42 protein-coding genes (2 of these 42 cut by a window edge) are annotated in these 57,671 nt (G+C 49.9%); 7 read left to right on the top strand and 35 right to left on the bottom strand.

The window, feature by feature from the left end:
• Positions 1–836: the 3' portion of a YqhG family protein gene (locus FE784_RS16080; protein WP_139603236.1), read on the top strand. The gene continues 166 nt to the left of window position 1, outside the view; only the last 836 of its 1,002 coding nucleotides appear in the window; the start codon falls outside the window, past its left edge; it ends in the stop codon at positions 834–836.
• 182 nt (positions 837–1,018) lie between these two features.
• Complete coding sequence (locus FE784_RS16075) at positions 1,019–2,017, top strand: hypothetical protein (protein WP_139603235.1); 999 nt, start codon at positions 1,019–1,021, stop codon at positions 2,015–2,017.
• Between the two features lie 53 nt (positions 2,018–2,070).
• Here the strand turns inward: FE784_RS16075 and FE784_RS16070 are convergent, their stop codons facing one another.
• From FE784_RS16070 to FE784_RS16040, 7 genes are all read right to left on the bottom strand, one after another.
• On the bottom strand, positions 2,071–2,280 hold the full coding sequence (locus FE784_RS16070) for a YqzE family protein (RefSeq protein WP_139603234.1): 210 nt from the start codon (positions 2,278–2,280) through the stop codon (positions 2,071–2,073).
• 286 nt (positions 2,281–2,566) lie between these two features.
• Complete coding sequence (locus FE784_RS16065) at positions 2,567–4,792, bottom strand: ABC transporter ATP-binding protein (protein ID WP_139603233.1); 2,226 nt, start codon at positions 4,790–4,792, stop codon at positions 2,567–2,569.
• 37 nt (positions 4,793–4,829) lie between these two features.
• Positions 4,830–5,429: a DUF1854 domain-containing protein gene (locus FE784_RS16060; RefSeq protein ID WP_139603232.1), complete on the bottom strand. Its 600-nt coding sequence runs from the start codon at positions 5,427–5,429 to the stop codon at positions 4,830–4,832.
• Positions 5,426–7,726, bottom strand: coding sequence for an ABC transporter ATP-binding protein (locus FE784_RS16055; protein WP_139603231.1), 2,301 nt, complete (start codon positions 7,724–7,726; stop codon positions 5,426–5,428). The genes FE784_RS16060 and FE784_RS16055 overlap by 4 nt, the downstream gene beginning before the upstream one ends.
• Positions 7,727–7,932: 206 nt before the next feature.
• A complete protein-coding gene (gene argS / locus FE784_RS16050) occupies positions 7,933–9,639 on the bottom strand; it encodes an arginine--tRNA ligase (protein ID WP_139603259.1) in 1,707 nt (568 codons plus the stop codon).
• A gap of 111 nt (positions 9,640–9,750) precedes the next feature.
• Positions 9,751–10,428 (bottom strand): DUF1361 domain-containing protein, encoded by a 678-nt coding sequence (locus tag FE784_RS16045; protein WP_176706266.1) that lies wholly within the window; start codon positions 10,426–10,428, stop codon positions 9,751–9,753.
• 78 nt (positions 10,429–10,506) lie between these two features.
• Positions 10,507–11,571, bottom strand: coding sequence for an HD-GYP domain-containing protein (locus FE784_RS16040; RefSeq protein ID WP_246132049.1), 1,065 nt, complete (start codon positions 11,569–11,571; stop codon positions 10,507–10,509).
• 316 nt (positions 11,572–11,887) lie between these two features.
• Between FE784_RS16040 and FE784_RS16035 the strand changes: the two genes are divergently transcribed.
• Positions 11,888–13,162 carry a glycosyltransferase family 39 protein gene (locus FE784_RS16035; RefSeq protein WP_139603228.1) on the top strand — a complete coding sequence of 425 codons (1,275 nt, stop codon included), beginning with the start codon at positions 11,888–11,890 and terminating at the stop codon, positions 13,160–13,162.
• Between the two features lie 69 nt (positions 13,163–13,231).
• On the opposite strand, the gene FE784_RS16030 is transcribed toward FE784_RS16035, so the two are convergent.
• The 4 genes from FE784_RS16030 to FE784_RS16015 all read right to left on the bottom strand — a co-directional run bounded on the left by FE784_RS16030 (position 13,232) and on the right by FE784_RS16015 (position 24,329).
• Entirely contained in the window at positions 13,232–13,768 is a 537-nt protein-coding gene (locus FE784_RS16030) for a class I SAM-dependent methyltransferase (RefSeq protein WP_246132048.1), read from the bottom strand.
• A 678-nt stretch (positions 13,769–14,446) separates the two neighbouring features.
• A complete protein-coding gene (locus tag FE784_RS16025) occupies positions 14,447–18,364 on the bottom strand; it encodes a tetratricopeptide repeat protein (RefSeq protein WP_139603226.1) in 3,918 nt (1,305 codons plus the stop codon).
• 120 nt (positions 18,365–18,484) lie between these two features.
• Entirely contained in the window at positions 18,485–18,814 is a 330-nt protein-coding gene (locus FE784_RS16020; protein ID WP_425465549.1) for a transposase, read from the bottom strand.
• A 532-nt stretch (positions 18,815–19,346) separates the two neighbouring features.
• The gene (locus FE784_RS16015; RefSeq protein WP_139603225.1) at positions 19,347–24,329 is read right to left on the bottom strand and encodes a sacsin N-terminal ATP-binding-like domain-containing protein; all 4,983 of its coding nucleotides are present in this window, start codon (positions 24,327–24,329) and stop codon (positions 19,347–19,349) included.
• Between the two features lie 492 nt (positions 24,330–24,821).
• Here FE784_RS16015 and FE784_RS16010 point away from each other — a divergent pair, with 492 nt between their 5' ends.
• The gene (locus FE784_RS16010) at positions 24,822–26,009 is read left to right on the top strand and encodes an IS256 family transposase (protein ID WP_139603224.1); all 1,188 of its coding nucleotides are present in this window, start codon (positions 24,822–24,824) and stop codon (positions 26,007–26,009) included.
• Positions 26,010–26,899: 890 nt separating this feature from the next.
• Here FE784_RS16010 and FE784_RS41595 read toward each other — a convergent pair.
• The 3 genes from FE784_RS41595 to FE784_RS15995 all read right to left on the bottom strand — a co-directional run bounded on the left by FE784_RS41595 (position 26,900) and on the right by FE784_RS15995 (position 29,855).
• On the bottom strand, positions 26,900–28,774 hold the full coding sequence (locus tag FE784_RS41595; RefSeq protein ID WP_218103781.1) for a C40 family peptidase: 1,875 nt from the start codon (positions 28,772–28,774) through the stop codon (positions 26,900–26,902).
• Between the two features lie 18 nt (positions 28,775–28,792).
• Positions 28,793–29,200 carry a DUF6075 family protein gene (locus tag FE784_RS42635; RefSeq protein WP_139603223.1) on the bottom strand — a complete coding sequence of 136 codons (408 nt, stop codon included), beginning with the start codon at positions 29,198–29,200 and terminating at the stop codon, positions 28,793–28,795.
• A gap of 223 nt (positions 29,201–29,423) precedes the next feature.
• Complete coding sequence (locus FE784_RS15995) at positions 29,424–29,855, bottom strand: RNA polymerase sigma factor (protein ID WP_139603222.1); 432 nt, start codon at positions 29,853–29,855, stop codon at positions 29,424–29,426.
• A 786-nt stretch (positions 29,856–30,641) separates the two neighbouring features.
• On the opposite strand from FE784_RS15995, the gene FE784_RS15990 reads away from it, so the two are divergent.
• Together FE784_RS15990 and FE784_RS15985 are read left to right on the top strand one after the other, a co-directional pair.
• Positions 30,642–31,184, top strand: a complete 543-nt coding sequence (locus FE784_RS15990; RefSeq protein WP_176706265.1) for an RNA polymerase sigma factor — start codon at positions 30,642–30,644, stop codon at positions 31,182–31,184.
• Between the two features lie 386 nt (positions 31,185–31,570).
• Complete coding sequence (locus FE784_RS15985) at positions 31,571–31,909, top strand: helix-turn-helix domain-containing protein (RefSeq protein WP_139603220.1); 339 nt, start codon at positions 31,571–31,573, stop codon at positions 31,907–31,909.
• Between the two features lie 53 nt (positions 31,910–31,962).
• On the opposite strand, the gene FE784_RS15980 is transcribed toward FE784_RS15985, so the two are convergent.
• The 17 genes from FE784_RS15980 to FE784_RS41945 all read right to left on the bottom strand — a co-directional run bounded on the left by FE784_RS15980 (position 31,963) and on the right by FE784_RS41945 (position 51,636).
• Positions 31,963–34,287, bottom strand: a complete 2,325-nt coding sequence (locus FE784_RS15980; RefSeq protein WP_139603219.1) for a VirB4-like conjugal transfer ATPase, CD1110 family — start codon at positions 34,285–34,287, stop codon at positions 31,963–31,965.
• Positions 34,284–34,640 carry a PrgI family protein gene (locus tag FE784_RS15975; RefSeq protein ID WP_139603218.1) on the bottom strand — a complete coding sequence of 119 codons (357 nt, stop codon included), beginning with the start codon at positions 34,638–34,640 and terminating at the stop codon, positions 34,284–34,286. Before FE784_RS15975 ends, FE784_RS15980 begins: the two co-directional genes overlap by 4 nt.
• Positions 34,641–34,679: 39 nt before the next feature.
• The gene (locus tag FE784_RS15970) at positions 34,680–34,988 is read right to left on the bottom strand and encodes a hypothetical protein (RefSeq protein WP_139603217.1); all 309 of its coding nucleotides are present in this window, start codon (positions 34,986–34,988) and stop codon (positions 34,680–34,682) included.
• A gap of 24 nt (positions 34,989–35,012) precedes the next feature.
• Positions 35,013–35,210 (bottom strand): aspartyl-phosphate phosphatase Spo0E family protein, encoded by a 198-nt coding sequence (locus FE784_RS15965; protein WP_139603216.1) that lies wholly within the window; start codon positions 35,208–35,210, stop codon positions 35,013–35,015.
• A gap of 163 nt (positions 35,211–35,373) precedes the next feature.
• Positions 35,374–36,213: a VirB6/TrbL-like conjugal transfer protein, CD1112 family gene (locus FE784_RS15960; RefSeq protein WP_139603215.1), complete on the bottom strand. Its 840-nt coding sequence runs from the start codon at positions 36,211–36,213 to the stop codon at positions 35,374–35,376.
• A gap of 52 nt (positions 36,214–36,265) precedes the next feature.
• A complete protein-coding gene (locus tag FE784_RS15955) occupies positions 36,266–36,562 on the bottom strand; it encodes a glutamyl-tRNA amidotransferase (RefSeq protein WP_425465548.1) in 297 nt (98 codons plus the stop codon).
• Positions 36,563–36,576: 14 nt separating this feature from the next.
• Positions 36,577–38,337, bottom strand: coding sequence for a VirD4-like conjugal transfer protein, CD1115 family (locus tag FE784_RS15950; RefSeq protein ID WP_139603214.1), 1,761 nt, complete (start codon positions 38,335–38,337; stop codon positions 36,577–36,579).
• Positions 38,324–38,515, bottom strand: coding sequence for a hypothetical protein (locus FE784_RS15945; RefSeq protein WP_139603213.1), 192 nt, complete (start codon positions 38,513–38,515; stop codon positions 38,324–38,326). Before FE784_RS15945 ends, FE784_RS15950 begins: the two co-directional genes overlap by 14 nt.
• Before the next feature lie 49 nt (positions 38,516–38,564).
• Positions 38,565–39,470, bottom strand: coding sequence for a hypothetical protein (locus FE784_RS15940; protein ID WP_139603212.1), 906 nt, complete (start codon positions 39,468–39,470; stop codon positions 38,565–38,567).
• The gene (locus tag FE784_RS15935; RefSeq protein ID WP_246132047.1) at positions 39,467–40,420 is read right to left on the bottom strand and encodes a PcfB family protein; all 954 of its coding nucleotides are present in this window, start codon (positions 40,418–40,420) and stop codon (positions 39,467–39,469) included. The genes FE784_RS15940 and FE784_RS15935 overlap by 4 nt, the downstream gene beginning before the upstream one ends.
• Positions 40,386–41,750 carry a relaxase/mobilization nuclease domain-containing protein gene (locus FE784_RS15930; protein ID WP_139603211.1) on the bottom strand — a complete coding sequence of 455 codons (1,365 nt, stop codon included), beginning with the start codon at positions 41,748–41,750 and terminating at the stop codon, positions 40,386–40,388. Before FE784_RS15930 ends, FE784_RS15935 begins: the two co-directional genes overlap by 35 nt.
• Positions 41,751–41,767: 17 nt before the next feature.
• Complete coding sequence (locus FE784_RS15925) at positions 41,768–42,106, bottom strand: plasmid mobilization protein (RefSeq protein WP_139603210.1); 339 nt, start codon at positions 42,104–42,106, stop codon at positions 41,768–41,770.
• 343 nt (positions 42,107–42,449) lie between these two features.
• The gene (locus FE784_RS15920; protein WP_139603254.1) at positions 42,450–43,607 is read right to left on the bottom strand and encodes a cation:proton antiporter; all 1,158 of its coding nucleotides are present in this window, start codon (positions 43,605–43,607) and stop codon (positions 42,450–42,452) included.
• Between the two features lie 393 nt (positions 43,608–44,000).
• A complete protein-coding gene (locus FE784_RS15915) occupies positions 44,001–44,945 on the bottom strand; it encodes a DUF3991 and TOPRIM domain-containing protein (RefSeq protein WP_139603209.1) in 945 nt (314 codons plus the stop codon).
• An 81-nt stretch (positions 44,946–45,026) separates the two neighbouring features.
• Positions 45,027–45,206: a hypothetical protein gene (locus tag FE784_RS15910; RefSeq protein WP_139603207.1), complete on the bottom strand. Its 180-nt coding sequence runs from the start codon at positions 45,204–45,206 to the stop codon at positions 45,027–45,029.
• Positions 45,207–45,220: 14 nt separating this feature from the next.
• Complete coding sequence (locus tag FE784_RS15905) at positions 45,221–51,229, bottom strand: DEAD/DEAH box helicase family protein (RefSeq protein WP_246132046.1); 6,009 nt, start codon at positions 51,227–51,229, stop codon at positions 45,221–45,223.
• A 68-nt stretch (positions 51,230–51,297) separates the two neighbouring features.
• Positions 51,298–51,636 (bottom strand): TnpV protein, encoded by a 339-nt coding sequence (locus FE784_RS41945; protein WP_246132045.1) that lies wholly within the window; start codon positions 51,634–51,636, stop codon positions 51,298–51,300.
• Between FE784_RS41945 and FE784_RS41940 the strand changes: the two genes are divergently transcribed.
• Positions 51,635–52,501, top strand: coding sequence for a hypothetical protein (locus tag FE784_RS41940; RefSeq protein WP_246132044.1), 867 nt, complete (start codon positions 51,635–51,637; stop codon positions 52,499–52,501). The two genes, FE784_RS41945 and FE784_RS41940, sit on opposite strands and share 2 nt — an antisense overlap.
• Here the strand turns inward: FE784_RS41940 and FE784_RS15900 are convergent.
• From FE784_RS15900 to FE784_RS15885, 4 genes are all read right to left on the bottom strand, one after another.
• Entirely contained in the window at positions 52,488–52,754 is a 267-nt protein-coding gene (locus FE784_RS15900; RefSeq protein WP_139603206.1) for a helix-turn-helix domain-containing protein, read from the bottom strand. The two genes, FE784_RS41940 and FE784_RS15900, sit on opposite strands and share 14 nt — an antisense overlap.
• A 9-nt stretch (positions 52,755–52,763) precedes the next feature.
• Positions 52,764–53,249 (bottom strand): hypothetical protein, encoded by a 486-nt coding sequence (locus FE784_RS15895; RefSeq protein WP_139603205.1) that lies wholly within the window; start codon positions 53,247–53,249, stop codon positions 52,764–52,766.
• Between the two features lie 24 nt (positions 53,250–53,273).
• Complete coding sequence (locus FE784_RS15890) at positions 53,274–56,717, bottom strand: DUF5704 domain-containing protein (RefSeq protein ID WP_139603204.1); 3,444 nt, start codon at positions 56,715–56,717, stop codon at positions 53,274–53,276.
• A gap of 382 nt (positions 56,718–57,099) precedes the next feature.
• A protein-coding gene (locus FE784_RS15885) for a copper amine oxidase N-terminal domain-containing protein (RefSeq protein ID WP_246132043.1) crosses the window boundary here: on the bottom strand, positions 57,100–57,671 show its 3' portion. The gene runs 541 nt beyond the window's last position; 572 of the gene's 1,113 nt are visible here — the last part of the coding sequence; its start codon lies beyond the right edge, outside the window; it ends in the stop codon at positions 57,100–57,102.

The raw sequence follows: 57,671 nt of genomic DNA, 5'->3' as shown, positions 1-57,671 counted from the left end.
CTCCGCCGGAGACGATGTCGTTTACGTTCGTATTCGATCCGGACAAATTGCGTGCCGAAGCGGAAGCCAAAGCCGCGAAGGAGCAAGCGGCCAACGAGCAAGGCAATCAAGCCGCGGCGATACCTCAAGTGCTGGGGCCTTCCGGACAGCCGCTCGGGCAAGCGGGAGCCGACTCGATTCTCGGTCGGTATTTCGGCGTGACCCCCGTTGGTCCCGGTACGCTCGGGCCCGGACGAATTCCGAGAGAAGAAGTAACGTTCGGGAGCAAACGTCTGCTGCAGCTGTTCGACGCGGTAAAATCGGCCGGCAAATTCGTACAGCTGTTCGAAGAGCCGGACCATTCGGCGCGATCGGCGGCAGGCTCGGCGGGTTACGGCTCTTACCTGTGCGTCAACGCGAAAATCGAGCTCGAGTGCGATATGAAACGGGACGAGCTTCATTCCTTCGGGGTAGATCTCGCCACCGGCGAGCTGCTGGAATCGTTCCATCACTTGGTCTCCGGCAAAAAGCTTACTCCCCGGCTTCCGCCTAACGTGTATATCGCCCGGCCCTCGGTCACGCTTGCGCGGGCGCGGACGATCGTGGAGCAGCATGTGGAGAAAATGCTGAAACGGTATGACCATTCCTGGGCCGCGACGGCGCAGGAGCGTTTGACCGACGAGCTCGCGCGCGTAGACCATTATTACGAGGATGCCGTGAAAGGGCTGGAGGAAGAGCCGAAGCGGGAGGCGGAGCAGCAGTGGACTATGCGCCGGGAGGAGCTAGAATGGCAATACCGGCCGCGTATCCGGGTTTCCGTCGTAAACGGCGGTCTTTTTCACCTGAAGCGCCCTTGAACGGCACGAACTGACGAATCCCGCTAAAACTTCTCAAAAAAACAGCCAAAAAAAAGTTGACCGGCTGACACGAAGCAACAACATTTTTTGGGCATATTCGTTACAATGAGGACATATCTTAACCATACGCCGCCTTCGCCTCAACGGATGCCCCCGAATTCAATTACGGCAGGTGATGACTGATGCACCGATGGCTGCTAGCGGTGACGGCTCTCGTTCTCGGAATCGGCTTCATGGCAGTCCGCGCTTCCGAAAGCGCGGCGCTGCAACAAAAGATGGAAACGCATTCGTTACCTTCGGCCGCCGCTCCGGCCGAGCTTCCGCTCTCCACCCCGTCATCGGGAATCGGAACGGACAATGGCGACAATAGCGGCGCCTCGTTCGATTCGCAGATCGAAGCCTGGATCGGGTCGCTTTCGGCTCGGGACGAGTTCCGGAGCTGGCTGGGCGCCAAGTGGTCCCGCTATCCGTTAGGTCCCGGCATGCACGGCTGGCTGATCCTCCTCCATAAGGAAGGCAAAGAAATCGGCTATCTGGTCGTCGGCTCGACGGAAGACGGCAAGCTTAAGCTTACCGAATACGGCGCCGGTGACAGCCCCCTATTCAGCTTGAATACGCTGTATCGCACTTTGGTACAGCTTGAACTTATCCGTACCGATACCGATCCTATCGTTTATTTGCAATCCTCTCCCGTTCCGCCCGACCGCCTCTACTTCAGCCCGCTTCATGCGGTCTGGAAAGTGAAGCGCGAGAGCGAATGGATTTATATCGACGCCAAGACCGGGGAGCTGCTCCCTTTGTCGGATCAAAGCTTTCTCTCGCTTCAGCCTTATGATCCGGCTGCCGCTTTGCCGAATCCGCTGCCTCGGATGGAGCGATCGCTGCTTCTGTCTCCGTTCGATCCATTCGACAACACGTTTTGGATCGACGGAAAGCCGCTGTCCTTGACGTCCGCGAGCGAATTGCTCGCCTCCGTCGGCCCCGAACGCCAGCCGGTAACCTTTACGGCCAACCTGTACGGCAAAACCGTGCTCGTTCCATTAGCCGTAACCGGGTATCACGATTGGGGCGGCAACCTCCCGTATGTCCGACTGGAGCATGAAGGAGAACGGTACATTCCGTTCGACGTATTGGCCCAATACGGCTCCTTTTATCAACGACGGGCAGGCGGTTCAACCTAACTTTCGGTATTTCTCCTCCTCTTCCCATAGAAAACACCCCATTTCATCCGTTATTACGGACCGGGGTGTTCTTTTTTGCGTTTGCGTTTATTCCACCAGATCAGGACCGACAAAGGCACCATGCCGAACCATCGCACCAGCCAAGGCTCTCTCGTGCTTTTATGCAGACTTCGCTGCTCCTTGCGCACGTCTGCGGGCGTATCCATATAAGCGACAACCTTCTCGGTCAAATATTTAATGTAATCGTCGGTTTTGATCGCCATGCGCTTCTTCACCTCCCGGAACGCATGTAGGAAGCGGTTAAGCTTGTATGCCGCAAATGCCCGTCCTTATTATTTCCCTAATTCCGCCTCAGTATACATCGCTGAACCGATTTTTTATACCAGGATGAATTCGTTATCCGCCTATGCTCAAGAATCCGTTAAAAAATAAACCTCCATCACCGCTTGTTTAGCGGTTTTGGAGGTTATGTCGTTCCTGCTTCGGGATTCTGCATCAGGTTCTAACCTTACGGGACAGCTTCTTCACGTTTGTTTCCCGGACTTCCAGCTACACGGCGTTCTCTGCCTGCCCCGCTTTCGGCTTTGCCATGCCCCGTTGTGCCGTTACGAGCTTGTAGTAAATCCCTTTTTGCTCCATCAGCTCGTTGTGCGTGCCGATTTCGGCCAAGCGGCCTTTATCGAGCACCAGCAGCCGGTCCGCATTCCGCAGCGTCGTCAGCCGGTGGGCGATGGCCAAGGTCGTACGATTTTTCGTCACACGCTTCAGCGCTTCCTGGATCGCCGTCTCCGTATCGATATCGAGAGAGGCCGTCGCTTCGTCCAGGATGAGAATGCGCGGATTGTTCAGCACCGCCCTGGCGATGGCCAGCCGCTGCCGCTCGCCGCCGGATATGTTGTTTCCGTTCTCCTCCAGCTTCGTATCGTAGCCGTCGGCCTGACGAATAATAAAGTCATGGGCGTTGGCGACCTTCGCCGCTTCGATGATCTCCTCGAACGTGGCGTCCGGCTTGGAATAGCGGATGTTGTCCGCGATCGTGCCGCTGAACAAAAAAGTCTCCTGAAGCACGACGCCGATCTGCGATCGCAAATCTTCCTGCTTGATATCCCGGATATCGACGCCGTCGATGCGGATGCTGCCTTCCGTCACGTCGTACAGCCTGGATACGAGATTGATCAGCGTCGATTTACCCGAGCCGGAATGCCCGACAAGTCCGATCATCTCCCCCTGCTTCACTTCGAAATTGAGCTGCTTCAGCACCGGTTCGTACGATTTGTAGCCGAAAATCACGTCGCGAAACGAAATCTCGCCGCGGATCTGATGCTTCGCGGAACGGTGCGTATCCAGCACCTCCGGCTGCTCGTCGATGACGGAGAATACCCGGTCGATCGAGATGACGGCATTGGCCACCCATCTGGGCATGAACATGAGCCAAGAAATCGGCCCGAAAATCATAGAGGCGTACGCCGTGAATTGGATCAGCTCCCCGAGCGTCATCTGCTTGCCCAGAATCATGTTGCAGCCGATCAACAGGACGAAATATTGGCCCATCTGGATCAAGTAGTTCGTAACCGGCGACAAGATGCTGAACAGCTTCTCGCTCTTGATGGATGCCGCGGCAAACTCGCTGTTGTACTGCCGGAACCGCCGGATTTCCCGCTCTTCCTTGCCGAAAGCTTTCACGACCCGTATCCCGCTCAGAACATCGTGCAGAAACGAGCTCGCCTTGTCGTACACCCGCCATTGCTTGTGGAACAGCTTCCAGAGGACGAATTTCCATATATAATAGTGCAAATACGCGACGATCGGCGCCGGCAGCAGGACGACGCAGGCCAACCGCCAATCTGCCTGGAAGAGCAAGAAGGCGGCGGACACCAGCATGATCATCTGGAAGATCGCCGTCGTGCACATCTCCTGAATAAGCTGGCGAATCCGGTCCGTGTCCGACGAGATCCGGTTCATCATGTCTCCGGCCCGCTGCGACGTCAAGAAGCCGAGCGACAAATGCTGGATTCGATCATACACCATTTTGCGCAAATCCGCGGCGATTCCCGAGCTGACGCCGGCCATAATCCGGCTCTTCGCAATGCCCAGCAGCTCGCCGAACAGGAGAACGGCCAGCATGCCCGCCAAGGCCGCGAAAAACATCTCGACGCTCGGGCTCTGCCCTTCCGGAGGCTGAAGCGACGAGTTGATGAGCAGCTTCTGGAAATACGGTCCCATCAAAGCGAGTCCGGCCGAAACGAACAGCACGCCGAGTCCGAGTCCGAGCCGCTTCCAATGGGATTTGGATACGAGAATCAGCCGCTTGAGTACCGCCGCCTTGTTCATGCATTTCGGACATACTCTCGTGCCGGGGATAAGCGCTCCCCCGCATTTGACGCAGACCGCTTCCTCTTCGTTGTTATAGATCCGTACCGGACTGTTCGCGGCCATATCGTTCAATATTTTGGCGATGTACCCGAAGCGGGCGGCATGCTGCATCGTCGCTCTCGCGATGATCCGTTTCGTATTCGTATCGTTCTCCGTCGCTTCCAGAACCGCATTGCCGATAAGCGGGACGAGCTTGTACTCGTGCGCTTCGGCAATAATGCCGCTATCCGTAGTCTCTCCGTTTTCCACGTAAGCCCATTTCACGTGGCCGATCACGAAAAAACCGGGCGTTCTCCGGCCGCCGAGCGACAAATCGGCGGGTACGCAATAGTCGATATGCTCTCCGACAGCGTGCTGCGCCGCCAATAAATCGCGTTCCGAGAGCGTATAATTTAAATTCATCGAATCCTCCGCTTTCTCCCGTAAAGATGCGACCCGTTTACATGCACATTTCGACCATCCGGTATTCCTTCTCGCTTAACCGCTCCAGGTCGGGAATGACGAACCGGTTGCCGTCGACATCGGAGATGAGAAGCCGGCTGTCCGTCACCAGCTTGACGTGCCCTCCGCCGCTTCGTACCGTAAACCGGCATATGCCCGCGGTCGTCTCCGTCTCCCAATACGAGTAGCCGAACTCCTCCTTGATCTTGACCACCTTCGTGATTTCCGGGGCGAAATACCGGATTGTGACCTGTTCCTCAATAAGGTCGGCCGTTGCCTTCGGGAAGTCGTCCAACGATCGGATCATTCCGAGCTCCTTATTGTCGTGCGTCCGGATCGAAAGATAAATCCGCTTGTTCGTATGGGGGAACGAGCAGTGCACATATACCGCCGGATGCTCCGTACCGTCGACGGTCATCGCGAGCATTTGTCCTTCCGTTTTGCGGAACGTCGCATTGCGCTCCGTCACATACCGGATTTTCGCCGCCTCGGCCAGGTCCGATTCCCGTGTCCCGTTCCGTTCGCTGTCGGGGAGCTCCCGCTTCGCTTTCTCGTCCGGAACGCATTCGGCTTCCGTAACCGCTCCCGTACTCGTCATGCGATGATCACCTCTTTCATTTTCAATGCTTCATCATGCTTTTTCACAAGCCCGTGGTACATCCCTTCCTTGCTCATCAGCTCTTCGTGCGTCCCGGCTTCGACAACCTTTCCGTGGTCCATGACGACGAGGTAATCCGCGTTTCTGAGCGTGGACAGCCGATGCGCGATGGCGATCGTCGTTCTGCCCTTGATGAGCGAATCGAGCGCCTCCTGAATTTGCAGCTCCGTCTCCGTGTCGAGCGAAGCGGTCGCTTCGTCGAGAATGAGCACCTTCGGGTTGTGCAAAATGGCGCGGGCGATCGACAGCCGCTGCTTTTCCCCCCCGGACAAGTTGTGCCCGCCCGTACCGACGATCGTATCGTAGCCGTCCGGCAGCTTCTCGATATAATCGTGCGCGTTGGCGATTTTCGCGGCGTTTACGATATCGTCGATCGTGCAGTCGGAATCGGCGTAGGCGATATTCTCGGCGATGCTGCCCGAGAACACATAGACGTCCTGGGAGACGATCCCGATATGCTTGCGCAGGGAAGCGGTCGTTATATCTTTGACGTCGATGCCGTCTATCCGGATTTCACCCTCCGTAACGTCGTACAGTCTGGAAATGAGATTGACGAGCGTCGATTTCCCGGCGCCGGAATGCCCGACGACTCCGATCATCTGACCCGGCTTGGCGTGCATCGATACGTTTTTCAAAATCGCTTTGTTCGGTTCATAGCCGAAGACGACGTTGGATACCCGGATATCGCCCTTCATCTCCTTCAGCTCGATCGCATCGGCTTTCTCGGCGACTTCGGGTACGGTGTCCTGAATTTCGAATATGCGCTGCGCGGCGGACATGCAGTGCGACCACCAGTTGACGATATTGTTCATGAATTGAATCGGACCGTACAGCATGTGCATGTAATTGACGAACGTCAGCACGAGTCCGAACGAAAATTGTCCCTTCATGATCATCCAGCCGCCGAACGCCCAGATGAGCAGTCCTCCCGTATGCGTCAGCAGGTTCAATACCGGGAACACGGTGCCGCCCAGCTTGTTGACATTCTGCTCCGCCTCGGAGAACGACACGTTCGCTCTCTGAAAGCGCTCGATCTCGTTTTGTTCCTTGCCGAACGATTTGACTACCCGGGTGCCTCGTATCGTATCGCTGATGATCGAGTTCATCGCGCTCACTTTGCGGTGCCGTCGCCAGGACAGTCGCCACAGCCTCGGAAACACTTTGCGGACGATGAAGAAGACGATCGGCAGCGGGATAAAGCAAAGCAGCGTAAGCTTCCAGTCCAAGTAGAGCAGGATCGCGGTAATGCCGATTATGTTCATCGCATTGACGATGAAATAAGACATGCCGTCGACGAAAAAATATTGCAGCTCGGTAGCGTCGTTGTTCACCCGCGTCATCAGCTGGCCGGTTTGCTTTTTTTGGAAGAAATTAAGCGACAGCCGCTGCATCGCGGAGAAGACGCTTGTTTTCAAGTCGAAGGAGACGTTCGCCGCCAGCTTCGCGATAATGACTCCGTACAAAACCCCGAACAGCAAGGAAATCGTGCGGAAGCCGATAATAAGCAGGATGACGATTCCGATTTTGCCGGCAAAAGTCCCTTCGCCGCCCAGCGCCTGATCGAACAGCACCGTCCCTTGCAAATACGGAATGGCCAGGCCGGTCGCCGAATTGAGCAGCATGAACAGAACGATAAGAAAGATCGAGCTTTTGTAAGCGCCCGCGAATGACAGCAGCCGCGTGAAGATGGCGTGCTTCTTGAGACACTTCGGACAAACCTGCCTGCCTTTCTCCGGATATATCATGCCGCACTTAGGACACGACGATTGCTCCTGCTCTTCGTTTAATTCCTGAAGGTCGAGCTCCTCGTTTTTCTTCAGCTTCGCGAACACCGATGCGAGCTTCGCCGCTCTGGCCATATGCCCGTTCGTAAAGGCGGCGACTACCCGTTCCCCTTCCTCCTCCTTGATGACGATCATCCCGGACGCTACCAGATTGACGACCGATACGGATTCCACTTTGCCGAGCTCGATCGTCTCCTTCGTCCACGGTCCGGACGGAACCGCCTCCTGGAGCTTCTCCTTCTTCTTCGCGACGAATCCTTTGTAATTTTTCTCGAGTGCCGGCGGGGAACCGCCGGAAACGATCGTCAGCGCCTCTCGTCCCAGCAGCACGTACGTATCTGCGAACGAACCGTCCGTCGTCCGGTCGCAGACCATCCAGTAAACCAAATCTTCCTGGGTCAGCCGGTTTTGCCGCAACACGGCTTCCATCTCTTTAGGCAGCGTTTTCATCATCTCTCCCAAAACCGGAATTGGAATTTTTTTGGTACATATCACCCATATTAGCGGTTTAACGTGCGTCTGAAAAGGGAAAATTTGATTTAAATAAAAAGACTTAACGGTGCCAAGAAAAACAAAGGAACAGTCCCGCCAGGTCATTCGACTAACCTGTCGGGATTGCTCCTCTATATAGACGAAACGATAGGTCAAAAAGTTACGCCTCAAATCTGCTCAGGCGCTTGCAGGCCGATCAGACCGAGTCCTATGCGCAGCACGCCGCACATCGCCTGAACGAGCGCCAACCGTGCCGCCCGAAGCGCCGCATCTTCCACGAGAATCGGGCATTCGTGATAAAACCGGTTGAAGCTTTGCGCGATATCGATCAGATGGCGGCTGATGACGGAAGGCTCCAGCTTCTCCATCGCCAGCCGCACTTTATCCGGAAACGTTGCCAGCTCCTTCAGCACCTGCTGGGCCTCGGCGTTCTCGAGCAAGGACGGATCGAACCCGGCTCCGGCAGCGCCGTCGGCCACGCCGGCCTTCCTCAGCACGCTGCGCGCTCTCGCATACGTATATTGCACGTACGGTCCGGACTCGCCCTCGAAGTTGAGCACATCTTTCCAAGAGAACGAGATGTCCTTGATCCGGTTGTTGCTCAAGTCGTTGAAAACGATCGCGCCCACGCCAACCTGTCTGGCAACCTCGTCTTTGTTTTCCAACGACGGATTTTTGCTGTCGATAATGTCCCGCGTCTTGTCGATCGCCTGGCGCAGCAGCTCCTCCAGCAGGACCACGTTGCCTTTCCGGGTGGAAAATTTGACGCCCTCGAGGTTCACCCGCCCGAATTGCACATGAATGAGGCGGTCGGCCCAGTCGCAGCCCATCAGGCTTATGACCTTGAACCATTGCTGGAAATGCAAATTTTGCGCATAATCCGTTACGTAAATCGCTTTATCGAAGGCGTACGTTTTGTGCCGGTACAGCGCCGCGGCGATATCCCGCGTATGGTACAGCGTAGCGCCGTCCTTCTTCAGAATGAGCGCGGGCGCCATATTGTAAGCGTCCAGCCGGACGAGATAAGCGCCCTGGTCTTCCTCCAGCAGTCCTTTCTCCTTCAGCTCTTCCACGACGGCGCCCATCTTGTCGTTGTAGAAGCTTTCGCCGGCATCGGAATCGAACGCAACCCCGAGCAAATTGTAAATACGGTTGAATTCCTTGTAGCTGATCTCTTTGAACCATCGCCACAGCGCGAGCGATTCGTCATCTCCCCGCTCCAGCTTGACGAACCATGCGCGGGCTTCGTCTTCCAGCTCCGGCCTCGCTTCCGCCTCTTCATGAAACTTCACGTACAGGCGCATCAGCTCTTCGATGCCGCCCTCCTCGACCTGACGCTCGTCCCCCCACAGCTTGTACGCGGTAATGAGCTTGCCGAACTGGGTCCCCCAGTCGCCGAGATGGTTAATGCCGACACAGTCGTACCCGAGAAAGCGATGGATGCGGTACAAGGCGTTTCCGATGACGGTCGAACGCAGATGGCCGACATGGAACGGCTTCGCGATATTGGGCGACGAGAAGTCGATGACGATCGTCTTGCCCGCGCCGATCGAACCGGCGCCAAATCGTTCGCCCGCCTGCAGCACGGCGCTCAGAACCGTTTCCGCGAATGCCCGCTTGTCATAGAAAACGTTCAAATATCCGGCTGCCGCCGTCGTCCGGGCGAACGCGGGATGGGAAGGAAGCGCTTTGGCGAGCTCCTCCGCGATTTGCTGCGGCGCCTTGCGCAGCGTCTTGCTCAGCTTGAAGCAGGGGAGCGACAAATCTCCCATATCCGGGCTCGGCGGAACCTCCGTCATCGCTTCGATCGCGGCGGCGTCGACGCCCTCCAGTGCGGATGCGACCCATTCCGCCATCATCGATTTCGTATCGATCATCGTATTGTTGCTCCTTTTCATCCGTATCGTTCCGTTTCATCCATTTGCCCGTTAACAAAAACACCCCGTATGGGGTGCTTGCCGCAGCGAACCTGTTATGTTCAATTATTATAGTGAACCGTCATGGCGAAGTAAAGGGCTTGACCGATGAACGAGCTTGTAAAACACGGCGTAGACGGCGCCGGTAAACAAAGCGAAGGCGCCGATGAACAGCAGCGCGTCCGGTTCGCGGATCGCTTCGAGCGTATCCGTAACGATTTGCCAAGGGCGGATGACCAGATCCCAGCTGTTCCAGCGCAGCACGCGGCCCAGATAGACGCCTACGGAGCCAAGCAAAATGACGATGGCTGCAAAAGCGGTCCCGACACGTGCTCCCGAGCGACGTACCATTTCGGCATGCAATCCGTACAGCGATATGGCCCCGAGCAGCCAGCCCAGCATCGCCGCAAGCATGTTGACCGATAAATCGTAGTAGAGCGTCTCTTTCGTGCTCGCATAGCTCAAATGAATCAAATCGGTCGCAATATAGGAAGCATTGGGGTAAAATGCGAGCCATACGATTCCCCACGCCGCCGTCGCGATGCCCGGCTTGCGCCCGTCCTCAATCGTCCTGCACGCGAAGCTCGACGCCATAAGCGGTATCCAGGCAAGCAGCAAATTGGGAACGACCAGCCAGTAATAGGTCCATTTGTCCATATAGACGATTCGCATGCCGACCATTAACGCGCACAGGACGCTAGCTGCGGCCAAGGCCCATACCGCGGACCGGGACAACCTTTGTTCCACCTCTGCCTCTCCCCCGTTTCTACTCATTGCCTCCATCTTAACGGATCGGCCGACAAAGAGCAAAACGGTCGCGGCGAATTACCGGGCTTGTTCGCCGTCGTCGCTCGGGAACACCCGCTCGATATGAACGGAATATTCCTTGCTTAAATCGATAAACCGATCCCCCGCCTGGACGAGCGGACGAGTCTGATGGTGAGGATGGATGAGTACGATTTTCGCCCTCGTGCCGTCTGTCAGCATCACTTCGTATCCGATCAGCGCCTGCATGAATTTCTGGATAAGCAGCGTTACGACGACGGGATCGAACATCCCGTAAGCGCCGCTTTCCAGCTGCTTGAGCACTTCGTACATCGGCGAAGGATCGCGGTATACCGTCTTCGACGTCATCGCGTGAAACACGTCGGCCACGGCTACTATTCGGCTGAACAGGTCGATCTTGTCGTCTCTTAGTCCGAACGGATATCCGCTGCCGTCGATCCGCTCATGGTGCTGCAGCGCGACGGAAGCTTGCCGTTGAGTGGTGCCGACCGTCTTTCTGATCATTTCGAAGCCGATCAGCGTATGCCGTTTCATCGTATCGAACTCGTCATCCGACAACCGTTCCGGCTTGTTCAGCAATTCCAGAGGAATTTGCGTTTTGCCGATATCGTGCAGCACGGCGGCGGTCGTCAGCTGCAGCAGCTCGGCCTCGGACAATCGCAGCCATTTCCCGAGCAGCATCGATACCGCTCCGACGGCAACGCTGTGCCTGTATATGTAATCATGCTTCACCTGAAGCATCGTAAACAATTGAAACAAGTGCAGCCGTTCGGCCGACTGGCGTATGACCGGGATTACCCTCGTGCGGATTTCGGCGAGCGGGATCTGTCTTGTAATTCTTATATGATCGAATAAGCCTTTCACGACCGCGATCGCCTCGTCAAGGTTGCGGTTCAGCAATACGACGGACATCCTACCGTCATGACCGACCTCTTCGACGTCCCGAACCGTCAGGATCATCCCGTTATCCTCCAAAATATCCGCATGGCCCGCATCCAGCACGGTTGCAGCCGCAATCAGCAAGACGCCTTTCGAATTGAACAAATCCCGGATCAATCTTTTGCCCATCAAATGTTCGTACAACGTCTTCCCCTGGTTCCCCACTCGAGCTCTCCTCTTCCCGCCATGCGGACATGTTCCGTACGATCGACACGATGCGCTAAAACTTATTACCATTTTACATGAGAAGCCCGGAAGCCATGTTCAAATGAGCTTCAAGATTTCATTAATTTAACGCCGACAAGCGCCCTACGCGCAATCGTCAGCTGAGGAGGATTACCCGGAAAACGAAATAAAGGGTTGCTGAAATGCACCAATATGTGCAAAATTAGGAGAGTGATGGCCGAGACGGGCAAACGGCGGTTAGGAGTGCCGATTCGCAGCCGGACGGCCGAAACCCTTTCACGGGAAAATATTGCATATGCTGGTATTGGAGCTGTTGTATAACGTGTACCGATGGATTTGCAAATTCAAAAATCAAGAGCTTGTCTACCTCATTCCGCTAGTCATACTATCTCTGTTCACCAGTTTGGGGTATTTTTTCACGGTGATGTTTTCCGAAGAAGGATTTCCGACATCCGACGACAGTAAATGGTATTTGGATTACGCGTATGCCATGATCGCGGATTTTAAAATCGGCCTGCATATGAACGACATCATGTATTTCGGCTATAACATGCTGCTCACCGTACTGCTGGCCGTGTTCAAAAATCCGGTCGCGGTTCTGTTCATTCAGTCGGTCGCAACCGGCCTGAGCGTCATTCTCGTTTATAAAATCGCGCATATGCTCTTCAACCGGACGACTGCCGTCATCGCTTCCTTGTTGTACTCCGTTTCCGAAGGGGTCCATCGGTGGACCGTATATATTTTGACGGATAGCTTATATATCAGCCTTTTGCTGTTGTGCGTCTATCTCCTGCTTAAATGCTTCGAGACCGGCGAAAAGCGGTACAAGCTGCTGTTTGCCGCCATATCGCTGTACATATTCGTCTTCCGGCCGGCAGGTATAATCACGTTGGCTTTCATTTTGCTGTATATTTTGATCCGCCTGCGCCGAACGACGGTGACCGGCTTCATCAAGAGATACAGGCTGGCTTTGGGAGGAACGGTCGTTGTTCTGTTGGCGGTCGGCGTATACGCGCTAACCGGCAACAGACTCGATCCCCTTCTGGCGTCCATGGAGGAAAACGCCAAGCTTGTCTTGTACAACATTTATGCTACGGGCTCCATTTACGATAAGCCGACGCCTTACGACTACCGCTTCAACCCGGACTATACGATCGATGTGATGAACAGTGTGATCGTAAGCTTTTTCGTTCATAACTGGGACCAGATTCTCGCCTTGTACGGCAAAAGAAGCGTTTCTTTCCTAGGCTGGTGGGTGTGGAAAACCGATTACCGAAGCGTCGTCAGCCTGGCCAAGCTCGTCTTGAACGAGCTGGCAACCGTTTTGTTCTTCGCGGGTACCGTCGCCGCTATCGTGAACAAGCAGTTTAGAAAGGCATCTGTCGTGTGGCTCGTCATTTTTTCGGTATTCGTGTTTTGCGTTATCTTTTTTATCGACATCATGTACAGGTATAAGGCGCCCAGCTTGCCTTTTATCGCGATCGTATCGGCTTACGGGGCGGAACGGATCATTCGCGGCTGCCTTGTCTTGGTCAAAAAATGGCGGAGAAGCCGGCAAGAAACGAATTGAACGCAAAGAACCCGGGAGCTTCCGCTCTCGGGTTTCCTGCCTTGAAGGATCGGTGTCGGAGGTGCGCGATTATTTGAATCGAACCAAAATTTGCGGAGGTATTTGCAGCTCCCTCTTCGCTTCACGGATCGGTTTGACCGTGGTTAATTCGGCAACCATTTCCAAAACTACATTTCTGGACGAATGAACTTCCCGCATGATTTCCGCATACGTTTTCCCTCCATAAGTCGCTTGGTCTACCCATAGCGTTATGGTCCGGGTGACCCAATCCCCTCTGTATCCATAATCGGCTCTCCAATAATAAGGTTGCGAAAAATACCCGAACGATTGAAGGAAATATTGTCTTACATGGGTCGGATCCTCGAAGGCATCGTCGCTAGAGCCGTAAGGAACTCGAAATACCGCCAAAGCTCCGGGCTTGGCAATACGATGCATCTCCTGCAGCAGCGGGAGCGGGTATTGGATGTGCTCGAGCAAATGAGAAGCGAAAAATTCCGATATAGTGTTATCTTCAAAAGGCAAAGGACTGTTCTTGCAGTCATCGAGATTCGCGATGACATCCACGCCCTCTTGAGCCACGAAATCGAGATTAATCCATCCTTCCAAAATCGTTCTCCCGCAACCTAAATGTAGCTTTTGACTGCCCATCCATTTTCCCCCGATCGATTAATTCCTCCGTTTTGCATATAGGCGAAAAAAAGAACAAGGACCCCAGCTTATATAGCTGAAGCCTTGTTCCTGAATGATGCGGTCGAGAGGACTCGAACCTCCACGGCTGTTACACCACTAGAACCTGAATCTAGCGCGCTAAAGGGAAGCAAGCGGAAGCCATGTTCCTTTAGAAGAACCAAAAAACCACGAAAAGCCTATAAAATCAAGGGGTTTCGGGGTTTCACACCACCTTTCCCTAGTGCCGCAAGGCGTCCCGGGAAATCATCAAAAAGTGAGCAAAATTGGACGTTTGAGAGAACTCGGAGAGAAAGACACTCGAATCAGCCCTGCTCCACTACCATCGACAAATTTTGTGGAGTAACAACTTACAGTAGTGCTGACTTTTCCTTTTCGTGGTATTCGCTTATCTCCGTCTTCTTGCTCTTGCAGTTACGGCTGAAGGGGAAGCTTGCATTCCTTGACATTAAACAATGTGGCTCTCACTATTACATCTTGGCTCTCAATGATTAACGGAGTGCTCTCACTCATCAACTCAATGGCTCTCTACCTCATGAGGGTGTACATTCCAAACTGGAGATTTGTTCAAAAGCTTAATACAAACATAGAAAGTAATCAGTCCACATTAATTGCCTGTTCCTCGTTCTTTCCCCAAAGTTCAAATCCAGCCCAATAAACAGGATGATTATATTCAGTAGAATTCATGAGTTCTCTTCTACCAGAATTCAACAAAAAGTTTAATGGTTTTCCTTTGTTCGTATCTAGCATAAATCCATTAAGTAATTCCAAACATGGCCGCGCATCCACATCCCATTTACACAAGATAATACTTCCAATTTTTTTGCCTAAGACTAAACTCAATATACCAGTGCTAGATTCTAAATGATCACCAACAGCATTTCCACTTCTACATGTGAATAATACCAATTCATCAGAGTAATCACATAGATCCGAAATATCATCAGCCGATAAGGATCTATTGGAGCCATGTATAGAAAAGGCCCCACTAAATTGATCGGTGTTTGGATCAGGAACACCATGAGCAATTATTGCCAACATTTTTGGTTTAACTGCTTTACAATAGGAAAACAATTCAGAATTATGGGGTCCAAAATTCTCTAAAACGACTAAATCGTCTGATTGATGAGATTGTGCAAACTTCTTTGCCCGCGAAATAGCCATGTCGTTTCCTGAAATAGGATTTCCAATCGCTAGCATCAATTTATTTGATTCAGTTTTTTTGTGCGTATCTCTTAGAAGGTATCCCATATCAATAATATTATTAATACTATCTACTTTAGTAATCATCCATTCATTTTTATTTCTAATTAAACTAGTTGAAAATGCTCTCAATGTAAAATCTGGAGTAATATAGACTTTCTTGATGTCACCTAACTCTAATCGTGCTAGTAGTGCTCTATAAATATTAAGGGATAGCATTGTTGAATATTTTTTAACTTTTTCTTCAGTTTCATCATTAGGGAGAACAGCAAGTTGCGCAAATAGCTCTGCATCAATTTTTTTAAGCAGAGAAACTTTACCCATTCCATAGTCTATTATTTCAGTTTGATTATCAATAAGTAAGGTAACGACACCTAAAGTAGTAATTATATATTGAAAAAATACTTCTTCAGAATTCATATTTGTTTTTATTTCTTCGATATTCTTCATTGAGAATAGAGGTAGAGGTTTGAAGTTCGGATGGACTTTAGTCAAGTAATCTTTTAGTTCATTGAAGCGGTTTATTTTTCTAATATTCTCTTCTAATTGATAGTTTTGAATTCGGCTAACCTCATCGAATAAAGTATCATATTCTTGTTTAAGTACATCAATTTCTTTTTCAGAAACATCTGAAGAATCAAGTTGTTCGATTATTGTTCTTGGTGACAAAATCCCAAACAATTTTATCATTTCTAATCTCGCAAGGTTTTTCTCATTATCACTAAACCCTTCCGTAATATAGATAATACCTTGCATATCTAAATATAGCTTATAAACACCATTTGCCTCAACGGTAATAGCAGCACGCTCCGTTTTATGGTGCACACTTTGTCGCTTAATTTCTATATCCTGTATAGCAATAGTAAGAAAACTTACCACTAATCTTACAGTACTTAAGAGCATTCTACTGCTATTAAAGAATAGGATCTGGGACCAACTTAATAAAGCCCTGAATCTAATATCTTTCCGCTTTTCCAATCCACTTATTGCTTCTTTATGATAATTATTTATTAAAATAATTGCCTCGTCTTCTCTCTCTAATTTTAATAGTGTAGCAATCAAATTGGTAAAATGTCCTGCCCATTCCGGTGAAAAATCATACTTATCCACTAATGGCTTTAATAAATTATTTGCTTTATACCAATCTCCTTCCAGCATTGCGGATTCAATCTCAAATAAATTGTCGTTCTCCGTCACTCCACCAAATTTACCAATAAAGTTAGAAGCATTTTTTCTATCTGAATCTGCAAATGCTTCAGAATGCTCAATTACCCACCTACTTATGATATTACTAGAATCCATCAAAGGATGAATTAACGATAACTTCAGTGCAGATGGAATAGCGGAAATAAGGCAACTCAAACCTTCAATATGATTACCTAATCTATACTGAGAATTTCCCCATGCGATCAATCCTAGAATTCTTGTAATTTCTCGTTTATGATCATCTTTGATTCTTGAGGATAATTGAAGTATCGTAAGTGCATGATCATTTGCCAATTGACCTTTACCAACTAAAGATAAGATTATCGATGCCTCGTACCTGCCAACAAGTTGATCATATACAGAACCTATCGCGCTCAGTACTTTAATAGCGTCATCAGTAAATTCTTTTTCATCTATATTTAATTCTGGAGGTATTCCAGTCTTAGCTAATCGTAAAGAATTTATAATTCCTTCAACACTCGTACTCTCAATTTTATTATTATTAAATGATTCTTTCTCAATCGTTAAACTTTGAGCAGCCCATATCTTCAACTCTTTGGAAAGCTTTATTGATAAATGTGCCTTCCAACTCTCTTCAGATTGTGCTTTTTCGATAAAGTTACCCCACTTTAAATACCCTACATCTTTATGTGCCAATATAATAATGTTTCTTATTAGCTCATCTACAATCGCATCAGCCAATCTATCAGCATGATTATCATTCTGAAATGGCTTAATTTTCCCTAACGCTCTGACAGCAAAATTGGGGTCCTGAAGAATTGTCATCCTTAGTAAAGCACCTTCGTAGATTATACTGCTCTCACTATCATTCGACATCCTGTTTAAAAATTGATAACTCTTTAGCGGGCTATCGTATTTAGTTAAGCAAATCAAACCTAGCCTGTAAAAAACCTCATCCTGTAGATTTGCATAATTACGAAAGATATCAAGCAACACTTCTTCTGCAATTTCCCTTTTCACATCATTTTTATAGATATAACTGTACCTTTCCATCATTTCGAAATATGGGTTATTTGTAGCATTGTAAAGCTTCCTCCAAAACGTGCAAGCTTCTGAAAAACGCTTCTGAGACATTAGGAAGTTTCCAACTTCTTGGAGCACATACTCATCATAAATATTATTTTTTATTGCTTCTTCAATCCACTTCTCGTACTCAGTTTCGTCCAAACTCTTTGAGGTTTTTATTAAGGCTTTTATTATATTCTTTGACCAAGGATCAGTTTGATAAGTTTGTTTTAATATGTCATATGCTTCTTCAACATTTCCTTCAAACAACAATAATTCAGCGAAATAAACTTTTTCTTCAGAACTTAATATTTCAAACACTGATTTATAATTCTCAGCAGCCTCTCGACGAAAACCACTGAACTCGTAAGCCTTTGCCGAGTAATAAGTAATTAAATTTTGTGAAATAACTCCTACATAATTTGATATAAAATCTAAGCTTTCTTTTAAATTATTATTATGAATCTTATTTATAATTTTCTCAAGAATTTCTGTAAGCATGTCATCATCAATTGAGATATAGAACATCTCAGGTTCAATAGTAGCTTTAAATAGTTCTGTTATATTATCAAAACATTTTCTTGCAGTAGTAATAACACAAATAAATTTTTGTACTCTTGATTGTAAATATTCATGAATCTTCTGTATATTTCCAACAATTTCTTGCCAAGGATGTTGTTCTTGTTGAAAGGAGCGAAAAGCCATATCAGTGTATTCTCTAACTAATACACCATCTCCCTTTAAACTGTTAAATAATCGTTCAGCACCTATTAATACAATCGAATCTTCATTTTCTATATAATTTAGGGCCGTTTTTATGTCTTCGATTTGTATAGAGTTACATCGTATTAATTGAATCTTCTGTTCAATACAACCTGAAACAATACCTAATCGTTCACTATCCATTTTTAAAGTTTGTAATACATGCTGAAAATCAAACTTTTCATTATGAAAAGAAATAACCTTTATATCACCTGTGTCATGAACCAGTAACTCCGCAAATACGTTTAGCACAACACGGTTAATCTGTTGACTTGAGTCTAAAATAACAGTATACGCTTCCTCAGATATCTTCTCCATCTTTCTTCCCCTTTAAAGAGCACTCTATCATAAAACATATTAAAAAATTTAATGAAGCTCCCCGCGGCAAGCCGCGGGGTATCTAAGTTCAAAACCAAAGCCCACTCTCGCTTCGCTCGCTTAGAAAAATGTAGGTTGTTCATAATCTGTTTTTTTGTGCAACTCCACGTATTCTTGTTCGGTTCCTTGATTTTTCACGTACGCTCGGATCGTCTCTTCACTTCCAAACTTACTGACCGTGTTGACGAAGTAGCCGTCTGACCAGAACTCTCCGCCCATAATTGCTTCTTTACTTCTTGGTGGCGGGCAAATATTTCTCGGGCGGTAAGGCTTTTTTTCGTTCGAATGATTTTGGTCGGACTGTATCTCGGTACCGATTACGATGAGAAAATGCACATGGTTCCGATCTGTCCCAATCTCTAGAAATTCGATCTCATACCGCTTGGCTATTCCCAGGCATATCTCTTTGAGTGTCTGGTCGACTTCTTGGCTGAATACGGTTTTCTATACTTCGCTGGACACACAAAATGGTACATGAGCACTGACACGTTATGTGATTTATGTTTATACAGCATTGCCTAAGTTACTTCGCAGCAGAGCTGCGGGGAATTCGACCCCCAGAGATGAAAATATTCCGGAATCCACCACCAATTTTTTCGATAAAACGGTGTCCAAGATAGACATTCCACTTTCCAATAGATACCTCGCCTGTTCAGCCGCGGTACTTGGCAAATTGAAGCAGAGCTGACGATAAACCTAATTGCAAAATAGAAGTTCACGGTCGGCAGAAACTATTTATTCAGTAAAAACGTAACTGTACTTTTATGCAGAGATAGGCATGACGACATGCTAAGTAGCTTCTGGGAAGCCTGCAGCTTTGCCCTGAGCGTTCCTACATTCACCCTAAGATCATTCAAGAGATTCAAGAAAAACGACTACTTGCTGCATAAACCTTTTGAGGTACTGATACTTTTTGCGAACTTTATTTGATACTAGCTATAACATTTTCATAGCTTGAATCAAGTATTGTTTTAGGGTTTTGATTCCAATTATGTTTTCTTTTGGCGTATTGGGATACATTAAGAGACAAGTAATCTCCCAGCTTTCTATCTGTAATATATTGATGGTTAAGAATTACTTCATCTGCCGATTCAGTTATCGCTTTAGTTAAAAAATAAGTCCATATTCCATTTTTTAATTCATCACAAGAATATGAACTTTGTCCGGGATTACACGATAGAAATATTGAGTAGCTCTCAAACTTGCTTGAAATAATTTTAAACTCATCTTCATTGATATTGGCAATATGACTTCTTTCATTTTTATTATCAAAACTTTTGGCACATGCATCTATAAAAATAAGTGCATTCTTACAACTAGATTGCTGCAAAGGATCTAAAAGTATTTTACGCAAAGAAATTGCTGTTTCAGCTATATTAAATGGATGTATATCATATGTTGACAAATAATTTGTCACACCATCATGAAAGCCATGTCCAACATAATAAAAAATCAACCTATCGTTTTCAGTTAAACTGTAAAACAAACTTTTAAGCTCGTAATCAAGGTTGCTTTTCAAAGCTTCTTCATTTTTCCATTCATAAATATTTTCTTCACTTATACCCATTGAGGATACTAGCATTTCTTTAAACCGTGAAGCATCTTTAATAGCAAACTTTACATTATCTACTTGATTATCTGCTCTTACTGCATAGTTCTCAATTGCTATAATAATCGCAACCGTTTTCTCAATTCTTGGATTATTTATGGTATGCTTAATCATAGAATTAATTGACTCTAGCTTAGTTTTATTTAATTCTCTAATATACTTTTGATTATTTAAAAGTATATTCTCATTTGCCTTTTCTGTTTCAATAACAAAGACTAATTCTGCACCTCTTTTAAGCCAATCAAAACTTACATCAGGAATAGGATTAAGCATTGAGATTGCTTTGTTTGCTATATCTACCACATTGAAGTCTGTACTTAATCCAACAATTTCATTTTCTGTAGGGGATAGTTCTTTTATACCAAATAGAATAGTACCTCCGTTAGTGTTAGCAAACGATGAGATTATCTGCGCTGTTTTTTCAGGTGAAAATGGCACAGCATCAAAATCTAATATTTCAGATTTAGGGTTGTTTACTTCAACATCTTTAATATCAATTTTTTTAATTGGTATTTTATTAATTTTTTTCATTTTTAGAAGCTGGCCAAGTGTAAATTGCTTAGGAGGTGTAACTCCATCCTCATACCAAAGTTCTGCATCTACATATTCAAGGACATCAAATTCCGAATCATAAAAAAGTCTAATTTTATCATTATCTGATGGTCTAGCAACTACTTTTATATCATTTCCATTTTTAGTTATACCCCCTATAATACTTTCTGAAATCACATAAGCAGATGTACAGTCATATTCAGATAATGTACTAAGATGTTTAACTACATTATCTACGGCTCTTGGAATAAGCGATTTTATGTACATTTTCTTATTCGGATCATGCGATGAATCCTCAAAAAAGTCTTCGCCGAAATTCTTTTTGAGGGTATCATCATATTGCGATGAGGTGGTTGTAACGGCGTCTACTATTAAATACTCTGCTGGAATTTCGATATCTTCTTGGGAAAAGTATTTTCGAATTTCAATACTTTCGGCCCGTAATAAAAAATCCAGCTTATTACTATATCCTTCTAAGCCAAAAAAAGTGCATAGAACTTCCGCTAATCTTAATAGTACGCTATTTGAATTCCATGGGTCAGTTACATAAAGTGTTTTTTTATCATAATGCAAATTAACATATTTTATAAAGTTCATTTCATCATATGTGATTTTGAGTTCTTCTGATTGATAAATTTCTAAATCATTGATTTTATCTTGCATCTGCAATAATTTTTGCTCAATATTATCATCATTTTCATCATGTTCTATCCATATTTTTAAGTATGGAACAATGTTGCTAAACTTTATTTTCAGGTTTTCACATATTTCTGCATTATCACACACTAAATTAAACTGATCTTGACTTAATAATTTCACTTGAAAATAAGTCAACATTTTTTTGAGATTCGGATGACTTTTATTCTTTGCATTCAATTTTATAAAATCATATTGTTCTTGAAAAATGGATTCATTGCCATCTAAAAAATAATTCAAAGCTTTACATTCCGTAAATGAGTCTTTACTATTTAGTAGAGAGTTTGTATTTGACCAACTCTTAATTAAATCAATATTATCTAAACTCCAATTAGTAGAGTCATCCAATAAAATCGAATATATTAATTGTATTCTTTCATAGTTTTCACTTGTTATATTATCATCATATTGATTTTTCGATGAAATTTGTGCGAGTATATTCAAATAATCTTCAAGTTCGAGTTGAGTTTTAAAGTTGAAAAAGGCCTTCCAATCTTGTGATAATTCCGGACCGCTAAATACAGGTAGATATTTTCCTGCGATATCCTTAATTTCATCTGTGTTTAAAAATACAGATGAAGAAACTAGTGTTTGTCCTGAAAGTGTTGGAATACAATTCATGTTCTTTATTAACCAGGGTATATAATTACCAACTATATTACCACTGATACGCCCAGGCATCCCATCATTGCCCCAATATGCAGTTGCACCAACCATAATTTCAATTGGTTGATAGTTTTCAATATAATCACGCCAAAACACATTAGAGAACTTATAGTTTCCTAAAGCATGATTAATCAGTGATAAAGTATAAATATCTATAAACTCATCCGCCCTAAATGAACTCATATATGGTTTAAACACCATATCAGATGTTAAAAAGTACTCTGAATTTATCCCTTTATTCACCAATAAAGATTTATTGGTTTTCTTACTATAATGTATGGTGTTTATACCATCATTTACTCCTAATATCTTAAAAAAACGTCTCCATTCATCTTTATCATGTGTATTTACACAATATTTTTCACTAACAAATATATCATCTCTAAGTATTTTTTCGATTTTTAATCTTGGATTATAAAAATCAGATAAATAGCATTTAGACGCTTGTACCAATGTATTTTTTGTAGTCATAAGATTTATCTCTGATAATTGATGGAGAAGGTTTTCTTGAAGATCACCTTTTCTATATAATGAGAATAATTTTTGAATTTCAGATATTGCGTTACCTTTGTTCACATAGGTACTTGCATGAGGTATGATATTTTGTGTTATGTAGGTTATATCAGTTTTTTCTTTTACTCCAAGGCTTTCTAACCAGTTTTTTATTTCCAAATCACGTAATAACCAAGCTAATATATCTTTATGTACAAAAGATAATTCATTATCTATATTATCCCAATTTTCATCATCTGCTGCTGGAAAACAAACTTGTCTGGGATAGTTAATTTGATTTTTATGATCCCAAATGAAAGAAAGAGTGCTTACAAATTCATCCGTAACACCTTTAATTTTTTCTGAATTACAGCACAATTTTAAGAATTTTATCAACTCAATATTTTTTTGAATAGAATGAGTCTTTTTAAAATATACAGAACTCAAAAAAGACCCAAAATCCTTCCATTCAAAACATGATACCCCAAGTTTTTTTAAACCATTCAAAAAATCGCTTTTTTTAACATAAAATTTAGTCGCAGCATTAGAATTTTGTTTTAAAACAAAATTTTTAATAGGTTCTTCACCAATAAAACTTTTTTCTGATAGGTACGTAAAATCTATCAAGGCATCGCTAATCTTAATCATTGTATCTTTGCGAGATAAAATAAAAGCAATGTCCTCTTTTGCTTTTTTAATCCCCTTATTATAAGATTTCGCCAAATCATCACCATATAATGAGTCATCTGGTATCAATTTATATGCCTCAAATGAAATATCAGAGGTCACTAACTTAGAGATCCATTTGAAAATTTCATAAGAAATGCATTCAAATAACCACTGGTTCCACTTTGAATCTTTGTGAACACTTTCTCTATTAGCCGATATAAGAAAATTCGAGTTTACTAAAACTGGAAATTCGTATTTTGTTTCACCAGTAGGTAAATATGAATATAAAACTCTATCTTTTTTTTCTAAAGTAACTATGCCAGTATTATCAATTTGTGCTGCAAAAGTCATCTCAATAAAGTTCGTATCTAATAATTTGGGAGGGATATGCCGTTCTTCTATAAGAGTCTTTCTTAGCTCTTCTGAAACATTCAAATTTACATTATTTACCAACCAGTCTTTTTGGGACTTTTCTCCTTTATTTAAGACTATTCTATTTACGTTACTCCTATCAATTGTAATAACTTTATCTTCGAAATGTATTTCTGTAATATTTTTTAAAAATATGAACATATTACTATTTTGAGATAGGTTTTGAATTGCATCTCTGGTTTCATTTATATGGTTTATTTTAAGTACTGTTGCAACAGCTGAACCAATTTCAGAAATAAAATTTCTTATTTCAGCTCTAACCTCTTTGATTTCAGTGTATATCGGGATTATTTGCCAAGGGTACTGAAATGTTCGGTTATTTTCTTTTTCCCACTCATTTTGTGGCATTCCCCATTTCCATTCAAAATTATAAGAACTATCAAATCTAAAAAACTCACCGTTAGAATATATTACAACATTGTTTGATTGACCAAATACTGATTTAAATCCTATCCCCTTATACCCAGTCTTTTTTAAGTCGGATTTTTTTGTCCCGTTGTTAATATTACAAATACCGCGAATGTCATGTTCATCAAACACTTTACCTGAATGTGCTACTACCAACTCATCATTAAATACTTTTATCCAAACTTTAACCCCATCAGTGTTGCAAGATGAGTCATCTGCATTTTGTAGAAGCTCATATATAAATCTATTTGAATCTGTATAAAGATCTACCGATAAAGCAGCTATAGAATCAGCTTGATTTGCTGCTTGTGTCGGGTTCATATAGCTTGTATTATCATTGAAAATTTTTTGTATTGCTGTCATCAACTCTGTACTATCCACAAAATCACCTCAAAATATATATAAACATAGTTATTATAGTATATTTTTCTATAAGAGCCTGTTCAAAAAGCCTCAAGTAGAATAACACCAAAGGGAAAAATGGTATCCTAAAACCTCTAGCAGACTTAAGTAGAATTCTTCACGAAGCTTAATATATAACACTCAGCTTTATCGTACCTTTTGAACTATGAAAAGCTGACCGAGATGTATTTCGAATATATAACTATATTACAAATTTGGAAATCGAGTGTATAGCTTCGCTCAAAATCAACAGACCACACCAAATGCTTGATTTGATACTGAAATGACTAAATTCGAGCTTTATCGCCCAATTCCTTCCAAACATGCGTTCTATTCCTGGTCCATTATACTCAAAGCCCCTTTCAAGAGATGGCGTAAAATAAGTTGTGTAAGGACGGGTTAGTCTATCGGACGACAAAAAAGTAGGGTATCCTGGGGATTGTCGAAGTCACCAAGGAGGAACCCTACTCAATGACAACTATACAACAAAACCCGTTCGCAGAGCTACTTGAAAATATGATGCAAGATTTTCTGAAAGAGAAGATTGAAACCCTCTTGAAGGAGGAGATCCACAATTACTTGCGCGTAGAGCACCCAGAAGATGCGAACAGCCGCAACGGGTACTACAGCAGAAACTGGGAAACCCGGTATGGCGTAATCCCGGAACTGCGCGTGCCGCGGGATCGCCAAAGCGACTTTCAGACGGAACTGTTTGCGCCCTACCAGCGGCGGGAAGCGTGGCTCGAAGACACCGTCATTCACATGTACAAGGGCGGCATGAGCACCCGGGACATCGGCGGCTTTATCGAAAAGATGTTCGGCGCCCACTACTCGGCAACGACCGTGAGCAACATCACGGGCACGGTACTGGACGACGTTGCAGCTTGGCATGCCAGGCCGCTGGCCAAGCGCTATGCGGTCATCTATCTGGACGGGATGTACGTCAAACTCAAACGTCAATCCGTCGCCAGCGAAGTCATCTACATTGCCATGGGTGTCGATGAGGCCGGACACCGTGAGATCCTCAGCTTCGGTGTTGGCGGCCAGGAGAGCGCCAACGGCTGGCGGGATGTCTTGCGTGACCTGTACAAGCGCGGCGTGCACGAGGTGCTGCTGGGCGTGTTTGACGGCTTGGCGGGACTGGAAGAAGCGTTCCGGGAAACGTATCCGCAAGCCGGCGTACAGCGCTGCGTCACCCATAAAATGCGCAACACGCTGCCCAAAATCCGTGACAAGGACAAGGCGGATTTCGTGGCGGATATGAAGACGATTTACAACGCCATAGATCGCGATGTCGCCTTGGCCAACTTCGATCTGGTTCAGGAAAAGTGGGGCAAGCTCTATCCGAAGGAACTGGCGTCGTGGGAAAACGAGTTGTCTGTGCTGCTTAAGTTTTACGATTTCCCGCCGATGATCCATTACGCCATTTACACCTCGAACCCGATCGAGCGAACCATCAAGGAAATACGCAAGCGACTGCGCCCCATGAACAGTTTGACGAACATGGACGCGGCAGAGAAAATCGTTTACCTGGAGGCGCTTGACTACAACGAGCGCTGGAGCGAACGGACGCTGCGCGGATTTGCAGACGTCAAAACGCAACAAGCATTCAAAAAAATGTTTAGCGAGAAGTATCCGCAGCCTAAGCTAGTGGAGTAAGCATGGCACCGCAAGAAGAAAATTTAAAATAGGCACCTTCGAAAACTGGATATGAAAGGGAAAAATTTCAGGGGGGATCCCCCCTGAACCTTGAAAGCAAATCATATCCATTGTCCCAATGGATACCCTACACCACAAACCCTAAAAGATAATTACACAAACTTCTTGACGCTACCTTTCAAGACTTACAAATCGACTATAAAGTGAATTACTAAGAACCTATTGAGGGACTGCGTTCTCTTGGCAGTCGGTCTGCAGTACATACAAAATGCCTTCCACCTTGGGACGGGGCTCTAGCGGTTTTCTTCCGCCGCAGGCTTATGTTATGTTGATAGGTTCGTCTTGTATCCCAATTGTCACACGTATATGGATTCTCGGATTTGATTTTCCCAGAATCGGATAGCATCCAGTTTTGGGTTTGCATTGTCACTCACCTCTACCCTTTGTTACTCATTACATCGTTTTTTCCAAGCCAGAGCTGAGGCAGGATTCTTTGAACGTGTTTAGGCGACAGGCCTACAAACCTACTAGGACATAGAAGGCATTGGCTGGGAGTGGCAAAGCATCGACGGCATTTGGTGAAAGTCCCTTTGACATTGGAAGTAATCAGAAACAATCAGACGGATACGGGAAAACAAGGAACCAGACGCAATTTGCTGGTGGAGCAACACAGCACGCTGTCTATCTCCATCCAGATTGACGGGACTAATCGGCATGACGTCCGATTTGAACATCAATGAATGCCAGTATGTAAAAATAGCTTTTCAAACAAATAACCTCACAAGTCTTCGGAGATATTGCCGAAGGTCTGGGAGGCCAGATTTACTTCTATAACATATGTCTAATCTTCTTCACTACACAAAGAGTCTCGCAATATGACCGAAAATGTATCAATCTTGAACATACGGCCTCCCATACATCACTTGAAGATCGGCATCGAACACATTCCGATAGACAACCTGTAACCGGCTGGAGGAGGCATCGATAACCTTGCCTTCACCCGCATAAATGCCAACATGCGTAATATCCATAAACCTCCCGTTTGGCTCGTAGCTCCAGAAAATCAAATCGCCTGCCATTAGCTCATCGGAGGTAAGCGAAAGCCCGTTCTCCACGATAAACCGCGCCTGTTCGGCCGCTGTTCTGGGCAATTCAGCGCCTAACTGTCGGTATACCCACTGTACAAGATAACTGCAATCCGTATAGCGATCCTGTCCTGCTTTTAGCTGGCTGTACGGATCGCCCAATCGGGTCAATGCCAGCTCGACAGCCTGGCTTCCAAGCATACCGGTGGGCAAATCGGTGATCATCGCTGCAACCTGCTCGGTGGTTAACCCGGTATCGCCGTTCTTTCCCAAGATATCCATCATCATGGGACGAAATTCTGCCGACAGAAGCTCCTTCATCAAATCGGCCTGTTCCGTTGAAAAATCATAGAGCGCCGCTTGTTGTTCTGCTGTCCGTGCCGAAATCGACAGTTGCAGGACACGTTCCTCTTCCGTCACCGATTGTTCCTCCACACTTCCATCGCTGTGTTCAACAGTGACGGTCCTCGTATGCTCCAATGTTTCAATGTGCGAGTCGATCCGGTTCATATCCCAAAACACAGCCTGAAGCAGTTCCTCCCGCTGGTGATCCATAGTGACTACATCCATTGCCGCTCTGTCAGTTGAGGTCTTAACCGCATAAACAGCCACTACATCCGTCCAATTATCAATTCGGCTATTGTCTGCACTGCCAACAAATTGGATTTCGACGCGATCCACTTTTCCAGCAGCTTGCTGCATGCTCGCTATGCGGGCGGAAAATTCGGCATCCATCTCATCTACGATCTGAACCAGCTTTTTCGTATCGGGTTCTGTGTTTTCGTCAGCGACAAAAATACCGAACGGGGAAGAAAGCAGCGCGGCTACAATCATGATGATACACAGCAGAATAATAACCGAACTGCTGATCCCCAGCATGGCCGACAGTCCTTTGACAATCAACGCAATCGCTCGGATCAGCAATTTAACCATTCGGAGATTCATCTGAGCGGCAGCACGCGACCACTGGATCGAATGGCGCGCTTGGCTGGCAGCTTGAATCATCCCCTGCTGTTGAGTTGAACGCTTCTCCCTCTGGCTTGTTCCCTGACCGACAGAACGGCTTACTTTTATGGAGGGAGATACGCCTTTTAAGGAAAAGCGTTTTTGACGAATACTTCTGTTCCTTTTCAAAGTTTCCGAAAAGGACGGAGCGTTCCCGACCATATGCTTCTGCCGCGGCGCATAGACTTTTGATTTTTCGTCGTAACTGCGCTTGGGTCTTGGAGGATTGGGGCCAATTCCCTTCTTCTTGTCGGCCGGTTGTTTCCTTCTTACATGCCGGGCTGTCTCTTCAACCTGGGGGAGTGTTCTCTTTCGCTTTGCCAGTCTCGGGCCTTTTCCATTGGACGGCATTCGTCGCAAGCGGACTCGAATCATGGGTTGTTGCTGTGTATCCGCCCTAATAGATGGGTCACCATGATGGAAACGGAAACGCGAACGCCAGCGTCGATTGATTGTCACTAACCTCGTTATCGGAACTCGGATCACCGTACTCACTGTTCGATGCGCGGCTGCATGGATACGACCCTGTATCCGCTCCGAGGAAGAAGAAGTGCTTTCATTATCCTTGGAACGGGCCGTATGTTTCCGTACAGCTACTGCCCGCGTCAGAACGCGGGCCTGCTTGTTTATCCGTTTGATGGACTTGACCATCATCCTGATTTTTATGGTTTTCAAAGCATTCTCCTCCTTGCCTTACCGGCTGCGTTCCGCCTTGGGCTTAAAGGAAGTGACTTGATTGCGGCAATAATCGGGATAGCGGAGACGAATCGCTTCAAAGAAGTAGGGGGCAAAGCCACAATCGAACAACTCGTGCGGAGTGGAATAACGTTCCTCGCCGTCTTGGCTCCAGCCATTCCAGAGATTGAATGCGAGTCGGCACGTTCGGATCGAGCTTCCCGTTTGCCACGAGGCTGACAAGCTTTCCGGCCTGATGCCTCCATTGGAAAAATCGAAAATATCTCGAATATGTGCGCGGGTGTCTTTCGAAATGCCTAACGTATAAAATAATGATCGATGATAACTATCCGTACATTGACGTTCATCCAACATGCGATAGTAAAAGGATTCGTGTGCGGTATCCCGGAACAAGACTGGCAGCATACGATTTCTCCTCTCAAAATGAATTAGGAAGCAGAAAAGTCAAAAAAAATAGCGACCTTCTACTAACCGTTTCATTTTGGAGTTCAAATCGGGCAGCAATCGATAAAACATTTTTGAAATTTCGGCTGCCAAATAACCTCGCGGGCACAAATGCTGTACCGTTGCCGATAACAACATGCGCGGCCAACAGTAGCCGCGCATTGTTACCTGCTTGTTCTTAATCCTACGATTCTTGCTCGGTCTTCAACAATCGGGCCAATTGCTTCAGCCCCCGCTCTATGGACTTTCGCACCGTGCTCTCATCCATCTTTTCCGCTCGTGCTATTGCTACCTTGCTCAGACCCAGCACATAATGCGCATAAATACGCCGCCCCCATTTGTCCGGCAATTTACAAAGCGCCGCGTACAATTCTTCGTTGGCTGCCTTTTGCATGACCAACTCTTCGGGCGAAATTGAGCTGTCCTGGGCTTCCTGTTCAATTCCGTCCTCCCGATCCAAAGAGAAATACGCCCGATTCCGATATCTTCTCAAAATGTATGCGCTTTCATATAACTCGAATTGTCTCATCTCAATTGCCAGTTCCTCCTCTACCTCAACCCAAATATCGTTTTTGTAGTAGGGGTAGATTTCTCGCAAATTGATTTTTATTTTCATCGGGGCTTCTCCTTCCGTTTTGGCTTTTGGAGCAACCAAAACGGAAGGAGGGGAGCGGCAGCCTGTACTGCCCATCAATAGGTCCTTCACTTTTGCACAAATGCAAAAAAGACCTTGCCATAGAACGCCCCGTAAATTGAGAGCGCAATATTTCGGCAAAGTCTCCAATTGTTTTCGACGAAAAATTCCATCAGGGTTCAGTCTAGCCGCAGGAACCAGACACGAAATAAAAATAATCGTACAGCCTATTCGATAACACCGCATACCGGATCAACTCCTGCCACCAGGCAACACCGCTGTGTTAGCAGGTCCCGAGCTGTCCAAGTGCTGACCGAGATGAGTATGATGTACTAGCGAAATTTTGCATAAGTGTCCGTCAAATAACCACCCTTTAAGAACTAGATCAAGGTTCGGATTGAGAAAAAAACAGGTTCAAAAGTCCCCCTACTAGAGTTGATGCTCCAGAACTGCAAGATCACATGAATAACAAAAATTGTCGTAGAGTTCGAATGGGAGAAGGAAGTTCTTGTGCAAATTCACTTGTTGAAATGTGAAATAAGTCCCACTAACTTTCAACAAATTCCATCTTTGGGTCTAGTTCGGAGAAGGGCGAAGAATGGTAAAATATTGAACACAGTTAGTCTTTTATGGCTATCTGTCATTCGTTCAATAGACTCACAAAGTGGAGGGGGAATGTTGAAGATAAACCTTTCATTCGTTCCTGGTCGTTCTGTCCAGCGCCATAGGCTGTTGGTCGTACCAGTAATAAAGGAGGGTGCGTTCGCCATGAGGGTCGGAATTAGCAACGAAGCCTTTTTTGAGGAGATTTTTCACGTGTATTTTCAACGCATCTTTCATTATTGTAAAAAGCTAATGAAAGGGCTTCCGATCACATTAGTGGAGGAGTGCGTACAAAATACGTTTTTGCAGGTTCAAGCGAACCTGTCCAAGCTGCGAAATCATCCCAATGTTGCGGGATGGCTTTATGTCACCTCCCGAAATCAGGTGAATGTCATGTACCGCAAGCTCTATCGAGAGCAAAAGCACGAGGTTGCCTTGAGCGATCATTTGGCGAATCGCTTGGCAGCATGCAGTCAGGAGTTATACGAGGTTCTGCTTTCAACGCTGGATTTCAAGGCGATGGCTCATCACGTCCTGCAGCAGTTAAGCCCTGCGGAAAGCGAATTTTATGTCGACTATTTCAAACGCCACCTCTCGGTGCGCGCGCTCAGCCAGAAGTACAATGTATCGGAAACGGCGGTCACAACCCGAATCTATCGCTTGCGGAAAAAAATTCGAAGTACTGCCCGTCAAACACTATTTGGCTAATGGACTTGAAAACAATCTCCTCCATATAAAAACGGGAGGAACATGGCAAAATGCCACTGTTCCTCCCATTTTGTGTTGATCAACCGGGCTACGATTTGTTGTTTCTGCGATGCCGACTCTCGGCGTACATGGATAGCAAAAGAGCAGACACCCCTAAAGCAGAAAAAATCAGCCGACACGCAAGCGACATGTCCAAAAAAGTCAAAAGCAATGACTCCCCTCCTTGCGGCCTAATACGGATAATAATGGATCGTCGTTCAACTCATGGAAGATTATACCCCATGTACACCCAAGCTACAAATATATCGCACAACTATAGTTTTAAGACTCTCCACCCCTCTCGACCTGTGCTCTACACTTTAGAATAGAGAGGTTGTGGTGTCGCTATGGTTACTTTTGCACAGACCGTTGGAGCCAAGATACGCCTGCATCGGATGGCTCAAAATCTGACGCAGGACAAGCTGGGCGAGCTGATTGGCATGGCTGGCAGTTATCTGGCTCAAATCGAACGCGGCGAAATCAATGTCAAATTGCAAACGATTGAAAAGATAGCTTCCGGTTTACATATGTCGGTTCATGATTTATTTGGCGATCAGGCGGGCAGCTTGCAGGAGAATCGCTGGATATGGGAAAGTGTGCTGCTGCTCTTGCAGCAGGACGAGGCCAAGCAGCGGCAAGCCCATCGTATCCTGAAAGCGCTGCTGACCGAGGAAGAAAGCAGCTAGGGACGGTATAGACGGGGAGCGGCCTGGATTCCTGCCGCTCCCTTGCTTTTATTTTATTCGCCCGGCTTCGTCGTCATCAGCTTGTACAGCATCGTATCCCGCGGGAACTGATCGGAGAAGGGAACCAGCGAGCTTCCAATCTTCATAAGACCGTTCCCGGCGTCCACATTGGTGATATAGGAGAGCTGCAAATCCGAAATGTTCAGTAACTCCGCCAGCTCCTTGCGATCTGTGCTGGACTGGTTGAGCATCACAATAAATTCGCTGTTGGCCAGCATCGTCCTTGCGGTATGGCTTTGCAGCAAATCGTCCACGTTTTGCGTAATGCCCGTGCAAAAAGCGCCATACTTTCGAACGCGCTTCCACAGTGCGTACAGAAAGTTGGCGCTGTATTCGTGCTGGAACAATAAATAGATTTCATCAATGAAGATAAAGGTGCTCTTGCCCTTCACCCGGTTCTGCGTAATCCGGTTCAGAATGTTGTCCAGCACGACCAACATGCCAATCGGAAGCAGTTGCTTGCCCAAGTCCAGAATATCGTAGCAGATCAGCCGGTTATGCACGTTCACATTGGTGGGTTTGGCAAAGGTATTCAGACTGCCGGAGGTAAACAATTCAATGGCCAGCGCAATCTCCTGCGCCTCCGGCTCCGCCTGCTTCAGCAACTCCGCATGAAAGTCCTGCAGCGTCGGCGGCTCGCCCCGATAGTTGCTCTGCAAAAAGCTGCGATAGACGCTGGCGGTGCATCGGTCGATCAGCGATTTCTCCTTGGCCCCAAGCTGAAACCCGCCCATTAACTGCTCACACAAGGACAACACAAACTCGGATTTCAGGATGATCGGATTCGCCCCATCTCCATACTGCCGATTCATATCCATCGCATTGATATGATTCGATGAGGTGGCCGAGATGTGGATCGTTTCGCCGCCGAGCGCCTTCACCAAAGCCGAATACTCCCGCTCCGGGTCGATCAGGATCACGTCATCGTCGCTCGCCAGCACCTGATTGACGATTTCACGTTTCGCCGTAAAGCTTTTGCCGGCACCAGGAACTCCTAGAATAAAACTGTTGCCGTTCAGAAGCTGCTTGCGATTGGCGAAAATCACATTTTTGCTGATGACATTCTGCCCTTGATATATCCCGCCCGGATGCATGACCTCCTGCGTGCGGAACGGGATAAAGACCGCCGTGCTTTCGGTCGTCAGCGTGCGAAGGGCGTGTACCTTGCGTACCCCATAGGGAAGCACCGTATTCAGACCATCCATTTGTTGAAACGTGAGCGGCGCAAGCTGGCACAGATGCTTGCGGGCCGTGGTAAGCAGCGCTTCGGTGTCCTGGTCAAGTTGCTCCTTGCTGTCCGCCACATGCACCATCGTGAGCAGTCCGAACATCATCCGCTGATCGCGCGTGGTCAAATCGTCCAGAAATTCCTTGCTTTCCTTGCGCTGCTGCTCCATGTTATAAGGGATAACTGCTGAATAATTGTTGTTCTTGTTCTGCCTCCGTTGCCAGTTAGTGATGTTGGTTTCCACGCCGAGCAACCGGTTCTCCACCTCGCGCACCGCTTCGTCCGTCGGGATTGGAATCACATCGAGAGACAGCAGCAGATTCCGGTTCAGGTCGCAAAGCTCGGCAACCATGCTGTCCTTGATGTAGCTGGCGTACTCCCGCAAAAAAATAACCCGGCCATAATGGTCGCCCATCCGAAAATGATCCCGCGCAAACTCCAGCGTATCCGGACAGATATAGTCCTTGAAATCATGCCCCTTGCGCATCGTCTCTGACAAATCGAAATGGAAACCGGCTTCCTCGCCAACACGGTAAAAATCATGGAGCCTGCGCAAACGATCCGTCGCATTCAGCTCCAGGCACTTCGATCCGAGCCGTGAAAAATGCCCCGCCAAATCGGCGCCGATACGGGCAAAGTACTGGCGCGCCTCTTCAATGCTCTTTTTCGCTACAGACACGGTGATGTATTTTTCCTGATACGTATCGTTGGAGCCTGTCGCTTTATCAAGCAGCATGCGATTGTACTCTTCCCGGTAGGGGTCCAGCCCATCGTCCCGCAACGGAATGAGAATCGAGTCGGCCAAATCCGCCCGATTCAAGCGGCGATTATTGATTGTGATTTTCGTGGTCGCTCCGCTGTCCAACGAATTGAGCAGCTCGCCGTACGCGAGGAACATCGCTTCCTTGTCTTCACGGGAAGCGACGGCATAATTAATATCTTCAAAGCGAAACGACTTGGAAAATTTCGTGCCAACCAAAAAAATCCCGTCTGGCCAAATGGCCCGAATCGGGATCGTTTGTTGAACGCCTTTCGGAACGACAAACCGTTCCTTGTCCTGGCTGATGATGCGCTTTAGCGTTTTGATCATCGAGTCTCCTCCAAGCCGCGCTGCCGCAGCTTCCCCCGCAGCGCTTCATAGTAGCTGTTCGTGGAATGAAAGACAAGCCGCCTCGGCATCAGAAACTCCGATTTGATATACGCCCAAAGCCATTGCTCGGCGGTCATCCCGTGGTGCTGGATGAAGCCCAGCGCGGCGCAAGGGGCGGCCCCCAGGACACACAGCCAGCTTACCGTTTCGACGCCAAGATGGCTGCGCAGTCCAAAGTACAGACCAATCGCCGCTCCTACCGCTAGGACAGAAAAAAAGAACTGCCGCAAGGACAGTCCGAAGAACAAGCTTTCCGTATAAGCCCGGATCTCCCGGTTAATTTTCACTTCCATGGTCATCCCTCCCGGAGGAGGGGCTGCGGCTGGCCGAAATCATACACCCGGCGGTTCCTTCCCATCCCGCCAGAGCGACGGGTAGAGCAGCGCTACGGCAAGCTGGATACCCTCCTGCATACCGCTCAAATAAATCTTCTCATTGATGAGGGCTTGCTTTAAGCCGTGCCGATCCTCCCACTCCGAAAATTCGGCCATCCGCTCGGTGTCGATTCCGGCAAACAGCGTCCGGAAAGCCCGCTCCTCCTCCATCTTGATTTGCTTTAAATCGGAATGATGCTCCGCCTGCGCGGCCGCTTTATCCACTCTCTGTTGAATCACTTGCCGAAACCACGGCGGAAATTCCATACATGCTCCCCCTCACGACCAGGCTTACCGTTCCAGCCTTTTCCGTCGCTGCTTCATCCGTTGACAACGAACCACCAGTTCATCGACCTTCTGACTGAGTGCCTGCATTTCCCGGTGATCAGCTAGCGGAATCGATTGCAGCGCCAGTTGCCGCCCCAGCTCGTTCAACCTCTTTCGTTGCGATTCTAGTTCATTTTCCAGCTCTCGTTCCAGCTTGTTCATGGATTTGACCTCCTCTCGGAGAGCCGACATAAATCAGCAACAAAAATATACATAAATGGTACTTGCGATTTCTCTATATGTCAAACCTGCAAATGTAATAATGAAATGAACAAGTAGCATATAGTCAGATGAGGGGGGAGCCAACAATTTTCAAACGAAAAACCTACAACCCCATCATTTCTCGTACCACGCGATCTGCCATTTTGACGGTTCCCACCAGTACGAGCATGTTAAAAATCAGTTCGCCAATGTAAGTCCAAATCATCGTCACGGCTCCGGTGCCCTCCGCAACTGCGGGTGGCGCTTCGGCGAAGGCCGCGTAAATGATGCAAGCGAGGATGATAATGGCTCCTTCCATGCAGGCGGCTGCATACCCTTTCAGGAAGGAGGTGCCAATCCGTTGGCTTGGCTCTCCGGCGAAGGACGACAAGGGAACAGGCGCGATGGCCGTATACAGATAGATTCGGAAGAAACGCCCATAGACTGAAAGAATCATAATGAAGGACAGAACGGTAATAAACAGACTGCCGAGCAGCGTCACAATCCAGAGCGGGATGCTCTCCCAAAACCCGACATCCTCAATCGCCTGGGCTATCGTCCCTGGCAAGGAAATCGACTCCATCGCTCCGAAGCCCGAGTGCCCCATAATCGTAGAAATAATGCCTTGCGTGATCTTGAACAACCCTATCATCAATTCCAAGCCGTAGGTCACAATCGCTTTGGCGAGGATGAAGCGGATAAACAGCTTAACCGCCAGCTCCGGTCGTTTCAGCTCGGCAAAATTCCCCGCCGTTTTCATCACGCCGACCACGAAAAATAGCACCAGCAGGGCCAGACCCGTTGCCTGCAGGGCGCCGTGAATATCTGTGACCACACGCCAGATGGTGCCGCCCTTAAACGCTTCGGGCGACTGCGTGACAAGCTGCCAAATCTCATTCATCTTCTCGTTCCAGGTGTTCAGCGCATTTTCCAGATTGTCCTCGATCCAACTGTTCTTCGACATGGCTTCACCCTTTGAAACGGAGGGGAGATGCGCTCCCCTCCGGTAATCAGCCTCAACCGGCAATCAAGGCCAGGATTTCCTTCGTAAACGTAATAATGACGCCGCCAGCCAAGGTTAAAAATCCGTTGGCCCGTTGGGACGGATCGTGGGATTTGAGCGACAAGCCGATCTGGACGATGCCGAAGCCCAAAATAATCATGCCGACCGCCCGGATCAGACCAAAAATGAAATTAGAGAAATTATTGACCGTTTCCATCGGATCGCCTTCGGCATAAGCCGTCGTGGCTCCTGCCACACCCAGCATGAGCAACATGCCGAAGATCAACAACCATTGCGGTTTACGCTTCAATGCCCATCATCTCCTTATAGGAATTTCTCCTCCAGCTCATGCTCGGACAACAGCTCATAATCACCTTCCTCGTGCAGCATCACGGACCGCCAATCCAGCGCATGCTCTGTGCCGCCGTGACGGTAGGCCTCACCGGCTCCATCCGTCGTCAGCGCCACATGGGGATGGCCCACCACATCGTACTTCCCGTCCAGCACCGGCAGCTCGCCGCGAATAAACAAAATGGCATAGCGGTTGTCCAGCAACCGTACCTCGTCCGGCGTCAGCAGCTCCCGACCAGTCTGCTGATAGTTAATGGAATAGCTGCCGCTGCGCCCTTTGCTGAGACCATACGTGTTCGTATCGAGCGTCTCCTTGCCAAGCAGCTCCGACACATACTTGTGGGTGGATTGCTCATTGCCGCCGAGATACAGGAACAGGTCGCAGTTGCCGACAATCGATTCCCATTCATCTTTGTACAGCGCCTTGAGCTGCGCCAGGTTTTGCAGGATGATGGAAACGGATATTTCGCGGCTGCGCATCGTCGAGAGCAGCTTGTCAAACTCGGTTGGCAACGCGACGTTCGCAAACTCGTCCATCACAAAATGGACATGAACGGGCAAGCGCCCCCCATGCCGATAATCCGCTTCATACATCAGACACTGGAACAACTGCGTGTACAGCATACCGACGATAAAATTGAAGCTGCTGTCGTTGTCGGGAATGACGGCAAATAGCGCCGTCTTTTCCGTGCCCATGACGGACAAATCCAGTTCATCCACCACACTCATGCTGGCAATGGTGGGCAGATTGAACTTTTCCAGCCTTACGCCAAGGCCAATCAGGATGGACTTTGCTGTTTTGCCCGCCGCGAGCTTGAAAATATGGTATTGCTTGACGGCAAGATGCTCGGGGTCGCGCATGGATAGCCGCTCGAACAATTCATCCAGCGGACTTTGATACGTTTCGTCTTCTTCACGAACCTCCGCGGCCGCAATCATTTCCATTACCATCGGGAAATTTTGCTCCTCCGGCGGTGCTTCATAGAGTAGGTAAAGCACAAGCGCCTCCAGCAGCGCCGTTTCGGAGCGTTCCCAAAATGGATCGTTCGTATTGCTGCCCTTTGGCGTCGTATTGCGAATGAGATTGGTTACCAGCTTGAGCACGTCTTTATCGTCCTTCAGATAGGAAAACGCATTGTATCCGTGCGAAAGCTGCGGATTGATGAGATCCAGCACCTTGATGGTGTACCCCTCCGAACGGAGCAAGCTGCCGGTATCACGCAATATCTCACCCTTCGGATCGAGAACGACCAAGGATGTATGGCTTTGCATGACATTCGGCTTGGCATAAAAGCGCGTTTTGCCGGCCCCCGAGCCCCCGACCACCAGCACGTTCAGGTTTCGGCGGTGCTTGCGGCCATCGAGGCCAATTCGAACGTGTTGTGTCAGGATTTTGTTTTGCTCTGGCTGTTTACTGCGATATTTGGCATTGATCTGCCTCGCTTTGCCCCATCGGGCGCTGCCATACTCCTCGCGCTTGCGATAGTTGCGCAGCGAGGACACATACACGCCGATACTGACGGCATAGGCCAGGGTAAAGAGCAGCAGACTGCGCGGTGTAGCCGCAACCCAGCGGATGCGAAAGGGATGCTCCACCGCCGCGCTGAGCTGCAACAGCAGGGCCGGCAAACCGTCCGAAAGCGCAGGGGCAGCTTGCAGCGCCAGCCATATCACCGGCAATAAAAAAACCGCCACGAGTACAAGCTGACTCGTCACGGTTTTAGCGCGCCGCATGCTGGCTCCTGCGCTTTGTCTTTTGATAGGGGGCGTCAATGGCCTTCAGCAGCAGTTCGTCCACGGCATCGGTCGGTCGTCGTTCCCCGATCAAGCCGTTGCGCAGATTGTTCAGTGCGTTGATGACAATGCCGTGCTCATAGTGATTCAAACAAAGAATGCGCTCGTCCTCTCTCATCGTCCTTCCTCCCGCATCTTGGTAAGGGCCGTCTGCCTGACGAGTTACGTCAACGAGCCGTATCATTTCGACTCGGCTGCTGCTGCCGCATTTGACCCAGCATGTGGAACATCCGGCCGTTCATCGTGTGTGCCGTGTCCCGAATGACCGCCAACTCCGAACGAATCTGTTGAGGCTCCAGTCCATTGAGCCTTTCGATGGCTCGGTTAAATCGGAATTCGCTAGTCTCCACGCCAAACTGCTTGCTCAGTATATAAGCCACGCTATGCGCCTGGACGTGGTGCTCCGAACGGCTGTAGTCAGCTTTGCCCGTATCCATTTCCGCATGCGCCAATTCCTGCGCAAGCGAGCGGAAAATCTCACCGGCCGACAGCCCGCGGCGAATGACAATTTGTCGTACATCCGGCTGATAAAGCGCATGCATATCCGCTGGCAAGGCGTCGCCCATCTGAATCGGAACTGGCGAACGGTGCATGAGCGCCTTGATCCGGGTACGTTCGTCCGGCTGCGCAGGCCGCTCTGGTTTCTCGCCGATTACCTGGACAACGTCAAACATCTTTTTCGGGTTATAGTTTACCGCTATGCTTCCATCTTCCCGCTTGTATTCCTCTCCCGGCTCCAAAATATAAAAGCCGGTTTCTTTGCGGCGAATATGGAAGCCCATCGCCTTCCAGCTCTCAAAATCGGCAATGCGCGTGGCTTCCGGCCGCTGTGCCAAAATAAGCAGCGCATTGGAAACACTGTACCGGCCAAAGCGGCTTTGTACGTCCAAATACTGCTGAAGCCGTTCGGCGGTTTGCGATACGGCTTCCGTCGTCGCATCAATCGTGTCGTAGGTCCATTGACGCAACTCCTGCTTTTTCTGCACCCAAGCCTCTTTGTCGAAGGGCTGGTTTTGCGGAGCGGCTGACACCCGACGCGGCTCCGGACGGAACAAATCATCCCACTCGCTCATTTAGTTTTCCCTCGCTTTCGACTGCTGCGCTTCGGCGGCTCGGCCTGCGCGGTGACGGCCCCGCTTGCCCTGCCCCGATCCTTTCGTTTCGGCAAGCCCGGCTCCCGTTCTTGCTGCCGTTGCTGTCGCAGCTTTTCCGCCGCGCGGTTCTCCTCCCGAATTTCGCGCAACAATTGCCGCACAGACACCTTCGCCTTCGGTTGATCAAGAATCGTTTCGGATGCCCCGTTGTGCGCGGAGGTAGGCGCGGACGGAGAGAGGGGTTCCGCCAGGTTCCGGCTCTCGGCTTGGCGGGGCAGCAGGGGCCGCTCCGGCTCCGCCGCTTCGGCCAGCGGTTCCTCCTCGTGTACGGGTCCCTCGACTTCCAGCACTTCGTTTTCCTGCTCCGCCTCCTCTAGCCGCTCCGGCTTTCCCAGCAGCTCGTCCAAAAAATCCTCGCTGATCGCCGCTTCAGGAGCCGCTGTCTCCTTCGCTTCCGGCTCAAGATGCTCCACCGTTTCCATCGCTCGTTCCGCGTCCATGCTGTCCGGTTGCTTTTCCTGGCGGGCTTGTTCAATTTCCTGCTTGATGCTGGCGGTATCCACCGTGGCCAGCCGGAAGCGCTCCACGATTCGGTTGATCTTGGAGGCATCCTCGGCGCGCACCATCACATCGCACAGACCGTCCACGTTCTTTTTGTCTCGCAACGCGCAGTACAAGACACCATAGCGCTTTGCTTCCTTGCAAAAGGTGGGCAAGTCCTCATTCCGAACGGCAAACACCTTCAATTCCTTCCCGCTGCGGAGCAAATTCTCAAGCCGCGTGCGGCCGCGCGTCTGTTTTTGGCCCTGCAACACCGCGTACAGATAAACCGCCAGATGCTTAGCGCCTTCGCCGGATATTTTCGCCATCACTTCAATACCGCGCAGACTCATGCTAACGACCTGATCGGCCGCCTCGTTTCCGCTCATGGGCTTCTACCTCCTTGCCGAATGTTCCATCACGATGTTGTAGCTTGTCTTTGATCGTATTGGAGCGCGCCAAAATGCCCTCGCAAAGCCTCACCTCCTTTCGCAGTTGGGCCAGTCGACGGGAAAACGTGGAAATCTGCTCGCGGTAGGCGTCGATCTGCTCCGGCTGTCGGCAGCTTCGCAAGCGTCTGCGACAGATTTTGCGTTCAGTCCGTTTCTCTTGCATCTCGGCCTGCCGGGCCTCAGCAAAGCTAACCAATTGTACGTGACTGGAGATGTGATAACGGCAGAGCAGTTTCGTTTGTTCGATAATAACCGCCAAATGACGCAGGTCTTCACGCAGCAAAAAAGACGCTCGCCTCGGGGACGAACGGTAACGGGGCAGAACTCCCATCGCGTATAAATAACGCAGATACAGCGCTCGAAGACCGGAAAGCTTCCGATAGATGGCCGTGCGTGTCCCCAGAACCATCACGGCGCGTTTGCGATGTGGACGCGGTACGGCTGCTTGTTTCTCAGACAAGTTGCTGCCCAAAATTCGTTGCTTGATCGCTTCCTCTGCGTAGGCTTCGCCAAGACCACGCAGCCGTACAAACCTCGTTTTGCCTGGCGGACGAACAGCCAGGTGCTTGACATGAGTTTTAGTGTCGTAGCCCTTTGCTTGTAAAGCCGCATAAAATTGGCTCATCGTCCTTGCCGCGGCGACAGCAGCATCCACATCCTCACGAATGGTGCCGCGCCATGTCGGCTTGCTTTCCTTATCGGCCCGCCATTCCCCGTAATGCTTCACTTTTCCGCGCTCCGGCTGCTCGATGACGGACAAGGCATGTTCCCGGCACAGCCGGTCGGAAGTTTGCCGCATCAGCGAGTAGGATGCCTTATTGTCGTAGTAGCGTTTGCCGTCCACGAACGAGACAGAATTGAGTACAAAGTGATTGTGCAAATGATCTTTATCCAGGTGCGTGGCGACGACCACTTCAAACCGTTCTCCCCAAAGCGCCTGCGCCAGCTTCACGCCAATCGCATGCGCCAGTTCTGGCGTGGTTTCCCCCGGAGCAAAGGACTGATACCCGTGGAAGGCGACAATGCCGCCCGTCTTCTGAAACCGCTGCTTGGTGCGCTGCATTTGCTCATAGGCGCTGCCGGGATCGCAATTGATTCCCCTCACATAAAGCTGTCGCTCTGTTTTCGCGTTCGAGCCTGTATAGGCAAGCGTCTGCTGCAAGCCGTCCGCTGCCATGCGCCCCTGATGCGTTTTATCCGGATTGACGGCGTAGTTCAATACACGCTTCAAACGATCGGTCACATCCCATATCGCAGTCGCAGCCATTGCCTGTCCCCATCAACTCAAGAGGAAGATTGGCGCGGCTCAGGCGCTGTCACCGCTTCTTGTATCTGTTGGACAGCGCGGCGCAAATCATCCGATTCACGCTGGAAAGAAGTGCGGTCCAGATGACCAGTCGCATGTGCCTTCGCCGCAAGCTGGTTCAGGTTATTGCCGATGGCATGCAGCTCGCGTAGCATGGTGTAATAGTCTATCGAAGGTAGCGTTTTGGGGACATAGCCGTTGATTAAGGCACGAAGATAAGCTTCGCGTGACAGTCCCGACTGCTTCGCATGCTTTTGAAGCTTGCGATCTTCTTCCTGATTGACCCAAACTTGAATACGGAGGCTTCGTTTCCGCATATAGAGGCTCCTTTCCGAAATGAAGTTACTCCTGAGAAATAAGGCATCTTCATAGAAACTCATTCTTGATAAATCCACCATTCGATAAAAAAACGTCGATCCGTCGGGAGGGGGTCTTAGGGGCGAAGCCCCTAACAAGCGAATTTGGGAGACCAAATTCAGTGCTTGCTGCAACGTTACACGTTGCCCCAAGGCACCTGCCGGGAAAAAGGGGAAGGGCCGGCGAAACATAAAAAAAGACGCTGATAGCTCAGCGCCGCGCCTTCATACTTCCACAATACAAACCAGACAACATATTTGCCGCTTTATCCGAAGCAGCCAACTAGCTTGAGGAAGACCACTGTTATTGAAAGCCATTTTCCCCTTCAGATCGTTTGAAAAAAACTTTAAGCAATGGCGGTGCAATTATTGTAGTTAAAATGATACTAATGACGACAGAAGTAAAATATTCATCAGGGAGCAGTTTTGCTTGCAAGCCTGCTGCCGCTATTATTAAGGCGACCTCTCCGCGTGAAATCATACCCGATCCAACTGCAAGGGCTGAACGAGTATTCATTCCTGTTAATCGTGCCCCAAAAGCCCCGCCTAAAAGTTTTGTGAAAATCGCTGCGATAGTAAGCACTACAATAAAGCCAATTTGGCTTGCTATTCCTTTGAACGATACGTTGAGTCCTATACTTACAAAAAATACAGGAACGAAAATGGAATATGCTATGGGTTCAATTTTCGTTTCTATCGCGTGTTTTAGTGACGTTTGTGAAACAGCAAGTCCAGCAGCAAAAGAGCCGATGATTGCAGCCATACCCATCAAATCCGCAAAATAAGCAAAGGTAAAGCAAACAACCAATGCCATTGTAACTACAGGCTCTGTAACAGAAATTCGACCAAATAATTTCATGAATCGTGGAACAATCAACCATCCTGCCAATGCCACGACAATAAAGAAAATGAGCTTCTTACTAATGATTAATGTTAATGATATGTCATTACCATTACCCAGAAAACTCATCATAATCGCCAATAATATGACAACCAATACATCATCAACTACGGCAGCTCCCAAGATCGTCGTACCTTCGCGTGAGTTTAACCTGTTAAGATCTTTCAGAACCTGAACTGAAATACTGACTGATGTTGCGCTAAAAACAACACCCATAAAGAGAGCATAATTATGATGAAGTCCGAATGCCACTGCCGCGAAATAACCGCCAATAAAAGGAAGAATGATACCACCAAGCGCGACTGCAACAGCAGACTTCCAAGTTCGTCTTAATTGGTCCAGGTCAGTTTCCAATCCTGCTATAAACATAAGCAGAATAACGCCAATCTCCGAAAAGTAGTGGATAAATTCGTTATTATCAATCCATCCAAGAACGGCGGGGCCAACAAGGATACCTGTAAGCAACTTCCCGAGAACAGACGGTTGTCCCAATAACGTAAAAACATGCCCGAAAATCTTAGTCAAAAATAAAATTAAGGCAAGATAATAAATAAACTCCAAATTGTTAGTTACACCTCTGAAGACCGTGCATCTTCCGGATAGATGGACGATTAATATCGAATTCGTATTTACATGATAACCAACTTCCAACCAAAATAAAATAGCGATTTTAACGCCCATAAACACCCCTATGACAGCTTTCGAGTGTTGACCTAATCCCTAGGGACCGACACGGGGTCAAAGTTCATTAAAATCAAAATATAGCGATAATGAAGTTGGTGTAATTTGCAACTTCTCACACCATAGGACCATTAACTCTCTTTCACTTTAATCTTCCAGCGTACACTATCTATCGCCGTTTGGTGATCCAAACGAGTCGGATCGTTTCGCGCCTGTTCCTCTGCATCCAAAAGTGATTTTTCAATCTCCTCATTTTTTCTTTGTCCTGCCGTGCTATCGGGTTGGTTCCTCACGCTTTTTCTGATAAAACTTTAAGTCGTCGTTAACGTCTTTCCTAATTGGAGGTTCGTCGAAAACCTCGTAAGTTTGTCCGAGTAGTTGTTGAATCATCGCTGCGGCGGAACGTCCCGGTGTGTCGTTGTCCAAATGAAGCACTAGGCACTCCACTTTCGGGTAGCTTTGCAAATAGTGAGCTAATGCAGAGGGTACAATGCTTTCATCTTTTTCTTCTTTTGGACTATAAATTCCGGCCAGCGACAGTTTATGCGACTGTCGCCAGTCTTTCCCTGCGATTGTTTCCAAGGTGCAATGCGATAAGAGGTCAATTGCGCTTTCAAACAAATGCAGCTCGGTACTCTTAACGTTGGCAGGAATAGCGAATGAATAGCGTTTATCGCTCCCCGTCACTTCCCCCATATATCGAGTGCTCGTCGTTCCGCGAATTGCGGCGTAGCGGGGAGTGTGCTGTTCATCAAAACCAACAAATACCGCATTGTGATAATTCCGGCTCTCATATAAGCGGCCAGACCGTACGCAATCTTCAATTATTTCATGGGCAATGCCACGTTTTCGCAAATAGGCCACGACGCGCTTGGCATCCTCATAAGGCTCGGGAAGTTCGAATCGGGCAGGGGGACTCGCCTGTAAATCGGCTTGTCGTTCGGGAGAAGACACCGGAGTTTGCTCGTCGATATGCAGCACAGCATCGGTAAACGTCATTCCCCGTACCTTTATGAAATAATCCAAGGCCGAGCGTCCGCCGAAGCCTCGAGACCACCAGAACCATTTTCCGTTGGATATTTTTAAGCTGCCGTGGGTGCGCGTCGTATAAGCATTTCGCGAACAGCGCACCAATTCGTAGGGTTCGAAATATTGCAGGTACGTCAGCAAATCCCATTGCTTCGCACGTTCGATCTGCTCTTTGCTCACATAGGCCATCGACTCGCTCCTTCCGTCAACATCTTTATTCCACACCAATAAAGCCTGCCACCGGGCGGCAACAGACTTGTCAGTTTCAGCTTATTCATTTCGACGGGCTAAAAGGCCCCATTTTTTCAGGTACGCATAACAGTCCGCGCGTCCTTGCCAGTAGAACGCCATTTGCTCCATTTGCTCGGTTTCGTCCGGCGTCATGCGAACCTCCAGCCATGCCTGATAGTCCTCATCGCTTGGAAAAATACCGGCATCGCCGTCCATCATGGCTTTGATAAATCTCAGCGTTCAGGTTCGTTCGTTCTTCTGCGCTCCGGCTGCTCCGGCTCATCCTCCTCCATGCCGGAATCAATCGTCTCGTTTTCCCGCTTATCCATATTCAGCAGCGCGTTCAGTTCGGCAAGCCGCGCCGACTTAACTTGCAGCTCATCCTCCTGCTTGAAGGGCGTTGCAATTTCCGCTTTCGCCGTTTCCATCTGCTTCCGAAGCGTGACAAGCTGGTCCTGGCTGTAAGCAAGCTTCTCCGGCAGCGCAACAAGCGCATTGTTCAGTCTCGTCAGGTTTCCCGCTGCATCGGCCCCCAAAGATACTGTATGACCCAACGCGCCGCGCAGCGTCGCCTTGTATTCCTTGTTGAAGCTGTCGAACGAAAGCCACAGCGAAAAGCCCTGATAATGGCCGATCTCCTGCGGATCGGGAGAGGTCATCCCCTTGCAGGCATCGAGCAGCGCCACCCCAGCCGATGAACGTTCCTTGTACATAAATTCCTTGACCGTCATCCCGGCAAAGGCAGCTTCCTCGCCGCTTTCCTTCGCGCCGTCCTGACGGCCATACAAGGCTACATCCTGCTCGTACCCGGCTATCCGTTCCTCCGTGGACTTGATCTGCTGCGGCAACAGCTTGAGCAGCCGGTCCTCCAACGCATACCGCTGGCTCAGATGGTTGGCTTTGAGCAGCTTGAGCTTGGAAACCTGAATGTCCAAATCCATCTTTTCTTTGATATACGGGTTACCGGTCGCCAGCGCCTTCACCTCAGCATAGGAAAGAGCCGCCTCGTCGATGTCTTCGGCGGAGCGAACCGGCGACTTGCTCGTCATGATTTGTGAGATAAAGCGCTGCTTGTTTTCAAGCGTCTGGTAGAGATAGGCATCGAATGTATTCTCTGTGACGTAGCGATATATATGGGCTTCGCTGTTCTGATTGCCCTGACGAATCACGCGGCCTAACCGTTGCTCCAAATCGCGCGGTCGCCAGGGACAGTCAAGGTCATGAATAGCAATCAGCTTCGTTTGCACATTCGTACCGGCCCCCATTTTGAACGTCGATCCCAACAAGATGCGAACCTGTCCAGCTCGCACCTTGCCAAACAGCTCTTTTTTCTGCGCGTCCGTATTGGCGTCGTGAATGTAGACGATCTCCGCCTCCGGAACGCCTTTCTCCATCAATTTGCGTTTGATCTCATCATAGACGTTGAAGGTGCCGTCCGCCTTGGGCGTAGACAAATCGCAGAAAACCAGTTGCGTGAGGCGCTGCTCCTTACCTTCCTGCCAATGCCGATAAATGTTATCCGCGCAGGCGCTGATCTTGCTGTCCTCGTCATCTGGCAGCAGCGGATTGGTCAGCCGTTGATCAAGTGCCAGCTTGCGCCCGTCGTTGGTAATGAGCAGCATATTGTCCTCATGCGGCTCGACAGCCTTAGCTCGAACCTGCTCCGCGCGGCGGGCAAGATCGGCGACCATCTCCCGTTGAAACTCGCTTGGCGGTACCGCGACATTATGAAAATGTGCCTGCGGCACCGGAAGCTGGAGCATATCCGCCGTTTGGATGTCGGCCACTTCCTTGAACATATTCATCAGTTCCGGCAAATTGTAGAACCGGGCGAAACGCGTTTTCGCCTGATACCCCGTCCCTGCCGGAGCCAGTTCAATGGCCGTAACGGTTTCGCCGAAGGTCGAAGCCCAGGAGTCGAAATGCTGCAAGCCTTGCTTCTGCAAGCTCGCATACTGCAAATAGCGCTGCATCGTATACATTTCCGTGATCGAGTTCGAGATCGGCGTCCCGGTGGCAAAGATGATGCCCCGGCCATCGGTTAGTTCGTCCAAATACCGACACTTCATGAACATGTCCGACGACTTCTGAGCTTCGGTTTGCGACAGTCCGGCAACGTTGCGCATTTTGGTATAAAGAAACAAATTCTTATACGAGTCGGCTTCGTCCACAAACAGCCGATCTACACCCAGTTCCTCGAACGTCACCACGTCATCCTTGCGGCTCGTATCAGTCAGCTTTTCCAGCTTGATCTGCAGCGTCTTCCTCGTCTTCTCCAGTTGCTTGATTGCGTAGCGCTCGCCCTTGGCTTCCTTCAATTCCCGAATACCGCTGGTAATCTCGTAAATCTGTTCTTCAAGCTGCTGTCGTTGGCGCTCCATCGAAATCGGAATCTTCTCGAATTGCGAATGCCCGATAATAATCGCGTCATAATCCCCGGTGGCGATGCGGGCGCAAAACATTTTGCGGTTTTTCGTCTCAAAGTCCTTTTTCGTCGTCACGAGCACATTGGCCGACGGATAAAGCTGCAAAAACTCGGCGGCCCACTGCTCAATCAAGTGATTCGGGACAACGAACATACTTTTGTTGCACAAACCCAAATGCTTGCTCTCCATCGCCGCGGCGGTCATCGCGAACGTTTTGCCCGCACCGACGCAATGGGCAAAGAGCGCATTGCCGCCATAGAGCGTGCGGGCGACCGCATTCACCTGATGCTGTCGGAGCCGGATTTCCGGGTTCATTCCGGTAAAGCGGATGTGACTTCCGTCGTACTCGCGCGGCCGAATGGCATTGAACCGGTCATTGTACAGGCGCGTCAACCGTTCGCGACGCTGCGGATCTCGCCAAATCCATTCGCCGAACGCCTCCTTCATCAGCTCCTGCTTTTGCTGGGCGATGGCCGTGTCCTTCCGGTTCAGCACCCGCTTTTCGACGCCGTTTTCGGTCACGGTATCGAAAATGCGCACATCCCGTAGATTGAGCGTATCCTCCAGAATTTTGTAGCCGTTGATCCGGTCGGTGCCGTAGGTGACGTTGGCCTTGATGTTGTTGCTTCGGTCGTCGCTCTTGCCGCGCACGTTCCACGCCGCCGTATAGTCGGAATAGAGCACTTGAATGGAGGGGCGGAACATCGGCGGCGTATCCAGCAGCTCGAACATAAAATCGCGAATCACGTCGGGAGGCAGCCAGGTCGCTCCCAACCGGACATCGATCTCGGAGGCCGTCAAATCCGGGGGCTGCACTGCCTCCAGCGCCTTGACGTTTTCGGCGTACCGCTCGGCATCATAGCTTGCGAGCTGCTTGGCGATAAGCAGCTTGTCGCGTACAGGACCGGACAAATACGCGTCGGCCGTTTCGTAGAGTGGCTCTCCGTTCTCGTCCATTTGCTCGGGATTGGGGAATATGACACCGCGCAGTTCCTGCACCAGCTTATCCTCGGGAATGCCGGTCAACTCGCTCATATAGGGCAAGTCGACCTTGGCCTTGACGCCGATGGATACCGCCAGCGCTTCGGAGGCTGTGTCTACTCGCTCAACCTGCGTCCGTTGCCGAATGGTGCGTTTCGTGAACATGTCCGCCTTGCGCAGCATGCGCCCTTCATCGTCGAGAATTTCCAGCGAACAGAGCAGAAAATAAGAGCTGTCGTCCGAAAAGGCAAGACTGTTGGCGCGGCTGTTTATCAGCCCGTACTGCGCCGCGAAGCGATCATATTGCACATTCAATTTGCGCTGCTGCTCGCGGATCGCTTCCTCGCTGCCATCCTCGGTCTGGTATTCGATCAGCTCGCGAACAGTGTCCCGGAGCTGAATCATGCCCTTGATGCGTCCCGCTGCCGTCGCCGACGTTTCCACCGGGTGCATGCGGCTGTTCTCGCGAAAATAGATGCGACCTTCAACCAGTGCAAAGCTGAAATTGCGCACGTTCGGATCGGCCGGCAGCGAGGCGACTTCTTCCTCCGGCTGTTCCTCGCGTTCCGTTTCCACCCATTCGGCGTGGATGTTGGATAGCGCTTCGCGCAGCAGCTCGTCAAGCGGCGCGTCAGGGTACGGACGGCATGTGGTTTCCTCGCGATTGCCATACATCCGATCATCGAATGCCATTGTACCCAACACCATATCCGGTTGGGCGACAAAGTAGGCGTTGATCGGTACGCCGTCCGCCGTCTCGGCCAGCGCCAGCCACGGCTCGCTTTGCTCACTGACGGTCACCATGCGGTCCCGCTTTTGCAAAAAGAGAATGTCAGCGGTCACTTCCGTTCCGGCATTGGCCAGAAACGCATTGCTTGGCAGACGAACCGCGCCGAGAAGTGCCGCCCGTTCTGCGATGTACCGGCGCACGGTCGGATTTTGCTTGTCCATCGTGCCCTTAGAAGTAATGAAGGCGATAATGCCGCCGGGCCGCACCTTGTCGAGCGTTTTGGCGAAAAAGTAATCGTGAATCAAAAACTTGTGTTTGTCATATTTTTTGTCCGCCACGCCAAAACCGCCGAACGGCACATTGCCGATGGCAAGGTCAAAGAAGCTGTCCGGCAGACTCGTCCGCTCGTATCCGCTGATCGCAATGGACGCCTGCGGGTAAAGCTGCTTAGCGATGCGCCCGGTTAAGCCGTCCAGCTCCACGCCAAACAGCCGCGAATCCTGAAACGATTCCGGCACCAATCCAAAGAAGTTACCAATCCCGCAGGAAGGCTCCAAAATGTTGCCGTTGCGAAAGCCCATCTGCTCCAGGCATTCATACATCGCCTGAATAACGGTAGGAGACGTATAGTGGGCGTTCAGCGTAGAAGCACGGGCAGACGCATATTCCTCCGGGTCCAGCAGCGCTTGCAGCTCGGCATATTCGCTCGTCCATTGGGCGTTTGCGTCATCAAACGCCTGCGGGATACCGCCCCAGCCCACATAATGCGCTAGTACCGCTTGCTCCTCCGCATTCGCTTGGCGGTTGTCCTGCTCCAACTGTTGGAGCAAACGAATCGCTTCCACGTTGCGGCGGAACTTTGTTTTAGCGCCCCCGTGGCCCAAGGCATAATCCGTAATACGGTAATTGTTCGCCGGTTCGTGAAGGCGGGCAGCATTCTCGGAAGCAGGGGCTTCGTCATGTACCGTTTGCGCCGACGTTGTTTGCTCCGGTTTTGCTGATTCTGCTGGTTCTCTCGGCTCTTCCGATTCATCCGTTCGTGCATCTTTTTCATCGGTTTCCCAAAACGCTTCCGCTTCGGACAGTGATTCATCCGTCAGCAAATGATCGTTGAGCGGATTATCGCGCAGCAGGCGTTCCAGTTCCCTGCGGCTCAATTCCTTGGAGAACAGCGGGAACTGCTTATCCTGCAACCATACCTTGCGCGCCTCCAGTTGCACGATCTCATATTCATCCGCGCCGATGAAAACCGAACTGCCTTCGGTATACGCATGATGCAGGCTTTTCCGGTCGCGCGGCGGGGCATCGGGCGGCGGCGCGAGCGGCGATTCCGGCGACGGAAGCCGCCGGTCGCTCATTTCGCCTTCGCGCTGCCTGCGTTGCTCCCCCAGCCGCTCGGCATAGGCGGGCAACTGCTCCGCTTCCAGGCGATTCAGATAACGCCCCGCGGCCAGCAACTCGCCGATTCGCTTCTGCACCTTCGTCCAGGGCAGCACCAGTTTGTCTTCCTGGGCCGCTCGAAACCCGCGTTCCAAGGCAATGCCCTTGCTGTCGTGATGCTCGTGGATATGTGTACCCGTCAACGCGGGAGCGCGACCGCCTGTCCCGTATTCCCGTTTTAAAAACTCGATATTGTCCTGCGCCGACAGCGATTGCTGAAAATGAAGGGCAATCCGCAGCTTGCCGTTCTCAACGCCGCTGCCGTTTTGCAGGACTGCATCAATCACCGCCTGCGGCCAGACAAAGGAAGCGGCTCGTTCCTCCGCGGCTTCCTCCAGCCACATCGTTTGCTGTTGAACGGACGGCTCCGGTTGCTGCGTTCGGTCCCATTCATTCAGCAACAGCATGCTGCGGATATGACCTACGATCACGCCCCAATCGTAGAAGCCTTGCGCCGTCTGGTCGTCCGCTCGGCCCGTCCACATATGCAGCACATTCTGGTAAGGCTCCACCCCGAGCCAGTTGTCCGGCTCCAGCTCCAGCTCTGTTCGTCCCGGCGGGAACAGGCTCCTGACATACAACGCGCGTTCGCGCGGATCGTCGCTGCCATCAAAAAAAGCTGCGATCTCCGCCTTGCTCTGTAAGAGCGGCGCAGTTCGCAGCATGTCGTTGATCTTGTCTGTGTCATGAAAGAACGGAAGACGGTGGTCCTCCGTTCCCCGGTCGTGCCAGCTTAACGATACACCAGCTCGGTCAGAATCAGTTCCTCCGCCTGTTGCTTCAGATTGTTCATGTGGCCCGTCCAGCCCATCGGGTCGTTCGCTTTGTCCGGGGCCGGGTGCTGCTCCAGCAGCCTTGTCAGCGTCCGCTCGATCTGATCCCTCGCCGTCCGGTCGATCTCCGCCAGATGCGGGTTCAACTGCTCCGAAAGCATAAGGTGAGCGAAGGTGCCCTTGCGCTCGGTTTTCAGAAACGTCTTGCGCAGCAGGCCGTATTTCCCGATGCTCATCGCTTCGGGCTGCGCCAGATCCGGCAGCAGGTAATCCCCGCTCTGCGTGTACGTCAGTTCCATGTTCGTTCATCCTCTCGCGTGGTTTATCCTCATTGTGCGGGATCGATTTCGGCTTTGCAACGGTGCGGGAAAGCGGACGTTCCTTTTCACGGCGCAAGGCCCGCACCGTGGTTTCGATTTCCCGCAGCATCATTTCCGCCACGTCGCTGATCGCCGCGCCCAAATGCGAAAGGGAGGGCAAGGTATTGAAATACCCGATACCGGACAAGTCGTCGCTACTGATATAGTGGGACGGCTCCTGGCCGCAGCGGGCCATTACCATATAGGCGACAGCCTGTTGCGCAGTTTCCCGGAACAGCAACTCGACATGCAAGACATCCAACTCTTCGAGCAGGCTGTTGTCGCGCTCGGCGAGCAGCAGACGCACATAATCGGCGCTGTGATCCTCCACCGCGTTCCGCGCCGCGGCCAGCAGGGAGGCAGGCAATTCCATGCCCGGCTCCCGTTCGTGGCCGAAGGCGTTCTCCAGCGTTTCAAGTACGGCCTCCGTATCCGCCTCGTCCATGCGCCAGAGCGGCACTGCGCGCGACTGGCGGCTTTGCGTATCCGATACGTCAAACACATGGCGCAGTCCCAGACTGCTGCCTCGATCCTCAATCAGCGCGATGCCCTTCGCGCCGCGCTTGACCCATCGGTTCAGCTTGTGATTCCAAACCTCAATCGGGGCGCAGGCGGTGGCGTCAGGGCGCTGCGCGTAGATCAGCAATTGATCCTGAAACGGATATTTGTAGTTCCATGCGGCGGTCCGCAGGAAATCGGCCCATCGTTCGGTATCGCTCACCACCGCATGCGCCGTGCGGGCCGACAGCTCAACAATGCGCTGCAGCTTGGCTGTCACATGGGCACCCCCTTCACAGAAGCGTAATTTTGTTGGTCAGCCGAATGCCTTCCTCAGAATACCGGGAGGTGCGATGAATCAGCCCGCTTTGCTCCAGACGATGCAGATTTCGGCGAATGGCAGAGGTGGAGAGTCCGACCTCTGCCGCCAGACGGCGGGAGGACAGCCACACCGTGCCGTTTCGTCCGCCCGCCAAATCGAGCAAATAGCTGTACAGCAGCTTGGCCGCCGGGGGAAGCGAGGCTTCCGCCAGCAGCCGGTAACGCGTTAGATCGTTCATGGCGTCCTCCTATCGGTGCGGCTCCGTCTTGTTCTTCTGCGCGGCGGGAGTGGAGGGGACTTGCCGCTGCTGCTCGGCCACGCGCTCCGGGCGCGCGTAGCAATACAAGTAGATGTTGTAATCCCCGGCAAAGGGAAAGCAACGCAGGAAGTAACGGTGCTCGGGCGTCTCCATGCGGAAACCGTATACGTCCGTTCTCCATGCGCCTTTGATGCGCGCCTCCGGGTGCTTGCTGCAAAAGCGAAGCATTTGCTGACGGCTTTTCAGCACGTCCTGATCGCCGATGGCTTGAAACACCTTGCCCAATTCTTCCTTAAAGGCCGTCGTTTCAAAGGGAGAGCGCCGGGGAAACCAGGTCACCCAAAATTCCTCGCCCGAGCGCCCGAAATCCCCGCGCAGGTGGCCAATGCAGCTGCGCCCGACTTCGTCATCGGCAGACGCGGAATAAAAAAAAGCCGCTTCCTCGGTAGCGGCGCTTTGCAGCTTTTCAAACATGTCCATTCCTCCCGACTGATGAAGTTAATGGGTGCCGCCTGTTCCAAAATCGTCGTAGCTGGACAAGTCCGCATGATAGAATGCCACATCGCCGTCCAGCAAGGTGAACTTGGCTCCATATGGATCGACAAAGCTACGGCTAAATCCCTCCAACTGCCATTGGTTATCCAGCGGCGCATCCTTGTACTGCAAATGCGGTTGACTGGTGTTCCGGTTGCGGATGGTTTCGATATTGAAATTGACGACAAGGTAACCGTCGCGCAGAAAGATTGGAGATTGGTCATCCAGCTTGTGCGTGCGTCCGTACTCGGCCACATTAAAGCCCGCAGGCACCGCATACGGCGCGGCAGGCAGGCTGTATTCGCCGCGCCAAAGCTGTGCGGCCGCATTGGCCCGCACTGCATCGACGCCACTTGGCACCTGCATGCTGCCGATGAAGGTCCGTAGCTGCTGCGGCAGCAGCATGCCATCGTAGCCGCCAATATAAATCTTCTTTTGTGCCGCATCCTTCAAAAATTGCTGCACATACGTAGCCTGATTGCCCGTCGCGCCATTCAGCCTCCAGAGGGAATTGGCGGTATTCGTCAGTTCTTGCCGCGGCACGTTTCGCAACCGGGTATCCAGCGTCACCTGCCGTTGCTCCGTGTCCTCCGCAGAGCCGATGCGGATAAACCGTTTGTTACCCGAGTGATAGTATAGGTCCACCGGTTGTCGGTTCTGCCCCTTCTTGTCCACGAAGTAGAAGGTCGGCGTGATCAGGATACCGTCGCCCGTACCGAACATGTTGCCGAGCGTCTTCACCTCGAACTTGAAATGATAGCCCGTTTTGATCGCCACGTTTTTCTTGCCGCTCTCCGGGTGGCTCCCCGGCCGAATCGGTAGCACATAGGGAGCGGCATTGCCCCGCGCAACGCCGTCGACTCCGTTCGGCCCGACCCAATAGCTGTTGCCGGTTGGCGTGGCGCTCCCCTTGGCCGTGCGGAAGACCGTCTCCCACTGGTAGTCCGCAATGTCGGTAATGCGGAAATCGAACAACCGCCCGATCACCTCGACCGGCACCACTTGAGTCGCCACATGATGGTTTACTTCCAGATTGGCATTCGACTGCGACGTAAACGAGACCGGACTGTTTTCGGCAAAGGAACGGAACAGCACCTCATAATTCCCTTCGTCTACCCATACGGGCAAATAAAACGTCGTTTGTAGCTGACTGACCGGAATCGAGGTCCAGGTTTCCTTCGGGATCAGCATAGTGCCGTCGGCCTTGTACACATCGAAGGGGAAGCGCACCTGCTTGTCCCGAATGTACTTGGCGTAGTCCCGGTTGCCATAGCCCGTAATGTCGCGATGCTGGCCGCTGGTCGGAATCGTGACGGTAAAGGGTCGGTTCAGGATGAGGGCCGAGCGTCCGGCAGTCGGCACCGTTTTCTGGTTGTGGGATTGATCGTTAGACACCGCGGCGAAATTGACGACCGGCGTATGCACCGTTACAGGGTTGATGCCGGAAATCGGAAAAGTTTGCTTGCTTCCGCCGCCAATGCCTTTAATCAGGGAGTAAGCGAGCGTTCCGCTGCTCGGCTGAGACGATTTGTTGCTCTTGTTCGAATCAATAATAAAGCCGCTGCCATACAGCACGTTTTGCCCGATCATTGGCGCAGCCGGAATCGTCCCCGGAGTTGGAGCGGTTTCTTCTACCGCGCGATTGTCCATAATGGTTTGCCCGTTAAAGACAAGCGAGTCGCTACGCACTTTGATTTTCCCGATTGCCTGCTCCGCTTCCGCCTTCCAATTCTCGGAGGGCACGGAGGGACGGCTGGAGCCGCCGTTCAGCGACTTTCCTGGCAGAATGACATTGCGATAAACCGGATCGGTTACATGTGCGGACGGCGAAGCGTCATGGTCGGCCGACACGTTTGGCGGTGTGTACCCGTTCGGTTGCAGCGTCACCTTGCTACCCGGCAAGGCATAATTGGCTACCTCTGCTTGCTGCAGGCCGTAAACCTCCAGCCGGTCGATCTGCCAATAGCTGAACTTGCGTTCCACCGTATAGCTTTGCGTGACCGTTTGCGTATCCGAACGTGACACCGAAACGGTCGTAGGATGGCCTTCGCTGTCCGGCGGGCCGGGGACACGCTCGGTCCAGGACAACGAATACGTGCGGCTGACGGTGATCGGATACTGCTTCGTTCCTTTGATCTCCGTAAACTTGTTGCGGTATAGGTAAGATTTGGCGCTCGCATTGACGTACAGACTTTCGGATGTTGGGATGCCCTTGGTCACATCAAAGCGCTCCGCGCCGCGCGCATCCGCCTTGATGACCGCTGTTGCGGAGGCATCCATGGCTTCGACATTCTGCTCCGAGCCGGTCTGCGAGGTATCCTCGCCGCCATTGATGGTCACCGTGTGATCGGAGGTGGAATCTCCCGTTTGGCCTGCCGCATCCGTCACGACGACTGTGATCTTCACCGTGACGCTATCGCTACTTCCGAGCGGGATAAGGATCGGCAGCGATTGGCTGGCCGACTTGCCGTTCAACGCGCCGGTTTGTTGACTGGCACTGACCAGTTGCGCATTTTCGATGCGCGTGATTTGGTACGACTTGAGCGGGTTCGGCGACTTGGCTTCAAAGACAAACTCCCCGGTGACCGCCGTTTCCGAGGACGATGCCTCTGTCGGCGCGTCGATGCGGGAGGTCACCGTCACGGGCGAAGGCACCTTGTAGATGCCGACAAAGTTGGAGCCGCTCTGGCCGACGAGAATGGAGCGTTCCCGCAGCTTGCTGTCGCTTTTCTCCTGAATAAACAGTTTCTCCGACGGATTGCTGTTGCTGGTAATATAGGAGCGAATGATCTCATACGTTTGCCCGCCCTTAGTGATCGTCGCCTCAAAGGTGTGATTGGCTTCCTCTCCGGCCGCAAATTCTCCCTTGTCCACCTCCTGTAGTACCGTTCCATCTTCCTTTTGGTAGATGGCCTTCACAGGACTGGCGGCTTCCTCATATTCGGCAATGACGTCCGAACCACCAAGCGCCACCGTGAAGCTGCGAATCCGAACTTTATCGTTGGTCTCGGGATTTTCCTGCATCCACTTCTTCTGCGTCGTATCCTGCTTCGGGGTCATGTAGGAGCGCACAATTCGATACGTCTTCCCCCCGTCGGTCAAGGTCGCTGGAAACTCATGGTCAATCGTTTCCCCGATTTTGTACTTGCCCTTCAAAAACGTCACGTCCGGGTTTTGAATGACCCGGCCATCGACGATTTTGGCCACGGCATCCACCGGAAATTCAGCGCTGCGGTATGGAATATGGAGGCCGAAATAATCATCGAGATCGTCTGGATGCAGCCAGCCCTCGGCCTGTTTGATGCCCGACAACGTATAAAAGGGACCTTTGCGGACCGAACCGTCTCCATTGATGGAGACCATGATTGCGTAAAAGTACAGATCGTCATTGTCCTGAATACCATCCATGCCTGCCGTCCAAAGCCGCTGAGTGACGGCTGTTTCCGGCACTTCATAAAAGCCGGTTAGAGGTTGACCAGGGATGGGTGGATTGGGGCTTTGCCCGGTCTGAACAATTTCATCGTCCGAAAAAATGGCATGCGGCCTGCTCCTCGGATCGGCGCATTGTTTCTCTGATGCAGTTTGCGAACACAACTGTTCTCTGCTCACAACCCAACCAACTGTCTTGTAGCGAATAGAGGTGCTTGCCGCCGTGCTGGTGATCTTCAGTTGCACAATTCCGTCTCGTATCGTAATATCTGGCGCCGCGTAGGATGGATCAGTCTCAAAAAATGAAAATAAAAAAATGCACGCCATAAGCGTGCATATCCAACGTGTAACCCTTCGCTTCTTATTCATCTTTTTCAGCCGCCTTCACAAACATATAGTTGGAGAAGAGACTGGCCGTTGGAGAGACTTTTAATGTGCTTCCCCAGTCTCCGCCGACATTGGTGCTCATCTGAATATCGGTATACCCTTCATACCATTTTCCTTTCTCAAAACTGAGATCGTTCGGGAACCATTGATCATACAACAGACGCTCCGATTTATCATAGGAAACAAAGCGAAGCCGGAAATGAGCGCGAATGTTATCGGAGCCAAATCCATCATAAAAGATCATGCTCGGTTCCGGGTCGAGATACCCTTCTATGTGGATATGGTTTTCCTTTACCCAACTGACATATTCTCGAATGCGCCGCAATTCTCCATCCGAATTTTGCATCTTGGTTGCGAACAGCGCTTGCGCCCATGAATCGTCAATTGTCCGATAATCCACATTTAGCCAAAGGCTCCCGAATGTCTTGACACGTTCTATCCAAATATCCTTGTTTTGTTTGCTATATTCGGTTTGGCTCGCAACGGTCGCTGACACCTTGCTTCTTTCCTCATGATGATAAGGATACGCCAGCTCGTACATCTCAT

This window comes from Paenibacillus hemerocallicola (assembly GCF_006265175.1).
GTDB classification, from domain to species: Bacteria; Bacillota; Bacilli; order Paenibacillales; family NBRC-103111; genus Paenibacillus_AB; species Paenibacillus_AB hemerocallicola.
Note: the sequence above shows the minus strand (reverse complement) of the source record. Positions and strands in the feature narration are given on the sequence as shown.

Coding starts and splice junctions, on each gene's coding strand:
- FE784_RS16075 (WP_139603235.1), top strand. CDS start 1,019: ATGCACCGATGGCTGCTAGCGGTGACGGCTCTCGTTCTCGGAATCGGC.
- FE784_RS16070 (WP_139603234.1), bottom strand. CDS start 2,280: ATGGCGATCAAAACCGACGATTACATTAAATATTTGACCGAGAAGGTT.
- FE784_RS16065 (WP_139603233.1), bottom strand. CDS start 4,792: ATGAATTTAAATTATACGCTCTCGGAACGCGATTTATTGGCGGCGCAG.
- FE784_RS16060 (WP_139603232.1), bottom strand. CDS start 5,429: ATGACGAGTACGGGAGCGGTTACGGAAGCCGAATGCGTTCCGGACGAG.
- FE784_RS16055 (WP_139603231.1), bottom strand. CDS start 7,726: ATGATGAAAACGCTGCCTAAAGAGATGGAAGCCGTGTTGCGGCAAAAC.
- FE784_RS16035 (WP_139603228.1), top strand. CDS start 11,888: ATGCTGGTATTGGAGCTGTTGTATAACGTGTACCGATGGATTTGCAAA.
- FE784_RS16025 (WP_139603226.1), bottom strand. CDS start 18,364: ATGGAGAAGATATCTGAGGAAGCGTATACTGTTATTTTAGACTCAAGT.
- FE784_RS16010 (WP_139603224.1), top strand. CDS start 24,822: ATGACAACTATACAACAAAACCCGTTCGCAGAGCTACTTGAAAATATG.
- FE784_RS42635 (WP_139603223.1), bottom strand. CDS start 29,200: ATGCTGCCAGTCTTGTTCCGGGATACCGCACACGAATCCTTTTACTAT.
- FE784_RS15995 (WP_139603222.1), bottom strand. CDS start 29,855: ATGAAAATAAAAATCAATTTGCGAGAAATCTACCCCTACTACAAAAAC.
- FE784_RS15990 (WP_176706265.1), top strand. CDS start 30,642: ATGAGGGTCGGAATTAGCAACGAAGCCTTTTTTGAGGAGATTTTTCAC.
- FE784_RS15985 (WP_139603220.1), top strand. CDS start 31,571: ATGGTTACTTTTGCACAGACCGTTGGAGCCAAGATACGCCTGCATCGG.
- FE784_RS15980 (WP_139603219.1), bottom strand. CDS start 34,287: ATGATCAAAACGCTAAAGCGCATCATCAGCCAGGACAAGGAACGGTTT.
- FE784_RS15975 (WP_139603218.1), bottom strand. CDS start 34,640: ATGGAAGTGAAAATTAACCGGGAGATCCGGGCTTATACGGAAAGCTTG.
- FE784_RS15970 (WP_139603217.1), bottom strand. CDS start 34,988: ATGGAATTTCCGCCGTGGTTTCGGCAAGTGATTCAACAGAGAGTGGAT.
- FE784_RS15965 (WP_139603216.1), bottom strand. CDS start 35,210: ATGAACAAGCTGGAACGAGAGCTGGAAAATGAACTAGAATCGCAACGA.
- FE784_RS15960 (WP_139603215.1), bottom strand. CDS start 36,213: ATGTCGAAGAACAGTTGGATCGAGGACAATCTGGAAAATGCGCTGAAC.
- FE784_RS15950 (WP_139603214.1), bottom strand. CDS start 38,337: ATGCGGCGCGCTAAAACCGTGACGAGTCAGCTTGTACTCGTGGCGGTT.
- FE784_RS15945 (WP_139603213.1), bottom strand. CDS start 38,515: ATGAGAGAGGACGAGCGCATTCTTTGTTTGAATCACTATGAGCACGGC.
- FE784_RS15940 (WP_139603212.1), bottom strand. CDS start 39,470: ATGAGCGAGTGGGATGATTTGTTCCGTCCGGAGCCGCGTCGGGTGTCA.
- FE784_RS15935 (WP_246132047.1), bottom strand. CDS start 40,420: ATGAGCGGAAACGAGGCGGCCGATCAGGTCGTTAGCATGAGTCTGCGC.
- FE784_RS15930 (WP_139603211.1), bottom strand. CDS start 41,750: ATGGCTGCGACTGCGATATGGGATGTGACCGATCGTTTGAAGCGTGTA.
- FE784_RS15925 (WP_139603210.1), bottom strand. CDS start 42,106: ATGCGGAAACGAAGCCTCCGTATTCAAGTTTGGGTCAATCAGGAAGAA.
- FE784_RS15915 (WP_139603209.1), bottom strand. CDS start 44,945: ATGGCCTATGTGAGCAAAGAGCAGATCGAACGTGCGAAGCAATGGGAT.
- FE784_RS15910 (WP_139603207.1), bottom strand. CDS start 45,206: ATGATGGACGGCGATGCCGGTATTTTTCCAAGCGATGAGGACTATCAG.
- FE784_RS15905 (WP_246132046.1), bottom strand. CDS start 51,229: ATGCTGCGAACTGCGCCGCTCTTACAGAGCAAGGCGGAGATCGCAGCT.
- FE784_RS41940 (WP_246132044.1), top strand. CDS start 51,635: ATGTTCGTTCATCCTCTCGCGTGGTTTATCCTCATTGTGCGGGATCGA.
- FE784_RS41945 (WP_246132045.1), bottom strand. CDS start 51,636: ATGGAACTGACGTACACGCAGAGCGGGGATTACCTGCTGCCGGATCTG.
- FE784_RS15900 (WP_139603206.1), bottom strand. CDS start 52,754: ATGAACGATCTAACGCGTTACCGGCTGCTGGCGGAAGCCTCGCTTCCC.
- FE784_RS15895 (WP_139603205.1), bottom strand. CDS start 53,249: ATGTTTGAAAAGCTGCAAAGCGCCGCTACCGAGGAAGCGGCTTTTTTT.
- FE784_RS15890 (WP_139603204.1), bottom strand. CDS start 56,717: ATGGATGGTATTCAGGACAATGACGATCTGTACTTTTACGCAATCATG.